Origin of the sequence: Shewanella sp. N2AIL, from assembly GCF_022690845.1 — a bacterium.
Taxonomy (GTDB): Bacteria; Pseudomonadota; Gammaproteobacteria; order Enterobacterales; family Shewanellaceae; genus Shewanella; species Shewanella baltica.
On sequence record NZ_JALBYT010000020.1, the window covers coordinates 1 to 57671 of the forward strand.

Below are 57671 nucleotides of genomic sequence, written 5' to 3' on the forward strand. Positions count from 1 at the left end.
GCAATATACAACGAAATGAGACCGCATCTGAGTTTGAATATGGCAACCCCTAATCAGGTGCACAATAGAAAAGGCCAGCTACAGGAGCTGGCCTAAAAACTGTCAACCTATCTTAGGACGGGACAAAAGGCTGCCGATTAATGTTCGCAAATGAGTGACTGAACATTAACGCTAAGCGTCGCTATTAGCGATTGATCTGTTGCTTCAATGCCGTTGAGGCTTTAAAGCTGGGCTGATTGTAACCGTCGATTTCTATGGCTTCGCCCGTTTGTGGATTACGGCCCGTTTTAGCGACATGGTATCTCAGTTCAAAGGTGCCAAATTGCGGCAGGAAAATTTTCTCGCCTTCGCTTAAGGCGACGTGGATCTGTTGCAATATCTGCTCAACCACAGGTTTAGTGCTCGCTTGCGATGCGTTGAGCTCGGCGGCAATACGTTGGATAAGTTGTGCTTTGTTCATAGAAACCTCTGAAGTCAGCTTAGGTTCAATCGAAGGGGAGTTATAACAAGCTCGCCTTAAGATTGAAAGTCATAGCTAGCTTAGCGCGGTTGATTGGTGTTTTATTGACAGACTTGTGATGCTTTTGGTGGCTGAGTGTTGCGAAAGTGAGCAGTAGTTTGTCAGTATTGAGTGGCCTAGGGCTGAGTTAAAAGGCTTAAGCGCAAGGCGTGTTGCGCTTAAGCCATGAGTAACACTATTTAACAGCTGGCTGATGAGAAGCCAGCTCTTTAAAGCTCGGCTATGAAAAGAGCGTTTCTTCCAAGGTACGGCCTTTCAGCAGCATCTTGTATTGCCACTTATGTTGGTTAAACAGGGTAAATAGGCGCATTTCGATATCACTGCTCTGTGCTTTTTCTTCATCCGTTGCGAGCTGGATAATAAACACCTTGCTCTGTTTTGAGCTGACGTTCACCACGCCCGCTAGTTTTGCCACTTCCGCTTGCAGCAAATCACTGTCACAGCTTTGCATGGTTAACGTCAGGTAATCGCTATCGGTCGATGCATGCATAGACACGGCTTGACTCAGTTGGCCCTTATCTAAATACAACACCTGATCGCACAGCTTTTCGAGCTCATCGAGATTATGGGAGCTGATCATAAAAGTTGTGGTGGGCGATAAGGCTTTTACCAGTTCGCGGACTTTTTTCGCGTTGGCAGGATCGAGCCCCGCGGTCGGCTCATCCAATAACACTAACTCTGGCGAGCCAATCAGCGCCTGTGCAATCGATACGCGTTTACTCATACCGTGGCTGAGGCTTGGTGGTTTTTGCTCGGCAACATCCGCCAAATCGACTAAGGTCAATACGCGAATGGCCTCTTGTCTGGCTTGTTCTACGCCCATGCCCTGCAGACGCGCGAAAAAGCTTAACTGGCTAACAATGGTCAAATTGGGATCGAGCACCGCATCTTGGGGTAAAGCGGCAATTTTGCCTAAAAGTTTAGGGCTATTAGGCGCTTCACCGAGCAGGGTTATTGTCCCTGCACTTGGCGACAAATAGCCGCATAACAGGCTAAAAAGCGTGGTTTTACCCGCGCCATTTGGACCGACAAGGGCGATGGGCGCACCCGCTTCTAGGCTGAAGTTAACATCATTCAGCGCCTTTTTGCTGCCGTAAAGTTGCGACAGCCCTTGGCATTGGATCAAACTCATAGCGAGCTCCTTTGCATATAAATTCTGCCGAGCAAGAGGGCCGCAGCGGTTTGGATCAGTGGAATAGGGGCATAAGCTAAGCTGTTGAGTCCATTAGTATTGAGCATGTCCGACAGCTGAGCACCGGGTAATACCCATTGCAGCTGTGCCAATACGCTAGATTGGCTGCCTAACACCATGATGGCGATGGAAATCACTGTCCATAAAATGGTCGCAAACACCATAGCTTGGCGTGCCGTGCGCGCATACAGGGACAATAACGTCATCACTGCCGTATAGGGCAAGATCACTATGATGAGGTTAAGGCCAACTAAGGCGCCAGAGGTTAACGCCGGCAAAAAGAGCTGGCTGTCACGGCTGAGCGCGAGGGCGACAGTGGCGATAATCGTCAATAGGATCAGCAAGCCTTGGATCAGGATTTGGCCGAGAAAACGCCCGAACAATAAGCTGTCACGGCTAGTGCGTATGGTTAAAAAACGCAGCGTGCCACGGGTTTTATCGGAGGAGAACTGATCGGCGGCGATCAAAATGCTGAACATTGGGAACAAATACAGCGCAAAGCACCAAAACACCGCCATTTCTGCCACGGGCCACTCAAAGAGCACATTGAGGGTATTGGCACCAAATAAGCTGTCGATGACATCTTTCACATTCGGCTGCAATAACATCGCCGATGCGCTTTGAATGGGATAAAGCAGGAGTACGCCCCACACTAAACCAAAGGCGACCAAGGCGATGATCCCTCGGGTATTAAATAAAAATTTGCGCAGTTCAAACATGGCGATGATAAGCATGTTGTTGAAACTGCTGGGTGGATTATTGGTCATGTGCTGTCTCTATTATTCTTGGCGCTATGATTCTGGGGCAGTTAAGTTGCTCACCCTTGGGTAGACAGTGAATTAGTCCATAAGTGCCATTTTGCCAAAATGGCACTGTATTCAATCGGTTTTCGGCTTCCTATTGATGCTCTCAAACATATGATCAAAGCATCCTGCTATAACATACAGACTAGGTTCCAGCATTAAAAGCGAGTTAAACAACGCTTTGATTAGCTTAAAAAGGCGATTAGCTCAACGAGGCAATTAACTCATCAAGTTTTTGCGTCAGTTCCGCCACTTGTCGCTCAAGCTCGGTCACTCTTTTGGTCAATTTAAGCGGCTCAGCATCCAAAGACACAGCGACATGGGCGACGGTATGGCTCGCACTTTCGGGCTGCGCAGTTTCGAGTTGCGATGAGGCGGCAGAGAATAATTCCACATAACGGGATTCGCGGCGACCAGCTTCCCTGGGCAATTGTTTTAAGAAAGGCTTTTCGCGGTTCATCAATTGGCGGATGCAATCTTCCACTTCGATCACATCTTTAAATTCGTGTAGGCGGTTACTGCGGGTGCGTAACTCTCCCGGCGTTTGTGGGCCACGTAATAGCAACAAACAGACGATGGCGAGTGCGGCGGGGGACAGTTGAAGTTCGCTGAATTCGGTATTGCAGAATCTGTGCTTGTATTTAACGACGCGGCTGCCAAATCCCGACTGTTCGCTGATCAAACGTTTTCGATTAAGGGAATCGACGGCGATTTGCACTTGGGTTTCGCTGAGTTCGAGTACCGGCTCGCGGCTGGTTTTTTGATTGCAGGCTAAGGTCAAAGAGTTTAGCGAGAGTGGATATTGCTCAGGGGTGGTGATTTCTTTCTCAAGCAGGCATCCGATGACTCTGGCTTCGTGTAACGTGAGTTCCATATAAGCTCCAAAGAAAAAAGCATGGCTTTGTTTATAACAGAGCCATGCTTAATATCCTAGGAGTTGTCAGTCAAACTCTGCCTTAGTGGCGGTAAACTGTACAACTTTAACGCTAAGTCCTGAATAGAGTTGATTATTCTGCGGTTTCAGTTAAACGCAGACCATCATTATCTATGCTCAGTTGCCCATTCTTAAATAAACCACCTATGGCTTTTTTAAAGGCTTTTTTGCTCATACCAAGCTGATCGTAAATGATTTCAGCATCGGTTTTATCGGTCAGGGCTAAGAAGCCGCCAGCCTGTTTGAGTTTGATCAGGATAATGTGGGCGTGCTTATCTAACTCTTGTTTGCTGCCTTGTTGCAGCACAAGATCGATTTTGCCATCGCGGCGCACTTGTTTGATAAAACCTTTGAGTCGTTGGCCGAAACGCAGTTTTTGGAACACTTCGTTTTCGTAAATCACGCCCCAATGGGCATGATTAATAATGGCTTTGTAGCCTAAATCTGTGGTGCCGCCGATATATAAATCGACCTGCTCACCCACTGTGTACTCAGGCTCTGTCTTATCAAGGAACTTATCGATTTTTGAAGAGGCCATGATGCGTTCATCGGCGCGGTTAGCGTGCACATAAACCAGATAAGAGCGACCTTCTTCGATTGGCTTATGTTGCTCACCGAAGGGCAGTAATAAGTCTTTATCTAAGCCCCAGTCTAAAAAGGCGCCATAAGGACCGGTTGCAACGGCTTTTAAATAGGCAAATTCGCCTACTTGTGCCAATGGACGGCGCGTGGTGGCAATCACGATATCTTCAGAATCTAGATACAGAAACACGTCAAGTAGATCACCGACTTGGCAGTCTTTGGGGGTGACTTTGTTTGGCAGCAGTACTTGCCCTAATTCGTGGGCGTTTAAATACACGCCAAAGCTGACTTGTTTTACAACCTCAAGTTTGCAGGTTTTACCTATCTGTACCATGGATCTCTCTGTGCATAATTAAATGTGATTCGGCTGCGATTATACACTTCGGGGCTGAAACTGCAGCATTATTGTCTTTGGGTTTTATCTTAGTGGCGACTTAGCCATTAATCATCGCCGCTTTTACTTTGGATTATGGCTAGGATTGTGACTAGAAATGTGGGCAGTACTGAACCCATGTTGGTAAGTAGGATTGTATCTAGTATTGGGTCTAAGTTTGAAGCGGCATTTGCGCCTCGGTTTATGGCTTATTGATACTGAATTTTGCACTGTGATATTGAGCGCTCGGCTTTAATCAATGGCAGCACATGGGTGGGGCGCAAGTGACACACAAAATTCAGGGGTATTTGTAGGGATAAATGTCAAAAAAGTTACAAAGGCTATTAAAAAATATTGAACAGACGAGTACGGCGTTCATGCGCTAACTGGCTAATATTATTCAGCTTAACCCTAATGCAATGTGAGCGATTGTTAAGCGAGTGTTTATTATATTTTAATGCAAAATATTAAATGAGATTCTTGCTTGCATTCTGTGACATTGCGCGGTTTAATTGCGCCGTTCAACGACTTCGCTCGTTAGAGACATTACAAATATTACGTGAGTAGTAAAGGTTTTATGGTTCAGCAGTCATTAACCGTGTAATTAACAAATAGATGTAGTTACATGGGGTTAAGAGGGTTTTTATTAGCTAATGCACAAGCATCCATTTTTTGCACTTTGCCTAAAAGTGTCACAATGCCAACGCTCGATTGTCGTGCCATACGATGATACTGGCCTTAAGCATCTCACGTTGATCCGCATCAATTCTGGCCGCGAAGAAGCCAATAGTCCCCTGTTAAAATAATCTTGCCTAGAGATAAGCTGGTTTGGCGTTTTCGCTAGTTCGGTGTTATCGGTTTTCGTTTTCTACTTGTGTTATCGGTTTCTGAAGGTCTTAACTTCTTTCGAACATCTTTAAGCTGCTTATTAGCTTGATGTTTTAAGGATGCGACTCAGGACTTCATTCGGCTTTTTGGCGGTATTAACGCCCTTTTAGCCTCAAGATAGATACAAGTGGGCAAGTAAAGATAGCTTTACTGGGGTTAGGGAATCAGCTTTCCCGTCAATATGATAGGATGTAGTGCGCTAAGATGAGTTGTCTCTTGCGCTATTAATGAAAATCGCGGCAATGTCACTTACACTAGCGTGACGTTGCAGCATTAAGTAGAAGGTGAAATCCACCTTCGTGTATGTCAGGTAAGGTGTCCCTTTGCCTGGGTTTGTCGAACGGGCGGTTGTGCTATTAAGCCATAACCGTTTAACCCATTTTTTAATAGACGGGCTAAATAATAATGAATGATTGGTCTATTGATGATGCTCGTGCTGGGTACAATGTTACTCACTGGAGCCAAGGTTTTTATGGGATCAGCGATCACGGTGAGGTGACAGTGTCACCGGACCCAAAAAATCCTGATTACAAGATTGGCTTAAATGAGCTAGCCAAAGACATGGTTAAAGCGGGCGTCGCTTTGCCTGTACTAGTTCGTTTTCCGCAGATCCTGCACCACAGAGTGAACAGTTTGTGCCAAGCATTCGACCAAGCGATACAGAAGTACGAGTATCAGGCGGACTATTTGCTGGTTTACCCGATTAAAGTAAACCAACAGCAAACTGTGGTGGAAGAGATCCTGGCGAGTCAGGCATCAAAAGAAGTACCACAACTGGGTTTAGAAGCGGGCAGTAAGCCTGAGCTGATGGCTGTGTTAGCCATGGCGCAAAAAGCCAGTTCAGTCATTGTATGTAATGGTTATAAAGATAATGAATATATCCGTTTAGCACTGATTGGTGAAAAGTTAGGCCACAAGGTTTACATCGTTTTAGAAAAACTGTCTGAACTGAAAATGGTGTTAGCTGAATCTAAACGTTTGGGCGTTAAACCGCGTTTAGGTTTGCGTGCGCGTTTAGCATTCCAAGGCAAAGGCAAATGGCAGGCTAGCGGTGGCGAGAAGTCTAAGTTCGGTCTATCAGCTGCGCAAATTTTGCTGGTTGTAGAGCAACTTAAGCAAAACAATATGCTGGATTCGCTGCAATTGCTGCATTTCCACTTAGGTTCGCAAATCGCTAACATCCGTGATATTCGCCAAGGTGTGAGTGAAGCGGGTCGTTTCTATTGTGAATTACGTGCATTAGGCGCAAGCGTTAACTGCTTCGACGTCGGTGGTGGTTTAGCGGTGGATTACGATGGCACACGTAGCCAAAGTAATAACTCGATGAACTACGGCCTGACCGAATACGCCAACAATATCGTTAACGTATTGACCGACATCTGTAATGAATACGAGCAGCCTATGCCACGTATTATTTCAGAGTCTGGCCGTTACTTAACCGCGCACCATGCTGTGCTGATTACCGATGTTATCGGTACTGAAGCTTATCAGCCGGAAGATATTCAACCGCCAGCGGAAGAGTCACCACAGTTATTGCATAACATGTGGCATTCATGGTCAGAGATCAGCGGCCGCGCCGATCAACGTGCCTTGATTGAGATTTATCACGATAGCCAAAGTGACTTACAAGAAGCGCATTCGCTATTTGCTCTTGGTCAATTGAGCTTGGCAGAACGTGCGTGGGCTGAACAAGCTAACCTGCGTGTTTGCCATGAAGTGCAAGGACTATTGAGTGCGAAGAACCGTTATCACAGACCTATCATTGATGAACTCAATGAAAAGTTAGCCGATAAGTTCTTTGTTAACTTCTCATTATTCCAGTCATTACCCGATGCTTGGGGTATTGACCAAGTGTTCCCAGTATTGCCGTTATCGGGTTTAGATAAAGCCCCTGAGCGCCGTGCTGTCATGCTCGATATCACCTGTGACTCTGACGGTATTGTCGATCAATACGTTGATGGACAAGGGATTGAAACCACATTGCCAGTACCAGCCTGGAGTGCGGATAGCCCGTACCTGATTGGTTTCTTCCTTGTGGGCGCATACCAAGAAATCTTGGGTGATATGCATAACCTGTTTGGTGATACTAACTCTGCGGTTGTTCGCATCGAAGATAACGGTGTGACGAACATTGAATCGGTATTGGCGGGTGATACAGTCGCTGACGTATTGCGTTACGTTAACTTAGATGCAGTGGCCTTTATGCGCACTTACGAAGAGTTAGTGAATTTGCATATTGCCGAAGATGAACGCGCACAAATTTTAGAAGAACTGCAAGTTGGCCTGAAAGGCTACACTTACTTGGAAGATTTTTCTTAAGATATTTTTCTTAAGATCTAGTGTGTTAAAATAAATCAGCCTAAGGTAACTTAGGCTGATTTTTGCTTTCTGGACGATAAATATTTATCGTTCGTTGAAGTCAAACAGGTGTAAAGGATGTCAACAGCAAGGGCGCATAGCGTTTAATGGGGTTAAGGATTTGATGTTTTTTGAAGGCTCAGAAAAGAAACTTGAGATCATCGTGGCGGCGTCTGCGCCGAATTTACGCGAACTCGATGTGAGCTTTTGGTCAGCCTTAGTCAATTGTGCTCATGCCGAGATTTTGTCGCAGTTAAGTAATGCTGATTGCGATGCTTACCTGTTGAGCGAATCCAGTTTATTCGTGTGGCACGACAGATTTGTCATGCTCACCTGCGGCAATAGCACTTTAGTGGATGCCGCTTGCTATTTTATCGATGCGCTTGGTGTCTCTGCGATGGCGCTGGTGAGTTATCAGCGTAAAAACGAATACCAAGCCCACCTGCAAACCACGAGTTTTGCTGATGATGTTGGCAAGCTGCGTCAGCGTATCGCGGGTAAGGCAATGAGAGTGGGGCATTTAGACAGTCATCATCATTATTTTTTCTGCTCTGATAGTGATTATCGTGCACCAAAGGATGATCAAAGCTGTGAGCTGTTGATGTACCACATTCGTGGTGAGCTAGCCGATTATCTAAATGGTGGCTCGCAAAGCAAAGCTGAAATTTGTGCCGCACTCGAACTTAACGATTTATTCCCAGACTTTGAGCTTGACGCCCATTTATTTGATCCATCAGGTTTTTCTATGAACGGTCTCTGGGGCAAGTATTATGTGACCTTGCATATTACGCCCCAAAGCGAGAATGCGTGCGCTAGCTCCTATGTGAGCTTTGAAACGAATCTGGATTTAACCCAGTATCCGCAACAACTCTTAGGACGATTATTAGCACTATTTTCTCCCGTCAGTTGGGACGCTATCGGCTTTAATATCAACGACTCAACGCAGGGATTTCCTGCCCATTTATGCTTAGGGCGTGGTTCATTAACAACTGAGCAAGGTTATGATATTCGCTTTAGCCACTATCAGCAGCTTGATGCTCAAGTGCTGATCCCTGAATTCATGTAAATTTTTGGCATTTACTTAAGGAAACCCCATGACAGATCTCAGTGATATCCGCCGCGAGTATGCTAAAGGCGGCTTAAGACGTGCCGACTTACCGCAAAACCCAATGGACTTGTTTGAACTGTGGATGACGCAGGCGAGGGATGCTGAGCTTAGCGATCCAACGGCTATGTGTGTGGCGACTGTGGACGAACACGGCCAACCTTTTCAACGGATAGTGTTACTTAAACGTTTTGATGACACAGGTTTCGTATTTTTTACTAACCTTGGCAGTCGCAAAGCCCAGCAAATTGCCGCCAATAATAAAGTCAGTTTGCATTTCCCTTGGCATCCTTTAGAGCGGCAAGTGTCGGTGCTCGGAGAAGCGCAGGCGTTGTCTTCCGCCGAAGTGCTTAAATACTTTATGACCCGTCCTAAGGACAGTCAAATTGCCGCTTGGGTGTCGCAGCAGTCGAGTAAACTTAGCGCGAGACAAGTACTTGAAGGTAAATTCTTCGAAATGAAGGCTAAGTTCGCCAAGGGCGATGTGCCTTTACCCAGTTTTTGGGGCGGTTACTTAGTCAGACCTTCGAGTATCGAATTTTGGCAGGGTGGAGAACATAGGCTGCATGATCGTTTTATTTATACCCGCCATGATGCTGAGTGGGAAATCGATCGTTTAGCGCCATAGTAGGGCGAATAGTACGGCATAGCACTGTGTATAACTGAGCCAGTGAACCTAACACCAACAGAGTTAAAAGACATTGAGTGATTATAAAATTTGGGTTGACGCGGACGCATGCCCTAATCCCATTAAAGAAATCCTGTTCCGCGCGGCGGAGCGTAAAGCTTTGCCGCTGGTGCTGGTGGCCAATCAAATGATCCGTATACCGCCATCGCCCTATATTAGCCAAATTCGTGTCGGTGCAGGTTTTGATGTGGCGGATCAATACATTGTCGACCATGTCGAGCCGACGCATTTAGTGATCACCGCGGACATTCCCTTAGCGGCTTTAATCATCGAAAAGGGCGCCTTGGCACTCAATCCTCGCGGCGAGCTTTATACCGTCGATAACATAAAACAAAAGCTGACGATGCGCGATTTTATGGAAGATTTGCGGGGTTCTGGCGTGCATACCGGCGGGCCGGATTCGTTTTCCCAAGCGGATAAACAGGCTTTTGCCAATAGCTTAGATAAATGGCTAGTTAGAGTATGAAGCATAGTTTACTGGTCGCTAATGGATAAAAAGAGTATCTTTAGCTTAAGTTAGGTGATGTGGGTCACGTTTAACTGGGCAGGATTTTCGCCTGCTGCAGATGTCGATTTGCTTTACTGCATGGCTTTTAAACTCACTCTTTGAGGACAGATACGATGAAAAAATGGATGGGAATTGTCGCCTTATCGGCTATGGCCAGTTTTAGCTGCGCCGCGCAATGGCAAGTGATGGATCAAGATTCGCGAGTCAGTTTTATTTCGGTAAAGAAAGGTGACATTGGTGAAGTCCATCACTTTAAACAACTCAAAGGTACGCTAAAAGAGGATGGTCAATTCGAATTAACCATTCCGTTAATTGGCGTGGCCACAGGTATTGATGTCCGCGATGAGCGGATGCAGAATTTATTGTTCGAAGTGGCTTTATATCCTGAGCTCAAACTGTCGTCACAAGTTGACACTAAGATGCTAAAAGATCTTGGCGTTGGCGAGACTAAAGTTGTTGATATCGATGGTAAAATTGCATTACATGGTAAATCGCAAACTAAGACTTTTTCGGTTATTATCACTAAAGTTTCTGATAACAAGCTGTTAGTGAACAGTTTTCAGCCGATAATTGTGAATGCCAATGAGTTTGATCTTGTCGCTGGGATTGATAAATTACGTGAAATTGCGGGTTTATCGAGCATTAGCCAAGCTGTTCCTGTGTCATTTGTACTAACCTTAACTCAGTAACTTCAATAAGATTGGTGTAGATCAATACGTCGGTTATCGAAGATAGGCTAGAGTTGAATAAGTGGCGTATGCTGGATCTCGATGAGAAGCCGAACTTTCGGCTTCTTTGATATTTCCGATTGTGGTATTAATAGCACCACACTAGATATTAAGTTAATGAGTTTAAAGGGTAAAAAATGGTCACAGATAAAGATGGTTACATGCATTTGGTCCAGTATTTAACTGAACATCTTGGCTTATTTGAAACACCAAATTCTGAGGTGATTTCAGACGATACTGTGATGGAATTATTTGAAGAGCAATTGTCGGCGCAGATCATTATGGTGTGTGGTCAAAATCCGTCATTGTCTTTCGCGCAGCGCAACATGATTATCCGCGAAGTGGATGCGATAGTATATGATTTAGAAGAGATTTTAGCTTCGGTTGCCAATCATAAAGCCACGCCCGCGCAGACGTTATTTATTACCGAATTTTCCGGTTTAATTAAGAATTTGTTCGATCAAGAAATCGCTAAACAGCAAGTCAGCGCCTAGTCTGAAGGGCGCTCTAATCTTGAGTGGCAAGCGTGCAGGCATTAAAATTAGGGCGTAATTTCAGCTCGTTGTAACAGTTAGTGTTAACTGCCTATTTTAACCGTCATGTTTTTGCCGCTTGATTGCCACGCTTGAGTGCCATGTGTTTCCTCACCTTGAATCTAGTCTTAAGTCGCTGCGCTAGTTAGCGTTAAGCTTAAAGCATTTGGTGTGAGGCTATATCTGCTATTCGTTACCCTTCGAGTTATTCTACTTTTCATCTCTTTTCAGTCTTGTATTGCCACTTCGCTTTGTGACTTTTTCTGCTGGCTGACACTTAGCTCGAGTGATTTTAAAACTTGAGTGGTGAGGACTAAATCGGCTTAGCGTAAAATAAACCACTCTCTTTTCCAGCATTTATGCCATTGTCTGTGTATCTTTAGTGTGTGAGCTTTAACTATTTCCCCTTCGTGTATTGATAAGGAGTGTTCAATGCTAACGATCTCTTCGGGCCATGCCCATGACATATTGGCAGTCGTCGCATCTGGTCGTGTTAACCATGAGGATGTTGAAGGCTATCTGGTTCCCGCCATTGAAGCTAAGCTGCAAGATCACGCCAGTATTCGCCTCTGGTACGAGTTTTCCCCTGAATTTGAAGGCATATCTGTCGCTGCTCTGTGGGACGATGCAGTACTCGGCTTATTTCACTTAAGTGATTTCTCAAGAGTGGTGATGATTGCTAACGAAGCTCAAACAAGCGCTATGGTCAATGCGCTTGCCTGCATGCTGCCGTGCCCTGTAAAGGTATTTGCTGCCGATGAGCAAAGCCAAGCTAAGGCATGGCTTGATCAGTAAGCCATCCTCTTTATTGTGACGCTAAGTTTGTGTTAAGCGGCCAATGACACTGTATGTGTGTGCCTTGGTTTAACTGGCTGCTGATGGTCAAGCTGCCGTTGAAGTCGTTTTTAAGCCATAAATTGATACAGGTTAAGGTCCCGAGACAGAGTTCTTGCTCCAGTTCCTGTCGCAATTGCGTGAGCTGCGCCTGTGTCATACCAATGCCATTATCGAGAATACTGATTTGTAGCACGTCGTTCGATTTGCCGATGGCGATGGTGATTTCACGCTGTTCGTTGTGAGTCTTGAAAGCATGATTCAAAGTGTTAGTGATTAAGCGATAGAAGAGTTGCAGATATTGCCAAGCTGGGCCATCTATGATGATGTTTTCCTCACAATTGAGCACTATCTCTACGTTTGCTTTTGCTAGTTGCACTTTTAGTAAACCTAATAAATGACGCATAAATTGCGCCAGATGCAATGGACGAATATCGTTTTGATGATTGGTCAGCAGCTGAGCAATATGTCGCAGTTTTTCTGCTTGAGTTACCATGACTTCGGTGATCTGAGTGCTGTAGTTTGCCTCGTCCATTTGTTGCAGTTGGCAAACTTTGGCGAGTAGCAGGTCTTGCTCATGCATGACCTGAGTCATCATTTCAGCTAAGAAGTTTTGCATTAACTGTTGGCTTTGTTCACGGCTGAGGTTGAGTTGATGATGCTTTTCGAGCATTTTAGTTAATGCTTCTTGCTCTTGGTAAAGCTCATTATTATGTTGATTGATAAGGCGAACTTGCTCTTGTAGATGATTGAGCGTCTCGACTTGCCCTAAGAGTAATTTATCCTGTTCTTGCTCTTTAATCTTTTTCAACGTGATATCAAAGGCGATAGCGCCGACCGCAATCACAGTATCGTCATCATCTTTTATCTTAAATTTGGTCACTATATAAATAAGATTCCCCAGTGGCGAGGGGATGGCCTCTTCAAAATTAATGGCTTCGTTATTGTGCAGTACGCGCCGATCATTTTGTTGATACTCATGGGCAAATTGGCTGGGGAATACCTCAAAATCCGAGGCGCCAATAATGCGTCTGCGTTCTATACCTAAAATTTCACAATACTTGTCATTCACCAGAATATATTTGCCGTGCAGATCTTTGACATAAATAAGATTTTGGGAAAATTTCAGCAAAGCCCTTAGTTGTTCCTTATGGCGCTTTAATTCAAGTTGGAATAGGTTCTGACTCTGCAATTGTTGCTCTAGGGCAAGATTACTGGCATCTAAACTCGCCATCGCCACTTCAAGTTGCTGAGTGCGCGACAGGAATGTCTTGGCTAATAAGCCAATTTCGTCGTGACTGTCTTTGGCTTTAAGTTCAATTGATGCGGAATCATTACGCTTTAGGGCTTGGACGATTTCAATAATCGGGGTAATAAACAGCCGATGTTGGAGCAAGAATAGCAGGATCAAGCCTAAAAGTTGGATGCACACTAAATAAATACCAACCTTTTCAACTAAGTGTTTGGCGGTATCTTGCAGTGGCGAAATCGGGGTGACAACTAACACTTTCCAATAGGTATTGGGCATCAAAAATACCGAAACCAGGGACGCCGTTTTCAAAATGGGATCATGGGCTAAGGTCACTGAGGTCAGTAGTTTTGGGGTGGTGAAATGGTTTAAGGCATTGTTATTGACTATGGCGGCTAACATGTCGCGCTCATCTTGATGACTTAGCCGGGTCAAATGTTGCATCTGTTCTTGGGTAAAGACGCGCTCGGCCACGGCTTCTTCGATAAAGGCTTTATCCGCATTGTGTAATGCCGCTTCGATGGGGCTGAAGTCTGGCTGCTGGTCAACGAGATGATTAAAAGTGACAAAGGTGTGGCTGGTATTGGCTTGATGCTGAAGATTATTATTGCCATGGGGATAGGCGAGCACTTGGTTTTGATGATCTAAGGCAATGACATAACCCCTGACATCGACCATAGCATTGCGTAGTAGGGCATTGAGCTTTTCTAAACTGATATCCACAGTGGCAGCACCAATAAACTGATGGTCCATCCACATAGCACCAGAGGCCGTGATCATGGACTCATGGGTGGTGGGATCGAAATAAGATTTTGACCAGAAAATTTTGCCCGCAGGGAAATAGCGCGTCGGGCGATACCATTCTTCGGTGTGATAACTAGGAAACGTGTCCTTGTTATAGCTATCAATCGCGACTAACTCGTCGTTTACATTGTGGGCCCAGAATAGGCTATCGCGGAATTTTTGCTGATTAAACGCGCCGGGTTCCGGCCAGACGCCACCGCCAGAGATGATGCGTTGCTGGTTATCGAGCGTCAGCAAGCTGGGGATGGTTTTCACCAGTTGCTCATGATCATAGCGATAAAGTTTTGCAATACTGGAAATGGAGCCGACAACGGTTTCGACCTGTGAAGTCATTTCCTGCAGTTTGGCGATGATTAACTGGCCATAGTTCTGGTTTAACACGGCTTGTTGATCAAGCACTTGTTGACGCTGAATGCTCAGAATGACCCAAGCTGTGCTGCAAATCAAAATAGCGGCAATGACGAGTTGGATAAGGCTAAATTTGAACGGCAAACTGTTTTGCCATTGGGTTAAGGCTGTGTGTGGCTCAGATGTCGAACTTTTTCCCATAATCACCAGGTTCCAAATCACCACTTTTCATTGAGCCAGTGTAGCGCGTTCTCGCTGTTTTGCTATTGGCATATGTCTAAGTTGCGGGGATTGAATGGGATTAGCGGCGGGGATAGGTCGTAAACTGTGAATAAAATCGCTAATAAAAAGGCAGGGTTGATCCCTGCCTTATCTCAAAGTCGTTATTTATAAAGAGAAGGTTTATTTGAACCACTCAGGATAGGCACAATAAAGAGTAACCAAGCCACTAGGAAGCCACTGAAAGCCACTACCATCCATTCGGCCATCGTCACCCCCATAAATACCCAAGGCACATCAGTACACATGCCAGTAGGCATCATAATGGAAGGGAACCATTCGTGTAATGGCATCCAAGCTGGGAATTCAGGTAAGAATGAACACGTTGAGAAAGGCGATGGGTTGGTTTGCATGTCTACCAGCGATAGCGCTAGCTTTAATCCCCAAGTCGCACTGACAGCCCAAACAATGGCCGCGAGAATCCTCACGATTCGATATTTTGGCGCCGTCATGCCGATAAGGCCGGCCGCTAATAAACCAAAGACAGCAAGTCTTTGATAAATACACATAACACAGGGATCGAGTTTCATTATATGTTGAAAATACAGTGCGCTTAACTCTAAGCCTAGGGCTGTGCCTGCGAGAATAAACCAAGATGAACGGGAATGGGCAAAGCGAGTAATAACAGTCAAAGTGAGCTCCATATCAACAAAAAACGCCCTCAGACATGGGGCGTTTTTTGGACTCTACTTATTTAATAAAGTTCAGTCAATAGAGAAGATTAATGTCCGGACACTGTGCCCAACACTTCTTTTGCACTGTGATGGATGATTGTATGGGAATCATAGAAATATTGAGTGGCTTGTTCTAAGAATCCGGTTTGGATCGCCATAACGCCCACAATGGATAGCACGATAGTGTAGGGCAATGCCATCCATACCATTCTGCCATAGGATAAGCGGATCAGCGGTGCTAAGGCTGACGTCAGTAAGAACAAGAACGCCGCTTGACCATTAGGTGTCGCCACCGAAGGTAAGTTAGTTCCGGTATTAATCGCAACGGCCAGTAAGTCGAATTGATCACGGGTGATTTGGCCGTTAATTAATGCCGCCTTCACTTCGTTGATATACACAGTGCCGACGAACACGTTATCACTCACCATAGACAATAATCCGTTGGCGATATAGAAAATCACTAATTGGGTATTACCTTCATAACCCAGTGCCCATTGGATAACGGGGGCGAATAAATGTTGATCGATAATCACGCCAACAACCGCAAAGAACACCGCTAATAATGCGGTAAAAGGCAGTGCTTCTTCGAAGGCTTTACCAAGGGCATGCTCATCGGTGACGCCATTAAAGGCTGTGGTTAAAATAATCACAGAAAGACCAATTAAGCCCACTGAAGCCAAATGCAAGGCAAGACCTGCGATCAACCAGACACCCACTAGGGCTTGGACGATTAACTTCATGTTGTCTTTGTTGGTACGGCGCGCATCTTCATGGGCGGCATATTCACATAAGATCCGATGAACGGCCGTTGGCAATTTAGCGCCATAACCAAAAATGCCAAATTTTTCAACTAAGTAGCAGGTTAAGATACCAGAAATCAATACTGGGACTGTAACTGGTGACATACGCACGGCGAATTCACCGAACTGCCAATTGGCCTGTGCGGCAATGATCAGGTTTTGAGGTTCACCCACCATAGTACATACACCGCCAAGTGCAGTACCGACACCCGCATGCATTAACAGATTACGCAGAAAGCCACGGAATGCACCGAGTTCTTCTTCGTTTAACTGATCTTCGCCCGCAGCGTTTTTACCTTCGGAAGTATGATCGTGATCGGCGCCGAAATCTTTTCCAGAAGCGACCTTGTGGTAAATAGAATAGAAACCCACAGCGACCGCGATAATCACGGCAATAACCGTTAACGCATCTAAGAAGGCAGATAAAAACGCCGATGCCAAACAAAACATCAGTGACACTAAAACTTTAGAACGCACTTTGGTAATAATTTTCGTGAAGCCAAATAGCAGCAATTGCTTCATGAAATAAATACCAGCGACCATAAACACCAAGAGTAATAATACTTCGAGGTTGGCTTCTATTTCATGTAAGACTTGGCTTGCCGATGTCATGCCAATAGCGACAGCTTCAATTGCTAATAATCCGCCAGGCTGTAATGGATAACATTTTAATGCCATTGCTAAGGTAAAAATAAATTCAAGCACCAATACCCAGCCGGCCACGAAGGGGTCGACATAGAAAAAGAGTAGTGGATTGATAATTAAAAATGACAGTATTGCGGTTTTGTACCACTTAGGAGAGTTTCCTAAGAAGTTCCCAATAAACGCCTGACTCATTGTCGCCGGCATGGCAGCCTCTCTTCTAATTATGTTAAAAATTGCACGTGTTTAATATCAATACCTGCGTTTGTTAAATCAGTCTAGCCTAAAGAGAAAGCTAATGTAACGAGATACTGATACCCACATTTCAAAAAGCGGAGCTAATCGGCAAAATTGGCGTTTCTTGCCTTGATCTTGGTCGTTTTTTTGAGCGATTGTGTGACATTTACACGGCGATAACACAGTGAATTTAAGTGAATGGTTTCCATTTTTTACCGCTCTGGTATGATCAGTGACCATTACGACGCACAACAACTGGATAAGTGGGCTGATGATTATCAATGCCAAAGGACCTGCAAGTTTTGCAGAGAAGTATATTGTGAGATCCATTTGGGATAATAAATTTCCTCCAGGGTCCATTTTACCGGCTGAACGTGAGCTTTCGGAATTGATAGGTGTGACTCGCACCACTCTGCGTGAAGTGCTACAGCGCTTGGCTCGTGACGGTTGGTTGAAAATCCAACACGGTAAACCAACGCGAGTGAACAACTTCTGGGAAACCTCAGGCTTAAACATTCTTGAGACGATTGCCGATCTCAATCCCGAAGGATTTCCGGTATTGGTTGACCAACTCTTGTCGGCTCGTACTAACGTCAGCGCTATCTATTTCCGCGGTGCTTTGCGTTATAACCCAGATACCGCTGTGGATGTGCTCGCCAAAATTCACCAACTTGAAGATACGGCGGAATCCTATGCCGAATTTGACTATTTATTGCATCACACTTTAGCTTTTTCCTCTGGGAATCCACTTTACGTATTGATATTAAATGGATTTAAGGGATTGTATAGCCGAGTCGGTCGCTATTATTTTACTAGTTCCGATGCGCGTTTATTGGCTTTGAACTTTTACAAAGAGTTAGAGCTACTGGCTCAGGCGAAAAATTATCTCGACGTCCCTGCGCTGATGCGCACCTACGGCATGAACAGCGGTAAGATGTGGTTACAATTACGCGATGATATGCCCGCGTCTATCGCACAGGATAATTAATTGCTGCGATTGATGTCGCATTAAAATAGCGATAAATACATAAAAGCCGTTTCCAATGGAAACGGCTTTTTTATTCGGTTTATTATTCTGGTTTAGCCGCTTCAGGGCAGGATGCTAATACTGTTACACTCGCATCCTCATTTTTTTGCTCTAAGGTGACAGTGAAACCCCATAATCTATGTAAATGCTTTAATACTTCTTTATGGCTGCTGGCTAAGGGAATATCGTTATTCGGCACATAACGCAAGGTTAAGGATCTATCACCGTTGATCTCTACATTATGCACTTGGATATTCGGTTCAATATTCGACAAGTTATATTGCTGCGATAATAACTGGCGAATATCTTGATAACCTTGTTCATCATGAATTGCCGATACCGACAGATAATTGCGTTTCTCATCATCATGGATACCAAACAACTTAAATTGGCGGATGACTTTAGGTGAAAGATATTGGCTAATAAAACTTTCGTCTTTAAAGTTTTGCATTGCAAAGTGTAAGGTTTCAATCCAATTGCTGCCGGCGATGTCGGGAAACCAGGCTTTATCTTCATCGGTTGGATTTTCACAAATACGCCGAATGTCAGTAAACATGGCAAAACCTAAAGCATAGGGATTGATGCCACTGTAATAGCGGCTGTTGTAGTCGGGTTGGGCAACCACGCCTGTATGGCTTTGCAAAAACTCGATCATGAAGCGGTCAGTGACCACGCCATCATCATACAAGTGATTCAAAATAGTGTAGTGCCAGAAGGTGGCCCAGCCTTCATTCATCACTTGAGTTTGTTTTTGCGGGTAAAAATATTGCGCCATTTTACGTACAATGCGGATAATTTCCCTTTGCCATGGTTCCAGTAAAGGGGCATTTTTCTCAATGAAATATAAGATATTTTCCTGCGGTTCGGCGGGGAAACGACGTTTCTTCGATTGTGACTGTTCATGTTGCTGGGTCGGAATGGTGCGCCATAAATCATTCACTTGGCTTTGAAGGTACGCCTCGCGATCTTTTTGTCTTGCTTGTTCTTCTCGGAATGAAATTTCTGAGGGGCGTTTATAGCGATCGACACCATAGTTCATTAGCGCATGGCAGGAGTCGATGACGCTTTCGACCTGTGCAACGCCATGTTTTTGCTCGCAATCACTGATGTAGTTTTTAGCAAAAACAAGGTAGTCAATAATCGAGCTGGCATCTGTCCATGTCTTAAATAAGTAGTTGTTTTTAAAAAAGCTGTTATGTCCGAAACAGGCGTGAGCGATCACCAGCGCCTGCATTGTGATAGTGTTTTCCTCCATAAGGTAGGCAATACAGGGGTTAGAATTAATCACAATTTCGTAGGCAAGCCCCATTTGGCCGCGCTTGTAACCTTGCTCGGTTTCGATAAAACGTTTGCCAAAGGACCAATGGGTGTAACCAATGGGCATACCAATGCCCGCATAAGCATCCATCATCTGCTCAGCGGTGATGACTTCAATTTGATTTGGGTAAGTGCTGAGCTTATACAGTGCTGCTACCCGTTCAATTTCCTTGAGATAGTCCTGCAGTAGCTCGAAGCTCCAGTCAGGACCATCGCTCAGTGGTTTCCAAGGTGTTGATTTAGTTATCCCCATAGTGCCCCCTTAAACCGCTTGTTTCTTGAATAGCTCCCTAAAGACAGGGTAAATATCTTCGGCTTGACGTATGTGCTGCACGGCGATGTTGTCGTAATGCTGTTGCAGGGATTCATATTCACGCCACAGGGTTTGATGGGCGCGATTGGTGATTTCGATGTAGCTGTAGTAGCGCACCAGTGGCAAGATTTTTTGTTCTAACAATTGCCTACAGGTTGGTGAATCGTCGGCCCAGTTATCACCGTCGGATGCTTGGGCTGCGTAGATATTCCATTCATCAGCGGGGTAGCGAGCTTGTTGAATTTCATGCATTAATTTCAATGCACTGGACACTATGGTGCCGCCCGTTTCTTGGGAGTAAAAGAACTCGTGTTCATCGACTTCTTTGGCTTGGGTGTGATGGCGAATATAAACCACTTCTAAATTCTTATAGGTGCGGGTGAGGAACAGATACAGCAAGATATAGAAGCGTTTTGCCATATCTTTGGTTGCCTGATCCATAGAACCAGACACATCCATCAAGCAGAACATCACGGCTTGGCTAGAAGGGATTTCCCTTTTGGAATAGTTATTAAAGCGTAGATCAAAGGTATCGATAAACGGCACTCTGGCAATCTTTTGTTTTAACTCCTCAATTTGGGCTTTTAAATCCAAAATCAACTCGGCCTTAGTACCTGGAATATTTTCCAGTTCGGCAAGTTCTTGTTCTAACTCTTTTAACAATTTCTTTTTACTGGCTGACATCGCAATACGACGTGCTAGTGATGAACGTAATGAACGGACAATATTGATGTTAGCGGGGACGCCATCATTGGTGAATCCCGCACGGTAGATTTGGTATTCCACCAGTTTATTAAGGCGATTTTTTTGTAAATTGGGGAGTTCTAAGTCCTCAAACAATAATTCTAGATACTCATCCTTAGATATTTCGAACACAAAGTCATCGTCGCCTTCACCCGAATTTGAGGCTTCACCTTTGCCCGAACCGCCGCCAGAACCACCGGGTGGCCGGTCAATTTTATCGCCACGGGTAAATTGGTCATTACCGGGATGCACTCTGTCTCTGACACCGCCTTTGCCTTGGTGAAACATAGGTTCACTGATATCCCGAGTGGGGATACTGATTTTTTCGCCTTTATCTACATCCGTTACGCTGCGGCGAGTCACTGCATCGCTGACGGCTTTTTTAATTTGTTGCTTATATCTATTGATAAAGCGTTGGCGGTTGACTGTGCTTTTTCCTTTCGCATTCAACCGTCTATCGATAAAGTTCGCCATACGCACCTCCCAAAACCCAGCGAAGGCTTTGGCAACACCAAAGCCCTGTACTTAGTTAGCGCAAGTTTAAGAAGATTTACGAACCCGTAAATACCACTCAGACAAGAGTCGGACTTGTTTCTTGGTATAGCCTTTCTCCATCATGCGATTGACGAAATCATCGTGTTTACGTTGATCGTCGTTCGATGTTTTGGCGTTAAAGGAAATAACAGGCAGTAAATCTTCTGTGTTGGAGAACATTTTCTTCTCGATCACAGTGCGTAGTTTCTCGTAGCTGGTCCAGAGCGGATTATTACCCTCATGGTTCGCGCGGGCGCGCAGTACAAAGTTGACGATTTCATTACGGAAATCTTTAGGATTGCTGATCCCCGCGGGTTTCTCAATCTTCTCAAGTTCTGCATTGAGGGCGGCGCGGTCGAATAGCTGACCTGTTTCTGGATCGCGGTATTCTTGATCTTGGATCCAAAAATCGGCGTAGGTGACATAGCGGTCGAAGATATTTTGGCCGTATTCAGAGTAAGACTCTAAGTAAGCGGTTTGAATTTCTTTACCGATAAACTCCACATATTTAGGGATCAAATAACCTTTTAGAAACTCCAGATAACGTTCGGCGGTATCGCCGGGGAACTGTTCTTGTTCAATTTGCCGTTCGAGTACATAGAATAAATGCACTGGGTTGGCGGCGATTTCTGAATGGTCGAAGTTAAATACCCGCGACAAAATCTTAAAGGCGAAACGGGTGGATAGCCCATTCATGCCTTCATCGACACCCGCATAATCACGGTATTCTTGGTAAGACTTAGCCTTAGGATCGGTATCTTTCAGGCTTTCACCGTCATACACCCGCATCTTAGAGTAGGTGGAGGAGTTTTCAGGTGGCTTGATGCGCGACAACACACTAAATTGCGCTAGGGTTTCTAAGGTCCCAGGCGCACAGGGCGCTTTTGATAACTCAGAGTTGATCAGCAGTTTTTGATAGATTTGCAGTTCTTCCGAAACCCGTAAACAGTAGGGGACTTTGACTATGTAAACACGGTCGAGGAAGGCTTCGTTGTTTTTGTTGTTTTTGAAGGTTGACCATTCTGATTCATTTGAGTGAGCCAGAATAATCCCGCTATAGGGCAGGGCCGATAAGCCTTCAGTGCCGTTATAGTTGCCTTCTTGCGTCGCAGTTAGTAGTGGATGCAGCACTTTAATCGGTGCCTTAAACATCTCGACGAATTCCATCACCCCTTGGTTTGCGCGGCACAATGCACCCGAATAAGCGTAAGCATCGGCATCATCTTGGGAGAAATGCTCAAGCTGACGAATATCCACTTTACCGACGAGGGATGAAATATCTTGGTTGTTTTCATCACCGGGTTCAGTTTTCGCTATCGCCACTTGGTCCAGAATCGATGGAAAGACTTTCACCACGCGAAATTTGGAGATATCGCCACCAAACTCATGCAGACGTTTTACCGCCCAAGGCGACATGATGGTTTTGAGATAGCGGTTGGGAATGTTGAATTCATCTTTTAACAGCTGACCATCTTCTTCTAAATCAAACAGACAGAAGGGATGATCGTTGACAGGGCTGCGTACCCCATTTGCGCTCAGAATGTAAATGGGCACTTTTTGCATCAGGGCTTTGAGTTTTTCGGCGAGCGATGACTTACCGCCGCCCACTGGGCCCAGTAGGTATAAAATTTGTTTGGATTCTTCTAATCCTTGAGCCGAGTGCTTTAGATAAGCCACGATTTGCTCTATGGCATCTTCCATGCCGAAGAAATCTTTAAATGCGGGATAGCGTGAAATAAGTCGATTCGAAAAAATACGGCTAAGTGTTGGATTTTTTGCGGTATCAATGACTTCTGCTTCACCGATTGCAAGCAGTAGTCGCTCTGATGCTGACATGTAAGCGCTGCGATCTCCTTTGCAGATATCCAGAAACTCTTGCAAAGAATATTCTTCATCGAGTTTTTGTTCGTAGCGCTTTTGGTAATGCTCGAAAATGCCCATATAAACCCCCTGAAACGCCAGTGATGTCATGGAACGGATAACTGGCTAGCCAGCCTCCTACTCTAATCTTAGACATAAACTCACTATCTGTGTCAAAAAAATATCAAATAAAACAATAACAAATAGTTGCAAACGCAATTATTGCACTTGTAGTTTACGGAGGGGCAATCAGCGGGATAAGGGGTGGACGGCAAACGAGGGGCATAAAAAAAGAGCCACTAGGGCTCTTTTTACTGGGATTAACCCACTGCTTATTCAAGCAGTGACAACGTTAGGTTAAATGAATTAACCAGCGAAGTTTTGGTTAACGAAGTCCCAGTTAACTAGTTGCCAGAAGTGGGCAAGGTAGTCAGGACGCACGTTACGGTAATCGATGTAGTAAGCGTGTTCCCACACGTCAACTGTCATGATTGGCGTTACTGAGCTGTCAGTCAGTGGCGTTGCAGCATTGCTAGTGTTGACGATAGCAAGTGTGCCATCGGCTTTTTTCACTAACCATGTCCAAGCGCTACCGAAGTTGTTTACTGCTGAATCAGTAAATTGTGCTTTGAATGCGTCGAATGAACCGAAAGCAGCATTGATTGCATCAGCAACTGGGCCTGTTGGCTCGCCGCCAGCGTTTGGTGCTAGGCAGTTCCAGTAGAAAGTGTGGTTCCACACTTGAGCTGCGTTGTTGAATACGCCGCCAGTAGAAGTTTTGATGATGTCTTCTAAAGATTTACCAGCGAAATCAGTTCCTTCGATTAAGCCGTTTAGCTTAACAACATAAGTGTTGTGATGCTTGCCGTAGTGGTATTCAATGGTTTCTTGAGAAATGTGTGGTTCTAGTGCGTTCTTTGCATATGGTAATGCGGGTAATTCGAAAGCCATTAGTATCTCTCCATGGTCTTAGGTTATCGTTTTTAAACGTGCTCACTTAGGACTATTGTACCGATAAAATTTGTGATGTGAATCATTGTTTAGCTAATTGACTAGATAGACGCCATCATTGGCAGCATTGAAAAATCAAATGTCGGCATAACCTTACAAACTATGGGATTTTGTTCTGCCTCTAGCTGACGTACAATAGTCGCATTGAGTCAATGTCATCCTACTTAGGAATCAAAATGGAAACAGTAGAGAAAATTAAGCAGCAGATCACGGAAAACCCTATCATTGTTTATATGAAAGGCTCTCCTAAGTTGCCTAGCTGTGGCTTCTCGTCACAGGTAGCTCAGATCATGATTAACTGCGGTGAGCAGTTTGCATTCGTGGATATTCTTCAGCATCCAGACATTCGCGCAGAATTACCTAAGTTTGCTAACTGGCCGACTTTCCCACAATTGTGGATTGAAGGTGAGTTGATCGGTGGCTGTGATATCGTCGTGGACATGTTCCAAAAAGGCGAATTACAACCTTTGATCAAAGCCGCTGCCGCTAAGATCAAGACTGAAGAATAAGCGTTAATGTTTTTTTTATAAGTATTAATGAAAAAGCCGCCATGATTAATATCATGGCGGCTTTTTTGTCGCTGCTTTTCAGAGTTCTATTGCTAAAAAACCACTACAACAAACACTTCAATAACACGGCGATTCCTCAAGCCCCCAAGCAAAAATTAGTGAGGGGCGACATCTGACTCATTGTGCTTATCGTGTGGCTTGGTCGCGGGTAACAACAAGTTCATGGTAATTGCGACAATACCACACAAGCTGATACCAGTCAGACTGAATGAACCTATGCCAAATGCCATGCCGCCGATACCAAATACTAAGGTGACACCGACAATGCTTAAATTACGCGGCTCAGACAAATCCACATGATTGCGAATAAGGGTGTTGAGGCCAACGGCTGCTATTGAGCCGAATAACAAACACATAATACCGCCCATCACAGGGACTGGAATGGTTTGCATCAGCGCACCTAATTTGCCGACGAAGGCCAACGTGATGGCAGTAATGGCGGTCCAAGTCATAATTTTTGGATCAAAATTGCGCGTTAGGGTTACAGCACCAGTGACTTCTGAGTAAGTCGTGTTTGGCGGGCCACCAAAGGCTGCAGCTGCAATTGTGGCGACACCGTCTCCCGTTAGTGTGCGGTGTAGGCCAGGTTTTTTCATAAAATCTTTACCTGTGACATTAGATATCGCCAGAATATCACCTATATGTTCAACCGCCGGAGCGATTGCCACTGGGATCATAAAGGCGATAGCATGCCAGTTAAATTCGGGTGCGACAAATTTAGGAATCGCAATCCAACTGGCTGCAGTCACAACCGCAAAGTCAACAATACCAAAGGCAAGACTTAAGCCGTAGCCCACAATAATCCCTGTTAAAATCGGCATGACTTTGAGTAAGCCCTTGGCAAAAATTGCCACTGCTATTGTGGTACAGAGTGACGCGAGTGAAATAAATAGCGCAGTATTGGTGTCAACAAGGGTCAAGCTACCATCGCCACTTTTCCCCAATGCCATATTCACGGCAACTGGAGCTAGGCCAAGGCCGATGATAATGATCACAGGACCCACTACCACAGGCGGTAGCAGCCTATGGATGAAGTCGGTACCGCGCACTTTGACCAAGGCGCCGAGCATGACGTAGACCACGCCCGCGGCCATAATGCCGCCCATGGTGGAGGGAATTCCCCAAGTCTGCACGCCATAGAGTATGGGGGCAATAAAGGCGAAGGATGAGGCAAGGAAGATAGGCACTTGGCGTTTAGTGATCAATTGGAACAGTAGGGTACCGATACCTGCGGTAAACAATGCCACACTAGTATCTAGTCCTGTCAGCAGCGGCATTAACACTAGGGCACCGAAGGCTACAAACAGCATTTGCGCGCCCTGTAGGGGGATAGCGAGTCGTCTCATTTATTATTCTCGTTAATTTTAGGGTAAACCGACAAATGATATCAGTTTGTAGGGTTTTCAGCAGAAGAAAATCGCCCGTTTTGCCGACTCGGATCACTGTTTGGCTTTTCCGTGCCATGGTTGGTACGGAAATGGGGCTAAATTTTGCCAAGACTCGCTTAAGGCGCTAACTATGGTACAATTTGCCCCATCTGACGTTACTTCAACTACTCAAAGATGCTGAAATTCCTATTGAAGCCGAGCTTAATTGCATTTCTATATTGTCTGTTCACGATTAATAGCGTCAATGCTGTTGAGGTGAGTAAATTAGATGAGGCCAATGTGCCTGTGTCTTCGCGCGCGGTTGCAGAACGCGACAAAGCCTTAAAAAGTGCGCTTGAGCAAGTCATTATCAAGAACACTGGCACGGCGCGATCCCTCGACAACAGTCTGATCCAATCTCAGCTCAGTAATCCTGATACCTTGCTGAGCCAGTATGGTTATATCGAGCAGAATGGCCAATTACTGCTAACTGCCAGTTTTGAACACCGTCGCATCGTGGCGCTACTGCGTCAGGCGCAATTGCCCGTTTGGGGAACACAACGCCCGCTGACCTTATTTTGGGTCGCAATGCCAGGCGATGGCGACACTACGATATTGGGTGACTCGTCTGCGTTAGCCGAACGTAAACTCTTTAGTGATTTTTCCGATGCCCGCGGTATCCCGGTGTTGCTGCCAATCTTAGATCTTGATGAGTTGATGGGAATTAACCCTAACGATATCAAAGGTATGTTTGCCGATATCGTGGCGAGTGTCTCTGGCCGTTATCAAGCTGACTTTTTGGCATTGGTGGCGATTGATGCCGCTGGTAGCCAAGTTCGTTACCGTTTAAATCTCTATACTAAGGCCACCATTGACTCTTTGACTCCACCGTTATTCAGTTACAACGGCACCGCTGAAAATTCTACCCAGGCGATTGAAGCCATGATGGCGGCGTTAGGCGAATACTATTTTACTAAGTATGCCATTGCTGATACTGGTACACAGCAAGGCGCGAGTGTCACTTTTGTGAACATTCAAAAAATGGCGCAACTAGTTGAAGTTGAAAAATATTTGAAACAACTTAGCGCGATTAAAAATGCCACGTTAACGCATATTCAAGGTCATACCGTGACCTTCTCGCTAGATTTGTTTGGCTCAGAAACGGATTTACAACGTTTACTAAGCTTAGAGCCGCGAATTTCTGTGGTCGCACCTGTGAGTGCGGGGGAATTTAGCCCAGTCTCTAACCAAACAGGCAAGCCTGTGTATGAATGGCGCTTACCTTAAGATGTTATCGGCCGTGCTTAGCCATGCTAAGCACGGCATTGTTTTTATTTGATATTGAGAAGACCGAGTGCCCTTAAACTCACCTCTGCAACTCTCGTTACCTGTGCATTTGCCAGATGACGAAACCTTTAATAGTTATTACCCCGCCGCGGGTAATGATGAACTTATTCAAAAACTGAGAGCCAATGCCGAAGGACAGGGTGAAGCCGCCATTTATTTGTGGGGCCCAGTTAAATCGGGTCGAACTCATTTAATGCACGCCGCTTGTGCTCACGCCAACGAAGTTGAGCGTCGCAGCTTTTATATTCCCTTAGGCATACATGCGAGCATTTCGACCGCCTTGCTTGAAGGACTAGAACAGTTAGATTTAGTCTGTATCGATGATGTCGATGCCATCGCTGGTCACCCCGTCTGGGAAGAAGCGATTTTTGATCTCTATAATCGCGTCGCCGAACATAAAAATTGTGCTTTAGTTGTCAGTGGCAGTTCGTCACCTGCGGACGCGGGTTTCCTGTTACCTGATCTCGTTTCACGCATGCAGTGGGGGTTAAATTATCAACTGCAACCTATGGCTGATGATGAGAAACTTGCCGCTCTGCAACGCCGCGCCGCTATGCGTGGTCTGCAATTACCGGAAGACGTTGGGCGTTTTTTGTTGAACCGAATGGCGCGGGATTTACGTACCTTGTTCGATGTATTGGATAAGTTAGATAAAGCCTCATTAGTGCATCAGCGCAAGCTCACCATTCCCTTTGCCAAAGAGATGCTGCATCTTTAAAAGCATGATTGGATAGAGACATGGTTTGAGTCGGCTTTTGGCGTGTTTTGAACATTCTTTTGAGTTAGTTGTGAGTTGGTTTTGAATTAGCGTTGAGCGATGAAAACGCTAAACATTGTACTATCCATTAAGCGTAAAGCCCAAAAATCAAAAGCCCGTCATGCTGAATGCAGACGGGCTTTTTGTTTATCTAAAACTTAAACACTCTATTGTTGAGGATGACGGTGACGGTCGCCACTTAAGTGAAGTTCAGGCTCAAAGCGTGGCTGTACATCGTTTGTCGGTGCATTGTTTTGGCCTTTGAGCTGCGCATTCGCAGGCGATGTGGCTAATGTTTGACGCCAGCTTTGACCTTGGGTCATGGCAATCGGCTCGGGCAGGCTTTCAATCAGACTGATCCCATCAAGCTCTGGTAGAATTTCATCAATCACCAGTGCAGCGCGATTCTCTAGGCTGTCTTGTGCAATTCTACCTCTTTGTCCCCAGTCAATAATCAGCGTATCCGCAGTTAACACCGCAGGTTTATTGGTGACGGCGACATCACGTAATATTTGATAGCGATAACTCATCATGGCTTCTTCAAACAGCATAGCCGTGTCTTCACGGGTGCTGGAATAGGCATAGAAGTCGCTGGCGATATCGGTAGAAAAGAAAGTACTCACATCCGATGGTTGATAGGCCTTTTGCACATTATTCGCCGCTGCGCCGAGGAAACGGACATTGGCAAGTCCCATCATTTCAGTGCTCATTAATGGATAGCTGGTGCTGACTTGATCAGATATCAGGCTCTTGTTGGCATTGCGGCGACTGTAATCATCTAGCAGTCTTGGCCCTGTGAGTGAGGCATGTACGCTGCGGGGGAAGAAGTCATTGGCATGGGCTAGCTCGTGATACAGCAATGAGGCTAGATCAGGATTGATTTGTGCTAACGTTCGGTCTGCTCTGACGGTGATAGGTACGCCAAGTGACGCATATTGATTGTCTTTGACATAACGCCAAGGCATCACAAAGTTAAGATCATCACCGAAATTACTGCGGTAATCCGGCGCCTCATTAATGGTGTCACGCTGGCTTGGCGTAAGCCATAAATCGTCGGGATCGAGATAAATCGCTCCTGTAACTACCCAATAGAAGGAAGGGCGCACGTCATAGCTAATCACCACGGCCGTGACGGATTGTAACAGGCGAGCAAAATCGCTGTTGGGGTCCATCTGGGCTAAAAAGGCGGCAAAGTTATCGCCCATCCAGTCGTGGGAAACCAGTACACGATTAAGAATGGTCTCACGATTTAGATCGCTTGAGGTTTGTCCTATCAAAGGTAAGGTATTGATAGTGCAACTATCATTGAGCTGATTAGAGTAAACACAGCCCGCTAGCACATTGGCGTAAGGCGAGGCGGGACGATAGGCGTGAGTGCGCGCCACTGGAGTATCGAAATACTGCGAGCTGATCGCAGGCGCGGCGGTTGTTAGCACAAAAGCATCATCACTGAGTGGATTACCGTTAATGCTGGCGTTCACTTTGAGCCGAGTGATTGTATCTTGGGCGACTGATGGCGCGGTAAATAAAGGCCTAAACGGATCGCTTACATCGACCATTAAATCTGGGCCAGACGCCACGCACCAAGAGATATTCGCAGCGCTTAATCCTGATTGTTGTCCGAGCCTTAAGCTGACATTGTTACCTTCAACCACTTGGTGATCTTGGCGGACGTTCAGTACACCCGTCGATGCGGGATCGACATTAATGCCAATTTCTCCGCTGACATCTAGATTACTTCCCGTGACATGCAAGCTAAAACGGTAGCCGCCTGCGGTGGTAGTATCAAAGGCTAATACCGGGCTGTTTTGACTGACTAATTGTATGATAGGTCCATCGATTTGCTGCCAGCGAAAGGTTAAGTTTTGGCTATCGCGATTAAGGATGTTGGCAATGATGGCACTGGATTGACCTGCCACATAAGTCGGCTCAGTTTGAAAACGGATTGAGGATGATGTAGTAACAAGGAGCGGCGAAATGCTATCTGTGCAGCGTGGCAGTGAGGTGGAGGGGGGCGTTACTCCGCCATTATCTGTGTTGCTGTCTCCACCGCCTCCGCATGCCACGAGTAGGCTAGAGCAGGCCATTAATCCCAAAAGCTTCAGTGGTATCGATATCCCCATTACAGCATTCTCCCTTGTTAACTCAGCAGTGCGATTAGACTTTTTGTGACTCACGGGATACTAAGGCCCCACGATGAGAAACTGACTATAGCACGAGGGTTAAGTTGCAAGAAGTCAGTATAAGTATATTAAGTGTTAATTCTGCGTGGTTTAACTGCTCGTTTATCTGGGCGCTGAACTGAGGTTGAAGGGGATATTTGAACGCAGATCTTTAGCGGAGTTTGGCGTTGCGATTTAAAAATGCCGCCATACCCAGTAAGGCAAGACGGCGCTGAAATCACATTGTATGCAATGGCTTATTCTTTGGATTTTTTCTTCAGGCCTAATCCCAGTTCTCGACCACGGATCCGAGCGTAGAAGGGGAAGGCAATCAGCAGCACACCAATCAACAATACTTCGATTAATGCAAAGGCGAAGGCATCGGTAGTGACATAAAGCAGCGTCAGCCCATGTAGCATATAGAGGCACAGAATAAAACTCGCCCAAGCATAAGTATATGGATTACCTTGGAAAACCCCTTTTGCAGGCAGTAACAATGGCACTATCCATAAGAGGCTAAATAGCAGAGTATATTCACCGCTAATACCCTGACCAACAAACCAGCCGCCTAATAGCAGGACGAGCGCAAAGTAACCTAAACGACTAAGAGTAAATAAGGTGTTGGACGTCATATGTCTACCTAAGAATTAAAATTAAAGCGATTTTATAAAAATCATAATTAAAGAATAGCGAGCACATTCTCTGGAGGACGGCCGATGGCAGCGCGTTGATTGGCGAGCACAATTGGCCGTTCGATGAGTTTAGGCGTGTTCACCATGGCTTCAATCAATTGCTGCTCAGTCAATGAGGTGTCGGCAAGCCCCAAGGTTTGATATTCCGTTTCTTTGGTGCGCATTAATTCGCGAGCACTGATGCCTAATTTTGTCAGAATGTCGCCAATGACTTCAGCCGTAGGAGGCGTTTTTAAGTATTCCACTAGGGTAATGTCACAACCTTGTTGCTCAAGTAGAGCTAAGGTTTCACGGCTTTTTGAACAACGTGGGTTATGGTAAATCGTCGCTTGGGTCATAGTGCTAGAGGCTCAATACGGGCTGAAATAACAATGGAGCGGATGATAACAGAAAAAACAACGCCCCGTCAGTGTGTTCGGGGCGTATAAATGGGAAATGAAGTTAAATCAATTTGTAAAACAACTGATTACTTAAGCGCTTCCATCTCCTTATCGGCCATTTTGAACTGGCGTATACGGGCTTCAATACGTGCAAGCTGTAAGGGATTACTTTCAGATGCACGGTAGGCAAAGTTTAGCTGATCGATAGCGCCCTTATAATTAGCTCCCAAAGCCATGAGCTCAGCGGTAGAAAAATATTCTAACGCCTGATTGCCTGTTTTTTTGTAAACAGCGCTCAGTAATTGGTAGGGCAGCTGATTTTGTTTATCGAGGAATATCATGTCCTCCAATAAAGGAATAGCTTTAGGGGCTTGGTCAGCTTCGATGTAAATATTGGCTAAGTTGGCGTTAATCACTTGCGATGTTGGCTTCATTTTTCGCTGGGCTTCAAGCATAGCAATCGCCTTTGCATAGTCTTTACGTTCGGTCAATAAGTCGGCTTTAGTATCGATATAAAACAGATTGTTATCATCAATTTTTAACAGTTCATCGACGATTTTTTCCGACTCATCAAACTTCTTCAATCTAAATAACGCCAGCGCTTTGCCATAGAGCGCCGCCTCTTTAAAGCTGTAGGTCTGTTTGTTTAGTTGCTTGTCAAACATGCTCAAAACCGCTTCGTCGCTATAACTGGAAAAACGGACTTGAATACGAGCTTTCGCCAGTTGGAAGTTCAGGTTATCGGGAATATAACGCTTAGGATATTGCTCGGCGCGGTTACGGGCTTCAGTGATCCGCGACTCTGGTAATGGGTGAGTTAGCAGCATTTGTGGCGGTGTGGTGGTAAAGCGGTAACGAGTGGCTAACTTACCAAAGAAATCCGCTGCAGCGTTGGGATCAAAGCCTGCATCCACCAAAATTTGCATACCGATGCGGTCGGCTTCTTTCTCGTGCAAACGGGTATAGTTGATTTTTGATTGTGTTGCCATCGCTTGGGTCGTCGCCAGTGCAGCCATACCGGCTTGTGGTACGGCAATGGTTAATAAAATGGCGCCGAGTAAACCCGCAATTGTCGCAGGATTGCTCTTTTGTTGTGCTTCGAGCGAACGCGCAAGGTGACGTTGGGTAACGTGGGTAATTTCGTGGCCGAGTACTGAGGCGAGTTCGCTTTCGTTATCGGCATTGAGAAATAAGCCTGTGTGCACGGCAACATGGCCGCCGAAGAAGGCGAAGGCGTTGATTTCATCATTTTGTAACAAGAAGAAATAGAAGGGCGTTTTTACCCCTGTGGCATGGGCGACCAGTTTGTTGCCAAGTTCTGTAAGGTACTGACTCAACACAGGATCATTTAACATAGGCGCCGAGGAGCGAATGATGCGCATATAGGCATCACCGTAAACCATTTCTTTTTCAAGGCTGAAGGTGTTAACTGCGGCCGTACCTAAATCCGGTAAGTCATTGTTGGCAAAGCTTTTGGCGGCTAAAGTTAGCAGCATCAAAGAGAATGCGCCTGCAACAAAAGGTTTTAATCGAGTCAAAAAAGTCAAGTTACGCAAGCGGATCCTTTATTTCTAATTATCTCAACTAAAGGCAGAGATACTGCACTTAGCTTGTAGTTTGAGGTGCAACTTAGGATAATAGCCCAAGTTCGTCTATAGCAAGTTCATTATGATTTTTATTGATTTAACGCTATTTCGCTGTCCTGTGCCTTTAGTTAAAGTGAAACTTGCATTGAAGCCAATGCGAGACGGCGAGCAATTGCATATCTTACTCTCAGACTCAGGTTCGCGGCGAGATGTTCCCCAATATTTAAAAAAACAAGGTCATGTCGTGCAAGAGTTGCGTAATGATGTGAGTCTGTTAGCCTTGATGGTCACCAAAGTTGATCTATCTCAGGGATAAATTGAGGATTTTCATGTTTAAATCCTTTCCGAGTCGTGACCTAATTTAATGTGCACGCTAGATAAGTTCACCAAATGAGTTTGCTAGCTGGGCGTAAGATTTCCGTTCTGCTAACAAGTTGAAGTGAAAGTAGTTTGATAACGTCGTAGATAACACCATGATAAATAAACTTTCCTGAGCGTTTGGGAAGCCTAGCCAACCATCACTATTGGAATGATCCATGTTTACTGTTTTTTCTCGTTGGTATCAAGAGCGCTTTAGTGATCCACAAGCTGTGACCTTAATGGCTATTCTTGTTGGGTTCGCGTTAGTGATTTATTTTGCCGCAGGTTTACTTGCCCCCTTATTAGTCGCGCTGGTGTTGGCATTTTTATTGGAATGGCCCGTGGCGCAAATGCTGAAATTAGGCATTAATCGCACCGCTGGTGCGTCCTTAGTTATCGTGTTGTTTTTGGGCATTGTGGTCTTACTGACATTTGGCTTAATTCCGAGTGTGTGGCGTCAAGGCGTGAGCTTAATTGCTGATTTGCCGAGCATGATAGATAAAGGGCTGCTGACGCTACAAACATTGATCAACCAATACCCGCAATTTATCAATCCTGAGCAATTAGATTTGATGGTCGCAGAGCTTAAAAAACTGCTCGATACTCAGCATGTACTGGATATTGCTAAGCAATTAATTGGCTATTCAGCGTCATTACTCGTCTTGATGGTATACGCGATTTTAGTGCCTCTGTTGGTGTTTTTCTTTTTAAAGGATAAAGATCAGCTGATCAGTGGCAGTAAGCGTTTTTTCCCTGCTAATCGTCAATTAGCCCGCAAAGTGTGGTTTGAAATGCATCAGCAAATTTTCAATTACATTCGTGGCAAAGTGATTGAAATCGTGGTGGTTGGTGTCGCGAGCTATATCTTGTTTGCCTTAATGGGGCTGAGGTATTCAATGTTGCTCGGGGTGTTGACTGGCTTGTCGGTATTGATCCCCTATGTTGGCGCAACCTTAGTCACCTTGCCGATCACCTTAGTGGCATTTTTTCAGTGGGGTTTTAGTTCTGAATTCGGCTATTTGATGTTGGGTTACGGCATTATTCAGGCGCTCGACGGTAATTTACTCGTGCCGATTTTGTTCTCCGATGCGGTGGATTTGCATCCAGTGATAATCATAGCCGCGGTATTAGTCTTTGGTGGTTTATGGGGCGTGTGGGGGGTATTCTTTGCCATTCCATTGGCTTCCTTGGTTAAAGCCGTGATTAACGCTTGGCCTAAAACTGAGGTTGAGACTCTTCAGGGACTCGATGCGAGTTGATGACGACTCGCTCGATTTCCAGTTTTGTCTGCTGGCTTGCATGTAACAACTGAATTTAGTCTCTAAATTTAGAGACTAAATTTGACACTGAGTTCCGCTATGGAGCTCAGTGTCAGAGATGAGTAGGGCGTTTAGGCACTCTTTTTAATTTCCACGTATAGTCGTCATTACACATCCTTATCAAGCAGCACTTACTCCTTTCGTTAACTTTTATGGTTTTGAGTTTGTCCTTAAGTCCTTCGAGTAGAGCCCAAATTGTTTAACCCTGGCTTTTTATTATGTCCTTAGTTGCTATAGGGATTTACATTATGTAACCTCTAGGTTAGGTATATGTAAAACTCTTATATAAGCATGTGGTTACATGATGCAGCGCACATTTTACCCTTGAGTATATTGATAAAGTTGGGTTGCTTAGCATGGGTTTGCTTATTCGTACATCCTTAGCTAAGTTATATCGAGTCGTGCTATTTACTTTTGGTTGCGAGATGGAAGTCACCCTGACAAGAATTTCCACTGACAATCGCCATTGGAGGATACTATTGTGAGCAAAAAACTATTAAGTGCGCTTTTCGGGGCAAGTCTCGCAGCGTTAGCGCTGTCGCCAACCGCATTTGCTGCAGATCAAAAATTGTCTGATTTCCACGCTGAGTCGGGTGGATGTGAAAGCTGCCATAAAGATGGTACACCTTCTGCGGATGGTGCTTTTGAATTTGAACAGTGTCAAAGCTGTCACGGTTCTCTTGCTGAAATGGACGCTGTGCATAAACCACATGACGGCAATTTAGTCTGTGCAGATTGTCATGCGGTGCATGATATGAATGTAGGTGAAAAACCGACCTGTGAAAGTTGCCATGATGATGGCCGCACACCAGCGACGATTCTGAAAAAATAATTAAAAAATGTTAGAAGCGTTGGCATCTGCCTTCAAGTCTACATAAATAACGCCAGCAAATGTTGGCGTTATTTTTATCCGTAAATGAATCAATTACTCGTCTTTGGGTTGGCCTTGGATGATCTTCTTACCAGAGAACATGGCTGAAATAATGCCAGGTTGACGTTTAACTTCGGTATAAACCACAGCGAATACGTGTAGTAAAATCAGTAGAAAAAGTAGATAAACCGCATAAACGTGAACTTCACCGGCTAGTCCCTTCAGCGGTTTAAGCGCAGCCGCTTTCTCAGTATTCACCCCAGTGGCATCATAGGGTTTTAAGCTTGCTGGGTCGACATTGGTATCGGCCAGATAGCTTTGTACTGCACTACCTAATGGCGGAAAGTAAATATCGGTTCCTGCACGTAAAAGCCCAGTAACCATGATAGTGATTAACAGCAGCATGATGCCGAGAACGGCAAATTTGCCTTTAGGATTATGGCCTAAATACTGCGGATTTTTACCCGCGGCCAATTCTGACTTATAGGTCATTAATTCATTTTTGCTATTAGCATTGGGAAACATATGGCTGAAACGCGCATATTTGTTGCCGACAAAACCCCACACAAGGCGAATAATGAGGTTGATTGCAAACGCATAGCCTATGTACACGTGTAAAGTTTTTAAGCCAATTTTGCCCGTTAATTCAGTGATGCCTAACTCTGCACGATACATCATGATGCCACCGACTAAGATGAGTGCGAGTACGAGAATGACATTAATCCAATGGAATAATCGCGTCGGTTTGTCCCAAACTGAGTAGGATTTAACTTCAAACGCGCTGGGTTTGCTGCTGGACATGGAATTTCCTTATTTTTTTGTTGGTATGATCTTACGCTTTTATCTCAAAATTTCAGTAATTTTTTTCAGTTTCAATTAAGACTTCTGATTGATAGTGTATTCAACGAAAGTGTTAGAAGTTTTTGATTTGCGTACGGTAAATATTTTTCACGTAAGTCTTTTTAATCTGTTTTATCTAATGCTAATATCGTCACCACGGTAGACTTGGAAGTCTATTGAACGGATGTTGAAGTTGTATTGAGAGGATTTTAGGTTCTCAAAGTGAATAATCGTTAATCAGACAGGGAGTGAGCAGGATGTTCAAAATATTACATTGGATTGTAGTGTCACGATCGCAAGTATTAATGGAATTGCTAGCAGGACGTTGGCCACAGGAGTTTCTCGTTAAGTTGACGCAAGTCAGCCCTGATGAGATGTGTGAACAAATCAAGGATAATCATGCCTCCATGGTAGTGATTGATTTAGCAACTGTTGATCTTCAAAAAGCCCATCAATTTCAGCGTTTACTTGCCCGTGAACAACCAAGTGTACGAGTCGTCTATTTACAATTCCCTAAACAAGTCGATGCACGTTTTTTAATGCAAGCGGCCACGACCGCAGGGGTGTTTTATCTCGATGCGGGTTTAACTGAGATTAGCCTAGGATTATCGAATATTTTACGAGGCCATAGGGTGATACCAATTCAACTTGTCAATGGGGTAAACGATGACTTTGGTTTGTTCGAAGATACTGAGCCGCTGACGATTCGTGAGCGAGAAGTATTACAAGCCCTCTTAACGGGTAGTACTAACTTAGATATTGCTAATCAGCTGTTTGTCAGTGAAAGCACGATAAAAACCCATTTGTACCGAGTATTCCGTAAGATCGGTGTGTCGAGCCGTGGTCAAGCGATCGCGTGGGCGCAAACCTATTTGCACGATGTGGTGGTTTAAATCTGTATTAGCACTGATAGAAGACACTAATTTGGCAAGGGAATACTGTTCTAGACATAGATGTGTGCGTTTAGAGATTAGTACCTAAGTTAAGTGTTATCTCAGAAATGATAAAAGGGGCTTTTGCCCCTTTTGTTTGTCTTAAAATCAATCGAATTAAAACGTTAAATTAACGTCCTAACCAAGCCGCGAGTTTAGTTCTGTCACTAATTGCTAGGGCGACAGTGTCCTTTGGCGCGGCAGTTATCATCAATTCACCCGTCATCAATTCATCCCGTCTAAACCAATGTAAATTCAAGGATTCACCTAGCGGATATTGCTGTAGCTGCGCCTCAAATTGCGCGCTGACTTGCAAGTTATCGGCGGCAATTAACACATCCCCCGCACTTAATCCCGCAAGGTGGGCAGGGCTGCCTTGGGTAACGGTCACCACTTTCAATCCCATCGGCGCCACTTGAGTTTTCGCGCCAAAGGCAATCTCATAGCCTTTTAGTTGCCCGCCGCCCACATCCTGCGGACCTTGGCTGGCTCGAAGGTTAAACTCGACACCAAATTCGGCGAGTAGTGGAGCCAGTGGAATATCGTCGGTGTTATCTAAGTAGGTAAATAAATCGTGGCAATCACGGCCAAGGAGTCGCTCGACAATCGCTTGGTGGCAGCTGTCAGTCGTGCCTTTATTTTGCAGGGCATATTCCTGCCACAGGATCTGCATCACATGGTCGAGATTGTATTTGCCTTGGGTTTCATGGCGCAGGGTTAAATCTAAGTACAGCGCAAACAGCGCGCCTTTGGTGTAATAACTGATGATAGCGTTTTGCGCGTTTTCATCCTGCTTATAGAACTTAGTCCATGCATTAAAGCTCGAGTCCTTAACGCTTTGTTTAAAGCGTCCTTGGCTGCGATAAACGCGGGTGAAGGTTTCACTCAGCATATCTAAATAACTTTGTTCATCTACCAACCCGGCGCGATAGGTAAGGAAGTCATCATAATAGGAGGTGATGCCTTCATAGGCCCATAGCTGCGGCGTATAGGTTTCAGCCTCCAGTTTATAGGGTAAAAAGCACTCTGGCTTAATACGCTTCACGTTCCAGCTGTGGAAATACTCGTGGCTGCACAGGGATAAATAAGTGCGATAGTCGTTATTGATTGGCGCATTGAGCGACAGCGGTAAGTCCTTGCGTGAACACATCAATGCGGTAGATGCTCTGTGTTCTAACCCGCCAAAGCCATTGTCTAATACTGTGGTCATAAACAAGTAACGTTTAAACGGCGCAGGCGTACCAAAAAGATTGATTTGATACTCACAAATGGCTTTTAAGTCTTGGCAGAGCCTTGGCATGCAAGCGCGGTGGCGGCCATTGAGTACGATATCGTGTTGGACGCCGCAGGCATCGAAACTGGCTAAGGTAAATAAGCCCATTTCCACTGGATGATCGATAAGCTCGTCATAGCTTGTGGCACTAAATTGGCCGAAGGCAAAGTCGTCACCACTGATGCGGGTCATGCTCGTAGCGACGCGCCAATCACTTAATGTGGGCTCAGAGGACGGTAACATAGTGACAGTGTGGGTTTGTTGTTCAAAACCGTGGGCGGATAAAAACACGCTACTGCCGTTAAAGAAGCCGTGGGTTGTGTCCAAATGCGCAGTGCGCACCGACAGATCCCAAGCATACACTTGATAAGTCAAAATGATTTCGCTGCTATTATTGTCAACCGACCAAGTTTGCTTATCTAGTTGGCTGAGCTTGAGCGTTTGGCCATTAGCATCTTGTGCCTTGAGTTCAATAATATTTTTAGCAAAGTCGCGCACCATATAACTGCCAGGCAGCCAAGCGGGTAGGCTAAAGACTTGCACTGGCTTGGGTTGGGATAATGTCATAGTAACAGCGAATAAATGGGCTTTCGGATCGACGGGGATTATCTGGAAATGGATCATATTTATCCTACAAAACCTGAGTATTTTAATGGTGGCCATGCTGCCAAAAATGCCTGCAACTGGCAAATGAAAAGCAAAATATCTACAGACACAAAGCGTTGAATTACTAGTATACTATGCCAACTAACCCAAGGAGGACGCCCCATGGCCGAAGAAACGATTTTCAGCAAAATTATTCGTCGCGAAATTCCCGCGGATATTCTGTATCAAGATGAACTAGTGACTGCCTTTAGAGACATTTCCCCTAAGGCGCCAACGCACTTCTTGATTGTCCCAAATCATTTAATCCCAACGGCAAACGACATGAAAGCCTCTGATGAGCCTGTGCTTGGCCGTATGATGACGGTTGCAGCTAAATTAGCGGCGGAAGCGGGGATTGCTAAAGATGGCTACCGACTGATCATGAACTGCAATCAACACGGTGGACAAGAAGTCTATCACATTCATTTTCACCTTGTGGGCGGGGAGCCTCTGGGGCCCATGTTGAGCCAAGGCAAATGAAGGTAAATTCGGATTTTTTCCCGCTGACCCAAATGGCGCAGCGGTTTGTGGATCAACTCGCTCAGTGTCGCCGTCTCGGTTTAACCGTATTGGAGGCGAGTGAGCACCATGTGTTGATTGAGTTGCCCTACAGCACTGAATTAATTGGTTATCCCGATACGGGCGTTATCCATGGTGGAGTGATCACTACCTTAATGGATACTGCCTGTGGCAGTGCAGTGGTCAGTGCAATTTTCCATAAATTCAAATTGTTAGAAATCTCACCCACGCTCGATTTGCGGGTGGATTATATGAAGCCCGCTCAGCCCCATAAACCTGTGTTCGGATTTGCGGAATGCTACAAGTTGTCCTCCAATATTGCCTTTACCCGCGCGATTGCTTATCAAGACAGCATAGATGATCCCATTGCCCATGCTGTTGGCTCTTTTATGCGGATCAGCCCAGAAATGGTCGGTGATGCCTTTAGGCAAGCGTTGATGGGTGAAGCTGTGCCTGAGATAGGAGATACTGATGAGCGCAAATAATTCGGAACTTGGCACTGCCAGTCCCACTCAACACGCCCAAGTCAAAGCGCCTATCGATGTGCAAGGCATAGTTAAACGCGCCACTGAACTTAATGATTTTGGCCATTTACTTGAGCACGTTCCCTATGCCAAATTTATTGGCATGAAGGTGGAGCGTTTTGGTGATGAACTGATTTTTAAATTGCCCGCTAATGACGACAATATCGGTAATCCTGTGTTGCCCGCCATTCATGGTGGCGTGATTGCGGGCTTTATGGAAATGTCAGCGATAGTGCAGTTAATGGTATTTATGCAAACGGCAAAGGTGCCTAAAGTCGTTGATTTTTCAATCGACTATTTACGTGCAGGTCTGCACAAGGATAGTTTTGCTGAGTGTCGTATTACCCGTCAGGGTCGACGAGTCGCCAACGTGAATATTGATTGTTGGCAAACCAATCGTAAGCAGCTTATTGCTACGGCACGGGCGCACTTTCTGATTGATTAACTCGTTTTAGTGAGTAGATAGTTGAGTGATGATTAAGTCTGTCTTGTTAAGCATAAGTTCAGCACAGTTCACTTAGCTTGTCGTTTAATAGGGAATAATGCGCGCTAGCCGCGCATTTAGTCGCGTGACTGGGAGAAATATATGAAACAAATTTATACCGGACTATTATTGGCCGCGGCGCTGACCTTAGGTGCTTGTGCCTCACATACCGCAGGTATTTCAGTGAGTTCACTGGGTGAAACCCGCGTCGATAATTCCAGCTTTGCCAGAGATATTGCGGTACAGAGTGTGGATGCACGCCGAGTCGGTGATTTAGTGCAGGGCTCAGCGTTGATTGTTAGCAAATCATCAACTGACATGCGTGTGCAGTATAAATTCACTTGGTACGACGCCAGCGGTTACACCATAGAAGATGAGGCAACCAGCTGGAAATCGGTCAAATTACACGGCAAGCAACAATTGCAAGTCTCCGCCGTGGCACCTAATGCCCAAGTGGTTAAATTTGATGTGTACGTGCGCGAAACCTTCTCGAACTAAGCCTGAGTTCGCCCAGAAAATGCCAGCTATGCTGGCATTTTTCTTTTTATGACGTAAATGTGTCATCCCATGCTATTACTCATGTATACTAGGCGCCGCCAAGGGGTGTTTGCAGTGAATGAATTTACGTTGATTACTGCAAACTGAGATGTCAGCTGACGAACCCTTAGAACCTGATCCGGCTAATACCGGCGTAGGAATGGGCCAATTAACAGCACACTTCTGAATCGCTTATTCGTTGCCGGATCTCAAACATTATATTTGAGGTCCTATGTCAAACCGTAAAACGTCAAACCGTCATTCCCCGTTTTTAACCCGAGCGCCGCTGGCATTAGCCATTGCTGCCGCGCTGAGCACTGCTGCATTTGCACAAACCGACGCTATCGATAAACCCGATCCCAGTACTGAGATGGAAGTCATGGTAGTGACGGCGGATTTTCGCAGTTCAAGCTTAGAAAAAATGCCTTCAAGTATTACCGTTATCGACAGTCAAAAAATTCAAGATGAAAGCGCGCAGCATTTCGAGGATGTGCTTAATTCTATTGCTAACTTTAACTGGTCAGGTGGAAGTTCGCGGCCAAAATATTTTCAAATTCGCGGTGTAGGTGAGCAAGAGCAATACCAAGGTGCGCCTAATTCTTCTGTGGGTTACATCATTGATGATATCGATTTATCCGGTATTGGTATGGTGTCGAGCATGTACGATCTACAGCAAGTCGAAGTGCTGCGTGGACCACAGGGCACACGTTATGGCGCCAATGCTTTAGCGGGACTGATTTATCTGAAAAGTAACGATCCCACCGATGTGTTTGAACATGGCGGCGAAGTCTCGTTAGGCGATGATGATTTACGCACGTTTAGCGGTTTCAGTTCTGGCCCATTAACGGATTCTGGCAAGCTGCTTTATCGCGTGTCACTGCAGCAACATCAACAAAATGGCTACCACGACAACCTCTATTTAGGCCGTGACGATACCAATGGCCGCGATGAGTTCAGCGGCCGCGCTAAGCTGCGCTGGTATGCGACTGACGATTTGCAGTTTGATTTAACTGTGCTGCACGCCGATTTTGATAATGGCTACGATGTGTGGAGTTTAACCAATTCACCGACCCAGACGACATCGGATCAACCGGGTGTCGATAGCCAGCGCACCACAGGCGCAGGCTTTAAAGCGACCTATTCTGGTGCCGAAACCTTTGAGTTGACTTCGTTAACCTCTTTTGCGAATACCGATCACCATTACAGTTACGATGGCGATTGGTCGAACCCAGAGTATTGGGCTTCTAAGCAATGCAGTGATGACGATGGCAATCTGGCGCCGTGCCAATATGATTATTTTTGGGATAAAACTGGCCAACGTAAAACTGTGTCGCAAGAGTTTCGCTTAAGTTCTACCGAGCAGGGCCGAATCTTTGCGGACAGCACAGATTGGTTGCTTGGTGTGTACGCCATGAATCTGAAAGAAGATAACCAATTGTATTCTGAATACAATACTTGGCCGGATGAAGTCTTAGACTCTGAGTATGAAGCGACGAACTATGCCTTGTTTGGTCAGCTCGATACGGATCTGGGCTCAGATTATGCCTTATCTGTGGGTTTACGTTTAGAGCGCCGCAATAGCCATTACTCAGATACGAATAACGATAATTTCGACCCGAGCGAAACCATGTGGGGTGGTCATATTGCAGTGAGTAAAGTGCTGAATGACTCACACAACGCATATGTCCGTGTCGCGCGCGGTTACAAGGCGGGCGGTTTTAACATGACTTTGCCTGTCGAACTGAACGATAAAAAAGAGTTCAGTACTGAGACGCTTTATAACTATGAAATCGGCCTTAAATCCCATTGGCTAGCGGGGCTAATCGATACTAATCTGGCGCTGTTCTATATGGACAGACAAGATCAACAGGTGGCGGCATCCCAGCAAGACCCTGATAAACCACAGCGTTTTATTTTGTTCACCGAAAACGCAGGCAGTTCGAATAACTATGGTGCTGAGTTAGATGCGACCTGGTATGCCACGGATAATCTACAAATTTACTCAAGCTTAGGTTGGTTAGAAACCGCCTACGGCGATTATCAGTATCAGGACAAATATGGCACTGAGGTGGATTTAACTGGCCGCGATCTGGCCCATTCACCACACTTTACCTACAGCCTTGGTGGGACTTATCGTGCCAATTCGGGTTGGTTTGCTAACCTGAATCTTAGCGGTAAGAGTGAATTCTATTATTCAGACAGCAATGAATCCCGCTCTGAACCCTACACTATCGTCAATGCCCGCGTGGGCTATGAGGCGAGTGCATGGTCGGCGTATTTATGGGGCCGTAATTTGTTCAATGAAGAATACGGTGTGCGCGGTTTCTACTTCGGTAACGAGCCAGATAATGGCTGGGCAGAAAAGCAATATATTCGTTACGGTGATCCGCGTCAGATTGGCGTCACCTTTAACGTTAAGTTTATGTAAAAGCTCATATAATGGCTCAGGTCACTATGAGCCATTTGAGTTAACTTATGACTAAGCTGTAGTCCGGTGTAAGGGCTATAGCTTCTCTCAAATTTAAGGAATTAAGATGAAACTGACCGCAGAAATTAGCATGTATCCCTTCAATGAGAACTACCTCGATCCGATAAAGTGGTTCATTGGTCGCGTGGATAGCTATCCTAATATCGAGCGCGTGACCAATGCGATGGCAACCCAAGTGTGCGGCGATTATTTAGATGTGATGACTATGCTGGCGACCGAGATGCAAGCTGCCCATGAGAAGTGGGGCAAGGCAGTATTTGTGTGTAAGTTTATCGGTGGTGAGCTGAATTTAGCCCACAGCGAATAATGTTTTAGCGTCACATACGCGACAAATAGGCAGTGAGAACAACACAATGACAGATTTATGGTTAACCTTGGTCGAGAGTATGAATGCGGCCTTTGGTGAAGTCCATGTGATGACCGCATGGGAAGCCTTAGCGGTATTGCTGGCCATGGCATATCTACTGCTGGCAATGAAGGCGAGCGTCTGGTGCTGGGCGGCGGCCTTTGCCAGTACCGCCATTTACACTGTGTTGTTTTGGAAGGTGTCGTTACTGATGGAGTCAGTGCTGAATATCTATTATATGGCGATGGCGCTCTATGGATATTGGCTCTGGACCCAAGGCGGCGATAAACATCAAGGGGTCAAAGTGACCACTTGGTCGTTGAAAACCCACTTGAAGTTGATCGCGGTGACAGGCGTTATTTCGCTTTGTGTCGGGCACGGCATGGCGATGTATACCCAAGCCGCGTTCCCCTATTTAGATGCGGCCACGACCTGTTTTGCTGTGATGACGACCTATTTAGTGGCGAAGAAAGTACTTGAGAATTGGCTCTATTGGGTCGTTATCGACATAGTGTCTATTTACCTTTATCTCAGTAAAGGCTTGATGTTGACCTCGTTATTATTCGTACTCTATGTAGGGCTTGCAGTTGTAGGGTATTTCCTGTGGCGCACTGCGTTAGCCGATGCCCGTGAGGCCAATGCCTTGAAGTTACTCAGTTAATGCTCGATGTCAATGCTGCTAAGCCATACTCAACGCGTGAATCATTCAATACACTCTTGCCCATACTCAAACGAGGTGGGCTTGAGCAAGTGCAGAGTATTTGCGAGCTTTCGGGCGGCTTGAGTAATCATAATTATAAGATCACTACGCCAACAGGGTGTTATGTGCTGCGGGTCAATGCCGATGCGGCGGACAGTTTTTGCACCCGCCAGCAGGAGCGTTTTTACTGGCAACAACTCGCCCAAGCTAAACTTGCCCCAGCACTGCTGTGGGTGAGTGAAGATGAGCGCTATTACCTCAGTGATTTTATTGAGAGTGACCTTATTGAGAGTGACTTTATCGAGAGTGGCTTTATCGAAAGTGCTGTAGTGAGCGCAGCAGAGTGTGCGGCAATTGAACACAATGTGATTGATAGCGAACGCTTTCAACGTAAACGCTTCATCCATTGGCCTGCATTAGAGCGCCAAACCAGTGCCGCTGATTTTGTGCTGAGGCAGTCGTCTTTGGGCATTTTACATCACGGCTCTTCATCACAAGCTTGTTTAAGTCCTGAGCCTAGGTTGATGCCAATACAGCAAGATAAGCATCCCAACTCAACTGCGCGCTTACTGTTGGAATTATTGCTGCAATTGCGGGAACTGCCCACAGGTCCTTATGCCATTAGTATCACTGAACAATGGCAGGAATATCACCAGCAGATGCTTGCTTATCAGGCATCTCTTACCACAATGCACAATTGGAATGAGCGTGTGGCTAAACTGCTTAACATCCAAATCGCCATCAAAGATTGGTGCGATAACTTAGCGGCTTGTTTAATTAAACCGCAGTTTTGTCATCGCGATCTTAATCCCCACAACTTGCTACTCAAAAATAATCGTTTGTATTGTATCGATTTTGAGTATGCGACGGCGTCGCATCCCCTGTGTGAGTTAGCCGTAGTGTTAGCGACCCATGCGTTAACACCTGCCCAGCAAAACGAGTTAGTGACGCAGTATCTGAGTGAACACCCTTATGTCTCAGTAAACGCCGTAGCGGCCGTGCCCGCCGCCATTGACATGTACTGGGTATTTGCCTGTTACTGGGCATTATTGATGGCGGCGCAAACGGAGCCCAGTCGTAGCGCCGACTATCTCGCATGGTTTGATTGTTTTTGGCCGCTCATCACCCAAGCATCATAAGGATGGCTGTTCGATTGGAATCATAAAGTAGGCAAAGTATTAACATATTGAAAACCTTTATTAGACAAACTTGTTTGATATAAGAGGCAACTTTATATAGGCTCAAGCGTCATATTAGCAACAGTTCTAGGATGGATGATTCAGAATGAAAAAAGGCGTGATGCTACTTGTGTGTCTCTTAGGCTTAAGCGCCTGTTCCACTAAATTCAGTTACCATTTCCTCGATTGGGCCATCGGTTGGGAGCAAGAGGATTACGTTACTTTAGATAAATCGCAGCAAAAGGCATTTGACGCCCTCATTGAAAAATTTGTCCTGTGGCATCAATCCAAAGAATTGTCCCACTATGTGGTGCAATTAACCGAAGTCGAAAGCCTCATCAAAACCAATACCTTAACACCAGTATTATGGGCCGAGCATGTGGAGATTGCTAAGCGGCATTGGTTTCGTTTGTTTGAGTTTGCCTTGCCAGAATTACTGCCCATCATCATGTCCTTGTCAGATGAACAGGTGAAGCAAATCCTCGCCAAATTACGGGAAGATGAGCAGGAGCTCGTCAAAGAGTTTGCCGGCAAAACTCCAACGCAGTTACAAAAAGAGGCCGACGAAAACCTTCAAGAGCAATTTGATGACTGGCTTGGCAGTGTGAGTGCAGAACAGAAAGTGCTTATTCATCAGTATAATCAACAGCGTTTATCCACCTTAGATATGTGGCTCGAATACCGCCACGAATGGTTACGTCAGTTTGAGGTTGCCCTTGGGCAGCGCGCCGATAAAGCGCTATTAACCGAGCGTTTGACCCTGTTGATGACGCAGCCTGATGAGCTTAAGTCTGAGCAACATAAGGTGTTTTTGCGTAAAAATACTGAGGCATTTGGGACCTTACTGCTGGCAATGCACACGAGTTTGTCGGAGAAGCAGTCGAAACATTTTTATAAAAAGTTGGGTGGACTCATTCAAGATCTCACCGAGCTTAATCAAGAAGCCATTGAAAAAGAGGCGAGTGCAAAAAAAGCCTAGGCCATGAAAGATTTATTGGCTTGCTAGGGTCTATTCCTGCAAGCCAATAAATTAGTCAAAGAGAGACACTATGCCACTTGCATCCCTTTACCAAAAATTGCTCAATATGAGTCGCTATTTCGATGGCTTAGCGCCATTAGCCCTCAGGATTTACCTTGCGCCAGTGTTGATGCAAGCGGGCTATAACAAGCTCGCCCACTTTGACGATACCGTGGCTTGGTTTGCCAATCCCAATTGGGGTTTAGGCCTGCCAATGCCGGCGGTAATGGCAGGATTGGCAGCGGGAACCGAGTTCTTTGGCGCTATCTTATTGCTGCTTGGGCTTGCGACTCGGCTGATATCTATCCCTTTGATGGTCACTATGTTGGTCGCCGCATTTACCGTGCATTGGCCAAATGGCTGGTTAGCGATAGCCGATGGCAGTTCTTGGCTAGCCAACGACAGAGTGCTTGAAGCAGGGGATAAACTGGCGAAAGCCAAAGAGTTACTGCAGGAGCACGGTAATTACGACTGGCTGACCAGCTCAGGTAACTTAGCTGTGCTTAATAATGGGATAGAGTTTGCGGCAACTTATTTCATTATGTTGTTGGCACTCTTTACCTTAGGCGGCGGTCGTTACACTAGCCTAGATTATTTTATCGCTAAGCGCTGCGGGGTTAAGTAAGCCTTTTATAAAGTGCTCTTGATTTTAAATAGCAATCAAAGCGTTAAATCCCACCCATGCGGTGGGATTTTTTTATGCCTCTTTGCCAGCAATTTGCTATGCTTGAACGCAATTTATATCGAACTAGGATAAGAACTTGGACGCTATTGAACTTTTGCTCACCCGTCAATCGACCCCGCGATTAATCGCTCCCGCTCCCGATGCGACTCAATTAAAAATCATCTTAGATGCCGCCATTCGTGTGCCAGATCATGGTGCCTTAGCCCCATGGGAATTTATTATTGCCACTGACCAAGGGTTAAACACCTTAGCCGAAATCTTTGTTGAGGCGGCTAAAGCGAGTGGCGCCGATGAGGATTTCGTTAATAAAGCTAAGGGCATGCCAATGCGTGCGCCTATGGTGATTACCGTGGTGGCGAAAACGCAGCAACATCCTAAAGTCCCCGTACTTGAACAACAAATTGCAGCGGGCTGCGCAACGATGGCGATGCAACAAGCGGCTTTTGCCTTAGGTATTGGCGCAGTATGGCGCACAGGGGATTTTGCCTTCGATGCCAATGTGAATGCCGCCTTAGGCCTTGAGTCACACGATCAAATCGTCGGCTTTTTGTATGTCGGTACGCCAGCGGTTGTGGCACCCCAAAAACCGCAAAAGGACGGCAGCCAATACGTCCGTTATTTATGAAAAATAGTTTAAAAACATTTTAAAAAAAATTGTCTATTTCTAGTGGAGAAATCCTATGCAAGTGGCGCGTACTCCTAGATTAATTCTGCGGCAGTTAACCCCAGCCGATGCTTCATTTATGTTAGTCTTGCTCAATAGCCAAGGCTTTATTGAGAATATTGGCGACCGAGGAGTACGCACGCTTGTGCAGGCCAAGGATTATATCCTCAATGGACCGATGAAAAGTTATGCCGAGTGTGGTTTTGGCTTTTACGCCGTCGTGCTCGCAGAGAATGGGTTCACTATTGGTATCTGCGGTTTAATCAAGCGGCCGACGCTTGATAATGTCGACATAGGTTATGCATTTTTGCCGCAATATTGGGGTAAGGGTTATGCATTCGAAGCCGCGAAAGCCGCTTTTGATTTAGGTAAAAGTTTAGGTATTGAGCGTATTGTGGCGATTGTGAGCGCCCATAATGGTGCTTCAAAGGCATTGCTGAACAAACTGGGATTACAGTTTGAGCAGTGTTTACAGCTCAGCCCAGATGATGAGCATGTTGAACTGTTTAGCCAGTTATAACTTATTGTTTGTATGGGTTTTTATTTTATTGTAATTCGGCGTTCTTTACTCTAAAATTCCGCAAAATTTACTGTCGAGATATGGCAATCATATCTCTTATTGACGCCCCTCGAAAATCAGGCTCACTTAATCCCTCCTTGAGCCCTTGAGTACAGCAAAAGCGTAGCCCTTTTATTGGATGTAGCATAATGGTTTCGCAATTAAGTGAAGCAATGCTGGACGTGATCGCTGATGCCTTGGTAGACAAAGGCTATATCTTTTTATCTGACTTAGTTCCAAACAATATTAGCCAAGTGCTATTGGAAAAAATTCAATCGACGCAAGCACATGAGCTAAAAGCTGCGTCCATTGGTCGTGGCGCCGAGCAACAATTAAATCCCGATATTCGCCGCGACAGAATACAGTGGCTAGAAGAGCACAATGAGCCCGATGCCCAATATCTTGAGTTGATGACGCAACTCAAAAATGGCTTGAATCGTCGCTTATTTATGGGGTTATTCGATTATGAAAGCCACTATGCGGTATATCAGCCTGGGGCATTTTATAAGAAACATGTCGATGCGCTAAAAGGCAGTCAAAATCGCATCCTAACCACAGTGTTTTTCTTAAATCCCGATTGGAAAGCAGCAGATTGTGGTGAGTTGATCATCTATGATGAAGCTGACATTGACATTGAGATTGAACGTATCGCACCTAAAATGGGTCATTTTGTGATTTTCCTCAGTGAGCGCTTTCCCCATGAAGTGACTAAAACCTTGGCCCAGCGTAATAGCATTGCGGGTTGGTTTAGGGTCAGTAACAGCGTGCATGGCTTTTAACTTTAGCGTTTAACTATGATTTTTAACTATGGTTCTAACTTTAGTTTTTAACATCAACTGCTATCAAACACCTAGCCACCCACAGGTTTAGGTGTTTTTGCTCTTGATTGCCGCTTTTGGTCATCACTAATCACCAATCACGACTGCGCAATGTCATTGGCTATTTCTCGGATATTGATTGGCCATTTAGTGACTTATTCTTCCGCTGCAGTATTTATCCCAATCTGTTTTAACTGCCTTCTACTCATTTTTTCAAATTTTTTGACACTCTTAAGCTTTAGGTAATCTAAGCCGCCGACAATGGGACAAATTTGTCCAATCATGCTGAAAATAGGGTGTTTTTTTATTCTCGTTTAATGTTAGGCTAGATAAAAATGTGCGCAACAACACACTTTTCTATCATCTAGCGGAGGCGAGACTGTGGGCTGTGAAGATAACTTAGGTTGTTTAACGGGTGAGCATATTGTGCTTGAGCCCTTATCTTTGTCCCATGTGGCGGCATTGAGTTTAGCTGTGACAGATGGTCAACTTTGGCGTTTGTGGTTTACTAGTGTGCCAGAACCCGCCGAGGTGAAGTCCTATGTGACTAAAGCCCTCGAAGAAAAAGCGCGGGGTCAGAGTTTTCCCTTTGCAGTGCGGGATAGAGTGAGCGGTGAAATTGTCGGCTGCACGCGCATTTGCAACTGGGAGCCTGAAAATCGTCGTCTTGAAATTGGCTACACTTGGTATGCAAAACGTGCCCAGCGCACGGGGATCAATACCGAAGCTAAGTTATTGCTATTGACCTTTGCCTTTGAAACCTTAGATGCCATTGCTGTTGAGTTTCGGACTCATTGGCATAACCAAGCCTCCAGACAAGCGATTGCGAGACTGGGTGCTAAGCAAGATGGTGTGTTGCGTAATCACAAAATTCTTAAAGACGGCACAATTCGCGATACTGTGGTGTATTCCATTATTGATGCTGAGTGGCCAGCGGTGAAAAACAGTCTGCAATTTCGATTGCGACAACGACCGCCAACACTCTAACGATAAAAAGGAAAGGCCCATGGCAAGCATTATAACTCGAGCAGATGTGACTCATGCCCATGAGGTTGCATTGTTATTCAATGAGTACCGACAGTTTTATGGGCGCAGGGATGATGTAGCGGCCGCGGAGCAGTTTATTCATGCAAGATTGTTAGATGAGTCATCGGTGATATTTATTGCCAAAGATAATCAAGGGCTTGGATTAGGCTTTGTGCAAATGTATCCCAGCTTTTCATCGTTACGTATGGCTCCAATTTTGATCCTCAATGATGTGTATGTGACTCAACATGCTCGATGTGTCGGTATTGGGCGAGCGCTAGTGCAGCAGGCCGCCAGTTATGCCAAAGCGCATAATATGAGTTATTTGATGTTAGAAACACAGCAAAAAAACCAGCGCGCGCAGGGCTTGTATGAAGGCTTAGGCTTTGTGCGTAACCAAGATTTTTATATCTACGAGCTTGAGATCCACCGAGGGCTCGAGTAGGTTTATTTATGGCGATTAAAAGGAAAAGTAACATGTTAACTCAGGTAAAAACGTTAGTATTAGGTGGTTTAGTATTGAGTGCCAGTACTGCAGTTTGGGCTGATGAAGCAGAAAAAGCGTTTAGTAAAGAAGCCATTGAATGTGCCGCTTACTATCAAATTAGCTCAGAAGCCATTGGGGCGATGAATGCACCGCAAATGCAGGCCGTGGGTGAGCGTTTGAAAAGCTCTAAAATTGAGTCTGAGAATTTAGCCAAGAAATACAACTCTGAAGCTGAGGTGACTCAAGCAGTTGCCGCTGCTAAAGCGCGTCAAATCGAAAGCTTAGGGGGCTCAAGTAACTTAGGTGCGTTAATGGGTAAATATAAAGAAGAATGTAAAAACCTATTAGCCGATCCGCAAAAGCGTTTAGATTATTGGACTATGGCGACTATGTAGTCGGCAGGGTTGAGTCAGCACAGGTTTTTAAGCATGTGATTTTGAGCATTTGACTTTGAGCATTGTGAATTGAAATATGTGATGTAAGGGAGCCTAAGGGCTCCTTTTTGCACTCTGCTGAAACTCAACTGGGGTTTTCAGGGTCTTATCGCTAGGGTTGTAATTTTAGTTCTGTTTACGCTTTATCTTCAAACACCAGCCAATATGAGCAATAACGAGGAGCAGTATGGTTTTAACATTAATGGCAGCAACTGTCTTGAGTGCTGGAGTCTGTGGATACCATTTGATCTATGGTAAGCGTGTTCTATTGGCGCCGCTGTTAAAGGCCAATGTTTCCCAGCAGAGCAAGCAAATGCTGCGCTGTTTATTTCATTGTCAGTCAGTGTTTTTTGTGGCCTCAACTGCGGTACTTTTGGCCTGTGCACTTAAGGTGATCCCAGGCATGTATGCCTTTAGCTTATTGTTATTTCTTGGGATGAATTACGGGATCTTCGCAATTTGGCAGTTTTATATTGCCACTTTGAGCCCGCCAAATAGTGGCCAGATGATTATAGTGCAGGCTTTAATTTTTTTACTGATTGGCATTTTGGCAATGCTTGGGCCTCTGTTGTCTGTCGCATAAATCGCTAATCATGCTCAGATAATCATCTCGCTTGACGCGTTAACGGCTTTGCGAAACTAACTGCGCTAATAGTGTGAATAAAAAATTATTGGCTCGACTGGATTGCGTATCGGGCAGCGAGTTCGGCCAGTTTGCCATTGTCGATGAGCAACTGAACCCAGTGTGAAAGCTTTTTAGCATCGAGTGATGATCTGAGGCTAAGTAAGATGCCGTTATCGTACTCTTGGTCCCATTTGTCTGAGATTAAAAGTAAATGCCTGTCTTGTGGATTCACCTTTAAATAATACTGCAAATAGGAATGAGTAACGGGCGCTATGTCTGCCCGTTCGCGCAGAATACTTTCGATAGAGGCCCTGTTATTACTGACGAACAAGGGGCGAAATTGCTTTGCCAACGTGTCAGCATCGGTTTCAAAGTGGGCAAACTGATAGTGATAGCCCTTAACGAATGCGACTGACTTATTAGTTAAGTTTTTGAAATAATTTTGATTATGGGCTTTGGCCTTAAGCGCAATAAACACTTCCCCATCTATCATGTGTAGTGGAATAAACTGATCCGCTATTTTCTGCCATCCCCAAGCGGGGTTCTCAAATATCATCATGTCGAAGCGACCTAAGGCATAGGCTTTATATCTGTGCTCAATACTGGTGACGGTAAATTCAAAAAACACTTCTTGTTGTATTTGATTCAATGCATTAATGATATCGAGGGTGAGGCCTGTATAACGGCCATCCTGTTGTAGATCCACATAGGGGGCAAATGGATAACCACCGACACGAATAGTCGGTATCATGTTGGGGGCTGTTGTATTGGGGACTATTGTATTAGTTGCTGTGGGCGACTGATTGTTATCTTGGGCGATTGCGGCCGAAAATACGCTAATCCCTAAAATGAAACTAAAGAGTAGACGATACAACTGTCTTATTACCATGGTCACCCCTAATCATGCCAAAGGTTAATGATTTTTTACAAGTATACACAATTTAATTTACTCAACGCTGTCGATATTGTGCGAATTTTGAATAGGTCATAGTAAGCTAGCGCAAACAGGATGAGGGAGAACTCACATTGAGCCAGATCAAATCTCAAGTGTGTGGCTGGGTTGAACAGGGACATATTACGCAAGAGCAAGCGAATACGCTTTATCGGCAGGTCACAGTGTTGCCAGATGCGTCGAGCTGGCGTGGCTTAATCGCTAACTTATTACTCTGGTTTGGCGCCTTGAGCTTTGCCTTTGGGGTGATTTTTTTCTTTGCTTACAATTGGCAATCCCTCGGGCGTTTTGCCAAATTTGGTCTGATTGAAGTGGCTATAGTGCTCGCCATTGGCGCATTTGCTTGGCTCTATTATCGTGCCAATTCCCTTTCTACTGCTTCCCATTCCCTTCGTCATAGTCATAGTAATCACAGTAACCAATGCAACGACAGCAACGACAGCAGATTTGGTGCGACGACAGCTAATGGTGTGTTATTGGCCGCGAGCGTATTGGTGGGCGGCCTATTAGCACTGGTTGGGCAAACCTATCAAACGGGCGCCGATCCTTGGCAGTTATTCGCCCTATGGGCGTTAGTGATTTTGCCTTTTGCTTGGGTGGCGGGATTCGATGGTTTATGGCTGCTGCTGGTGGGACTTATTAACCTAAGCATAGGGATATTTTTAGATTCCTTTTCCCATTTATGGGGAGCCTTCTTGGATGAACAAGGCCAACTGCTGATCTTTATCTGTTTGAATTTAGCTATCTATTACGCTTTTGTATTGTTAGACCGCAACGTCGCGGGGCGCTGGCATGCGCCAATCCTCGAATATGTGTGTTCACTGTTTGCTATGGGCTGTTTTACTTGGTTAATCACTTGGCTGATTTTCGATGATTTCTTTAAAGGTGATGGCTTTAGTACTTGGATAGTTTGTGGTTATCTTGCCCATCTGGTGTTGGGATTCGTTATTTTTCGCTATCGCTTACCGCGCATTTATCCCTTGGCCTTGGGCGGTTTTAGCTTGATTGCCGTGGGCGCTGCGTTACTGATACGGCTGATGTTTGAGGACAATGATCCCATAGGTGGTTTTTTGTTTATTGGGCTTTACATCATTTTGGCGAGCACAGGCTTAAGTATTTGGTTAAAGGAACTCAGTCGCAAGCTAAAACCACTGTCACAGTCTATGTCAGAATTAGAAGCTGAACCTATGTCTGAATTAGAGCCTGAGCCCGCAGCGAGAGCGACCCAAGGGAAAGTGGGAGACATTCATGAGCAACAATAATGGCTTACCGGATGGCGACATGGTGACCAATTCTTTAACGAGTTCAGTAGCGACTCCTTTAAAGTCTCCATCAAAAGAGGATGCCGCTTCAATTGATGCATCGGGTGAATCCAGTCTGATAACACTGTGGCAATCCTTGTATGCCGAGGGCAAAGTCAATACGCCCCAAATGCCAGAAAACCAGGATATTCCTTGGTATATTGCCGCTATGCAGGCCTTCGCTGCTTGGATAGCCGCTTTGTTTCTATTGGGTTTTATGATGGCGGCATTTGGTGCTATTTTTGAGCGGGTAGGTGAGGGCGTCGCCTTATTTATCGGCTTAACCTATTTAGCCGTGGGCATTGGGCTGTACTTTTTGCCGCGGCAACAGATCTTCATTGAGCAATTTGCTTTTGCCGCCTGTTTGAGTGGTTTAATCAGTGTGGCTTGGGGATTCTATGATTTAATCGACAATGATTTTAGCCTCAACTGGTATCTGTGTATGGCGGGTATTCTCTTGCTGTTGTGGGGCTTAATTGCCCATGGATTAGCCCAGTTTGTGTTCGCGTTTGGCTTAAGTTGGTGCGTGATTGGCCTCATGGCTAAATTCGAATGGCTCAATGTCAGCCCAAGTCTGTTTGCCTTAATCATTAGCTTAGTGTTGTTCAATATCAATCGGTTCGGGCGTCATTACCGCCGCGCGCGTATGCTTATCTACGGCTTTGCACTGGCGTTAGTTACATTGCAACTGATGCATGCCTTTAGCATGGACAGTATTTTTGAAGCCTTATTTAGCCCTTGGCAGCAAAGCCTGTGGCTGACACTGACTCATCTGTCGATTATTTTTGTCATTTGCGGATTATTGTTGGTCAGCGTTTTTCGCGAACGCCAACAATCACTCAGCTCACTGGCGGCGATAGGCTGTTTTCTCGGTTTAATGGTTATTAGCGGTTTATCTTTACCCATGCAGGGATTATCGACGGCTATCCTATTGATTCTGCTTGGCCATTATTGGAATGAGCCTTGGTTAAAAGGTATGGGAATTGTGTCGGCGCTGCTGTTTGTCAGCGGATATTATTATTCCTTAGAAACAACACTACTGCTGAAATCTGCTTATTTGATGGGTTTAGGCGCGCTGTTGCTGGTGGCAAGGATGCTGGTGTGGCGGTTATTTCCTGCCAATGAAAATGCCAAGGAGACGATGTGATGGGCAATGTGATGGGAAAACTGGCGGCTTCACATAAATGGGCGCTGGGCATAGTACTGTTCACGACTGTTGCGATTCTCGCTGGCGTGAATTGGCGCATTTTCAAATTCGAACAACTGCTTAATCACGGCCAAGTCGTGCGCTTTGCATTAGCGCCAGTCGATCCGCGCTCGTTAATGCAGGGGGATTACATGGCGCTGGAATATGTCATTGCCCGCGATGTGCGTAGCGCCTTAGCGCCGCAACAAATGCAGGGTCAGTTGTTGCTGGCACTAGATGAGCAAAAAGTGGCGCGTTTTATGGATTTTTATACCGACCAAGCGCTGGGTAAAGATCAGCTGCGGGTGCAATTTCGTGTTCGTGGTAATCAAATCAAGCTCGCATCGAACAGCTTTTTCTTTGAAGAAGGGCAAGCCGATCATTTCAGTGCGGCTAAATACGGCGAGTTTAGGGTGAACGCCCAAGGTGAGTTACTGCTGGTCAGTTTACTCGATGAAAAACTTGAGCCCTTATAGCCCTGCGTCAGGGCTTTCATCCATTGGCTCTACTTATATCTGTTAAGAGCGATTTATCCCCATCACATTGATTATTTCTGGCTGCATTGTTAATGGGCGGCCAGCATTCCCCGTACTGCTTTCTTCCTAGCTCTGATCGCTAAATCGCACCAATAATATCAATCTTAAGTTGCAACTTTGGCGCAACTAATTTGTAACCTTGATCCTCTATAGTATTGTCAGTGTTCGAGGTGGCATCACCTTGAAGCATCTAAGCACATCAATTAAATCGCAATTCAATACAAAATATTAAAACAATACATTTAGGGGTCTCAATGTTTAACACTAAAACTGTGCTGGCGTTAGCCATCAGCAGCGTTTGTGGGCTTGCCCATGGCGCGGATAATTTGATCATTTCAGAATACGTCGAAGGCAGCAGCAACAATAAAGCCATCGAACTGTATAACCCAACTGCGGGCGTTATTGATTTAAGCCAATACCAATTGCGTTTCTATTTCAATGGCAGCACCAACGTCGGTACGACCATAGCGCTCACTGGGTCATTAGCGGCGGGGGCGACGTATGTGGTTGCCGATAACGACGCGTCTGCCGATATTCTTGCGGTTACCAATCAACAGAGTAACGCCAGCTTCTTTAACGGCGACGATGCGATTGAACTGACTTATCAAAATCAAGTGATTGATAGTTTAGGTCAAGTTGGTGTCGATCCCGGTGCCGAGTGGGGTAGTGGTGATTTATCCACTCAAGACAACACCCTGCGTCGTAATCCTGATCAGCTGATTGCCGATCCCATCAGTGACGATGCGGTCAGCTTTAGCACTTGGTTAGGTTTTGCGAAGGATGATATTTCTGATCTCGGTAAATTCAGCGCCGGCACACCGACCGATCCCGTCGACCCGCCACCGAGTTCTTTAGTGTGCGGTGAAGAAGCCACAGCAATTCATGCGCTGCAAGGTGCGGGCGCTGCCAGTCCTCTTAATGGTCAAACCTTAGTGGTTGAAGCGGTTGTCGTCAGTAATCAAGAAGCCGGTCTTAAGGGCATTTTTGTACAAATGGCTGATAACAAAGCCGATAGCGATCCACAAACCTCGGAAGGGGTGTTTGTGTATACCGGCACTGCGCCTACTGCGTATGTGGCGGGCGATCGTATTCGTTTAAAAGCCAAAGTCACTGAATATCAAGGCTTAACTGAACTAACGACTGTATCAGATCATAAGTTGTGTGCCACTGCACAGGCATTACCAACAGCGGCTGTGGTGACCTTACCGGTTAACAGCAGTGATGATTTTGAGCCATTTGAGGGCATGCGTGTTCGTTTCAGCCAAGATTTAGTGGTGAACGAAGTCTACAACCTAGGTCGTTACGGCGAGATTTCATTAGGCAGTCAGCGCCACTTTATTGGTACGCAAGTGGCTGCGCCGGGCGCGGATGCGCTGGCAGTGAGCGCGGCTAACCAACGTGACAGTATTTTATTGGATGATGGGTTAACGGCGCAGAATCCTGATCCTGTGCAGTTCCCAGCTCCAGGTCTGAGCGCATCAAACACTGTGCGTGTAGGCGATAAAGCCACATCGCTTACGGGTGTAATGCACTATGGCTTTAATTTGTATCGCATTATGCCAATCGAGACGGTGAACTTTGTGGCGGAAAACCCACGTCCTGTCGCCCCCACATTGAAT

Annotated in this window: 57 protein-coding genes and 1 riboswitch (1 of these 58 running past the window's edge); of the genes, 37 read left to right on the plus strand and 20 right to left on the minus strand. The window is 45.5% G+C overall.

Features of this window, described 5'->3' with window-relative positions; all coding sequences use genetic code 11:
• Nucleotides 1-184: 184 nt before the first annotated feature.
• The 5 genes from MO387_RS12725 to MO387_RS12745 all read right to left on the minus strand — a co-directional run bounded on the left by MO387_RS12725 (nucleotide 185) and on the right by MO387_RS12745 (nucleotide 4365).
• Complete coding sequence (locus tag MO387_RS12725; protein WP_006086318.1) at nucleotides 185-460, minus strand: HU family DNA-binding protein; 276 nt, start codon at nucleotides 458-460, stop codon at nucleotides 185-187.
• A 280-nt stretch (nucleotides 461-740) separates the two neighbouring features.
• Nucleotides 741-1652 (minus strand): ABC transporter ATP-binding protein, encoded by a 912-nt coding sequence (locus MO387_RS12730; protein WP_006086319.1) that lies wholly within the window; start codon nucleotides 1650-1652, stop codon nucleotides 741-743.
• Nucleotides 1649-2479, minus strand: coding sequence for an ABC transporter permease subunit (locus tag MO387_RS12735; protein WP_006086320.1), 831 nt, complete (start codon nucleotides 2477-2479; stop codon nucleotides 1649-1651). Before MO387_RS12735 ends, MO387_RS12730 begins: the two co-directional genes overlap by 4 nt.
• A gap of 238 nt (nucleotides 2480-2717) precedes the next feature.
• Nucleotides 2718-3389: a DUF480 domain-containing protein gene (locus MO387_RS12740; protein ID WP_107947124.1), complete on the minus strand. Its 672-nt coding sequence runs from the start codon at nucleotides 3387-3389 to the stop codon at nucleotides 2718-2720.
• Nucleotides 3390-3522: 133 nt separating this feature from the next.
• Nucleotides 3523-4365, minus strand: coding sequence for a S1-like domain-containing RNA-binding protein (locus tag MO387_RS12745; RefSeq protein ID WP_006086322.1), 843 nt, complete (start codon nucleotides 4363-4365; stop codon nucleotides 3523-3525).
• Nucleotides 4366-5057: 692 nt separating this feature from the next.
• On the opposite strand from MO387_RS12745, the gene MO387_RS12750 reads away from it, so the two are divergent.
• The 8 genes from MO387_RS12750 (at nucleotide 5058) to MO387_RS12785 (ending at nucleotide 12007) form a co-directional block, all read left to right on the plus strand.
• Nucleotides 5058-5210 carry a hypothetical protein gene (locus MO387_RS12750; protein WP_011846564.1) on the plus strand — a complete coding sequence of 51 codons (153 nt, stop codon included), beginning with the start codon at nucleotides 5058-5060 and terminating at the stop codon, nucleotides 5208-5210.
• Between the two features lie 487 nt (nucleotides 5211-5697).
• Entirely contained in the window at nucleotides 5698-7611 is a 1914-nt protein-coding gene (gene speA, locus MO387_RS12755; RefSeq protein ID WP_107947125.1) for a biosynthetic arginine decarboxylase, read from the plus strand.
• A 163-nt stretch (nucleotides 7612-7774) separates the two neighbouring features.
• On the plus strand, nucleotides 7775-8716 hold the full coding sequence (locus MO387_RS12760; protein ID WP_107947126.1) for an adenosylmethionine decarboxylase: 942 nt from the start codon (nucleotides 7775-7777) through the stop codon (nucleotides 8714-8716).
• A 28-nt stretch (nucleotides 8717-8744) separates the two neighbouring features.
• Nucleotides 8745-9383: a pyridoxamine 5'-phosphate oxidase gene (gene pdxH, locus MO387_RS12765; protein ID WP_107947127.1), complete on the plus strand. Its 639-nt coding sequence runs from the start codon at nucleotides 8745-8747 to the stop codon at nucleotides 9381-9383.
• A 73-nt stretch (nucleotides 9384-9456) separates the two neighbouring features.
• A complete protein-coding gene (locus tag MO387_RS12770) occupies nucleotides 9457-9909 on the plus strand; it encodes a YaiI/YqxD family protein (protein WP_012587870.1) in 453 nt (150 codons plus the stop codon).
• 155 nt (nucleotides 9910-10064) lie between these two features.
• Nucleotides 10065-10640, plus strand: a complete 576-nt coding sequence (locus tag MO387_RS12775) for a YceI family protein (protein ID WP_037392477.1) — start codon at nucleotides 10065-10067, stop codon at nucleotides 10638-10640.
• Nucleotides 10641-10816: 176 nt separating this feature from the next.
• Nucleotides 10817-11173: a DUF3802 family protein gene (locus MO387_RS12780; protein WP_107947128.1), complete on the plus strand. Its 357-nt coding sequence runs from the start codon at nucleotides 10817-10819 to the stop codon at nucleotides 11171-11173.
• Between the two features lie 471 nt (nucleotides 11174-11644).
• Nucleotides 11645-12007 (plus strand): STAS/SEC14 domain-containing protein, encoded by a 363-nt coding sequence (locus MO387_RS12785; RefSeq protein ID WP_107947129.1) that lies wholly within the window; start codon nucleotides 11645-11647, stop codon nucleotides 12005-12007.
• A gap of 10 nt (nucleotides 12008-12017) precedes the next feature.
• On the opposite strand, the gene MO387_RS12790 is transcribed toward MO387_RS12785, so the two are convergent.
• The 3 genes from MO387_RS12790 to nhaB all read right to left on the minus strand — a co-directional run bounded on the left by MO387_RS12790 (nucleotide 12018) and on the right by nhaB (nucleotide 17049).
• Nucleotides 12018-14648: a PAS domain-containing protein gene (locus MO387_RS12790; RefSeq protein ID WP_107947130.1), complete on the minus strand. Its 2631-nt coding sequence runs from the start codon at nucleotides 14646-14648 to the stop codon at nucleotides 12018-12020.
• A 182-nt stretch (nucleotides 14649-14830) separates the two neighbouring features.
• Entirely contained in the window at nucleotides 14831-15358 is a 528-nt protein-coding gene (gene dsbB / locus MO387_RS12795) for a disulfide bond formation protein DsbB (protein ID WP_012587866.1), read from the minus strand.
• 89 nt (nucleotides 15359-15447) lie between these two features.
• Nucleotides 15448-17049 (minus strand): sodium/proton antiporter NhaB, encoded by a 1602-nt coding sequence (gene nhaB / locus MO387_RS12800; RefSeq protein ID WP_006081283.1) that lies wholly within the window; start codon nucleotides 17047-17049, stop codon nucleotides 15448-15450.
• A gap of 301 nt (nucleotides 17050-17350) precedes the next feature.
• Between nhaB and fadR the strand changes: the two genes are divergently transcribed.
• Nucleotides 17351-18067 carry a fatty acid metabolism transcriptional regulator FadR gene (gene fadR, locus MO387_RS12805; RefSeq protein WP_006081284.1) on the plus strand — a complete coding sequence of 239 codons (717 nt, stop codon included), beginning with the start codon at nucleotides 17351-17353 and terminating at the stop codon, nucleotides 18065-18067.
• Nucleotides 18068-18149: 82 nt separating this feature from the next.
• Here fadR and MO387_RS12810 read toward each other — a convergent pair whose 3' ends face one another.
• The 4 genes from MO387_RS12810 to sodB form a co-directional block, all read right to left on the minus strand.
• The gene (locus tag MO387_RS12810; protein WP_107947131.1) at nucleotides 18150-19676 is read right to left on the minus strand and encodes a SpoVR family protein; all 1527 of its coding nucleotides are present in this window, start codon (nucleotides 19674-19676) and stop codon (nucleotides 18150-18152) included.
• A gap of 9 nt (nucleotides 19677-19685) precedes the next feature.
• Entirely contained in the window at nucleotides 19686-20954 is a 1269-nt protein-coding gene (locus tag MO387_RS12815; RefSeq protein ID WP_006081286.1) for a YeaH/YhbH family protein, read from the minus strand.
• Between the two features lie 66 nt (nucleotides 20955-21020).
• Nucleotides 21021-22955, minus strand: coding sequence for a PrkA family serine protein kinase (locus tag MO387_RS12820; protein ID WP_006081287.1), 1935 nt, complete (start codon nucleotides 22953-22955; stop codon nucleotides 21021-21023).
• Nucleotides 22956-23240: 285 nt separating this feature from the next.
• Complete coding sequence (sodB, locus tag MO387_RS12825; protein ID WP_006081288.1) at nucleotides 23241-23825, minus strand: superoxide dismutase [Fe]; 585 nt, start codon at nucleotides 23823-23825, stop codon at nucleotides 23241-23243.
• A 236-nt stretch (nucleotides 23826-24061) separates the two neighbouring features.
• On the opposite strand from sodB, the gene grxD reads away from it, so the two are divergent.
• Nucleotides 24062-24394, plus strand: coding sequence for a Grx4 family monothiol glutaredoxin (gene grxD, locus MO387_RS12830; protein ID WP_011846572.1), 333 nt, complete (start codon nucleotides 24062-24064; stop codon nucleotides 24392-24394).
• A 155-nt stretch (nucleotides 24395-24549) separates the two neighbouring features.
• On the opposite strand, the gene MO387_RS12835 is transcribed toward grxD, so the two are convergent.
• Entirely contained in the window at nucleotides 24550-25800 is a 1251-nt protein-coding gene (locus MO387_RS12835; RefSeq protein ID WP_107947132.1) for a uracil-xanthine permease family protein, read from the minus strand.
• Nucleotides 25801-26016: 216 nt separating this feature from the next.
• On the opposite strand from MO387_RS12835, the gene MO387_RS12840 reads away from it, so the two are divergent.
• On the plus strand, nucleotides 26017-27108 hold the full coding sequence (locus MO387_RS12840; protein ID WP_107947133.1) for a DUF2066 domain-containing protein: 1092 nt from the start codon (nucleotides 26017-26019) through the stop codon (nucleotides 27106-27108).
• Between the two features lie 67 nt (nucleotides 27109-27175).
• Nucleotides 27176-27886: a DnaA inactivator Hda gene (gene hda / locus MO387_RS12845; RefSeq protein WP_006081292.1), complete on the plus strand. Its 711-nt coding sequence runs from the start codon at nucleotides 27176-27178 to the stop codon at nucleotides 27884-27886.
• Between the two features lie 206 nt (nucleotides 27887-28092).
• Here hda and MO387_RS12850 read toward each other — a convergent pair whose 3' ends face one another.
• The 4 genes from MO387_RS12850 to MO387_RS12865 form a co-directional block, all read right to left on the minus strand.
• Complete coding sequence (locus MO387_RS12850; RefSeq protein ID WP_107947134.1) at nucleotides 28093-30048, minus strand: hypothetical protein; 1956 nt, start codon at nucleotides 30046-30048, stop codon at nucleotides 28093-28095.
• 296 nt (nucleotides 30049-30344) lie between these two features.
• Nucleotides 30345-30719, minus strand: coding sequence for a DUF2069 domain-containing protein (locus tag MO387_RS12855; RefSeq protein ID WP_107947135.1), 375 nt, complete (start codon nucleotides 30717-30719; stop codon nucleotides 30345-30347).
• Between the two features lie 47 nt (nucleotides 30720-30766).
• Nucleotides 30767-31117, minus strand: coding sequence for an arsenate reductase (glutaredoxin) (gene arsC, locus MO387_RS12860; RefSeq protein WP_107947136.1), 351 nt, complete (start codon nucleotides 31115-31117; stop codon nucleotides 30767-30769).
• Between the two features lie 128 nt (nucleotides 31118-31245).
• Nucleotides 31246-32715 carry a M48 family metalloprotease gene (locus MO387_RS12865; protein ID WP_107947137.1) on the minus strand — a complete coding sequence of 490 codons (1470 nt, stop codon included), beginning with the start codon at nucleotides 32713-32715 and terminating at the stop codon, nucleotides 31246-31248.
• A 112-nt stretch (nucleotides 32716-32827) separates the two neighbouring features.
• On the opposite strand from MO387_RS12865, the gene MO387_RS12870 reads away from it, so the two are divergent.
• The 3 genes from MO387_RS12870 to MO387_RS12880 all read left to right on the plus strand — a co-directional run bounded on the left by MO387_RS12870 (nucleotide 32828) and on the right by MO387_RS12880 (nucleotide 35256).
• On the plus strand, nucleotides 32828-33061 hold the full coding sequence (locus tag MO387_RS12870; protein ID WP_106650271.1) for a sulfurtransferase TusA family protein: 234 nt from the start codon (nucleotides 32828-32830) through the stop codon (nucleotides 33059-33061).
• A gap of 220 nt (nucleotides 33062-33281) precedes the next feature.
• The gene (locus tag MO387_RS12875) at nucleotides 33282-34364 is read left to right on the plus strand and encodes an AI-2E family transporter (protein ID WP_106650272.1); all 1083 of its coding nucleotides are present in this window, start codon (nucleotides 33282-33284) and stop codon (nucleotides 34362-34364) included.
• A gap of 541 nt (nucleotides 34365-34905) precedes the next feature.
• On the plus strand, nucleotides 34906-35256 hold the full coding sequence (locus tag MO387_RS12880) for a cytochrome c3 family protein (protein ID WP_006081299.1): 351 nt from the start codon (nucleotides 34906-34908) through the stop codon (nucleotides 35254-35256).
• A 93-nt stretch (nucleotides 35257-35349) separates the two neighbouring features.
• On the opposite strand, the gene MO387_RS12885 is transcribed toward MO387_RS12880, so the two are convergent.
• Nucleotides 35350-36096: a cytochrome b/b6 domain-containing protein gene (locus MO387_RS12885; protein WP_107947138.1), complete on the minus strand. Its 747-nt coding sequence runs from the start codon at nucleotides 36094-36096 to the stop codon at nucleotides 35350-35352.
• 296 nt (nucleotides 36097-36392) lie between these two features.
• On the opposite strand from MO387_RS12885, the gene MO387_RS12890 reads away from it, so the two are divergent.
• Nucleotides 36393-37028 (plus strand): LuxR C-terminal-related transcriptional regulator, encoded by a 636-nt coding sequence (locus MO387_RS12890; protein WP_107947139.1) that lies wholly within the window; start codon nucleotides 36393-36395, stop codon nucleotides 37026-37028.
• A 169-nt stretch (nucleotides 37029-37197) separates the two neighbouring features.
• On the opposite strand, the gene MO387_RS12895 is transcribed toward MO387_RS12890, so the two are convergent.
• Entirely contained in the window at nucleotides 37198-38964 is a 1767-nt protein-coding gene (locus MO387_RS12895; RefSeq protein ID WP_107947140.1) for a PDZ domain-containing protein, read from the minus strand.
• Between the two features lie 144 nt (nucleotides 38965-39108).
• On the opposite strand from MO387_RS12895, the gene hinT reads away from it, so the two are divergent.
• The 17 genes from hinT (at nucleotide 39109) to MO387_RS12980 (ending at nucleotide 52035) form a co-directional block, all read left to right on the plus strand.
• Complete coding sequence (gene hinT, locus MO387_RS12900) at nucleotides 39109-39465, plus strand: purine nucleoside phosphoramidase (protein WP_106650276.1); 357 nt, start codon at nucleotides 39109-39111, stop codon at nucleotides 39463-39465.
• Entirely contained in the window at nucleotides 39462-39989 is a 528-nt protein-coding gene (locus MO387_RS12905; RefSeq protein WP_006081304.1) for a PaaI family thioesterase, read from the plus strand. The genes hinT and MO387_RS12905 overlap by 4 nt, the downstream gene beginning before the upstream one ends.
• On the plus strand, nucleotides 39976-40473 hold the full coding sequence (locus MO387_RS12910) for a PaaI family thioesterase (RefSeq protein WP_199908797.1): 498 nt from the start codon (nucleotides 39976-39978) through the stop codon (nucleotides 40471-40473). Before MO387_RS12905 ends, MO387_RS12910 begins: the two co-directional genes overlap by 14 nt.
• 141 nt (nucleotides 40474-40614) lie before the next feature.
• Nucleotides 40615-41010, plus strand: a complete 396-nt coding sequence (locus MO387_RS12915; protein WP_107947141.1) for a YcfL family protein — start codon at nucleotides 40615-40617, stop codon at nucleotides 41008-41010.
• A gap of 91 nt (nucleotides 41011-41101) precedes the next feature.
• Nucleotides 41102-41227, plus strand: a riboswitch (TPP riboswitch).
• A 54-nt stretch (nucleotides 41228-41281) separates the two neighbouring features.
• The gene (locus MO387_RS12920; RefSeq protein ID WP_107947142.1) at nucleotides 41282-43477 is read left to right on the plus strand and encodes a TonB-dependent receptor; all 2196 of its coding nucleotides are present in this window, start codon (nucleotides 41282-41284) and stop codon (nucleotides 43475-43477) included.
• Between the two features lie 106 nt (nucleotides 43478-43583).
• Complete coding sequence (locus tag MO387_RS12925; RefSeq protein ID WP_028760297.1) at nucleotides 43584-43844, plus strand: hypothetical protein; 261 nt, start codon at nucleotides 43584-43586, stop codon at nucleotides 43842-43844.
• A gap of 46 nt (nucleotides 43845-43890) precedes the next feature.
• The gene (gene pnuC / locus MO387_RS12930) at nucleotides 43891-44544 is read left to right on the plus strand and encodes a nicotinamide riboside transporter PnuC (protein ID WP_107947143.1); all 654 of its coding nucleotides are present in this window, start codon (nucleotides 43891-43893) and stop codon (nucleotides 44542-44544) included.
• A complete protein-coding gene (locus MO387_RS12935) occupies nucleotides 44544-45722 on the plus strand; it encodes a phosphotransferase (protein ID WP_242326331.1) in 1179 nt (392 codons plus the stop codon). Before pnuC ends, MO387_RS12935 begins: the two co-directional genes overlap by 1 nt.
• A 145-nt stretch (nucleotides 45723-45867) precedes the next feature.
• Nucleotides 45868-46740, plus strand: coding sequence for a DUF6279 family lipoprotein (locus MO387_RS12940; RefSeq protein WP_107947145.1), 873 nt, complete (start codon nucleotides 45868-45870; stop codon nucleotides 46738-46740).
• 70 nt (nucleotides 46741-46810) lie between these two features.
• The gene (locus MO387_RS12945) at nucleotides 46811-47404 is read left to right on the plus strand and encodes a DoxX family protein (RefSeq protein ID WP_107947146.1); all 594 of its coding nucleotides are present in this window, start codon (nucleotides 46811-46813) and stop codon (nucleotides 47402-47404) included.
• 136 nt (nucleotides 47405-47540) lie between these two features.
• A complete protein-coding gene (locus MO387_RS12950) occupies nucleotides 47541-48089 on the plus strand; it encodes an NAD(P)H nitroreductase (protein ID WP_107947147.1) in 549 nt (182 codons plus the stop codon).
• A 55-nt stretch (nucleotides 48090-48144) separates the two neighbouring features.
• Complete coding sequence (locus MO387_RS12955; RefSeq protein ID WP_107947148.1) at nucleotides 48145-48648, plus strand: GNAT family N-acetyltransferase; 504 nt, start codon at nucleotides 48145-48147, stop codon at nucleotides 48646-48648.
• Between the two features lie 188 nt (nucleotides 48649-48836).
• Nucleotides 48837-49466: a 2OG-Fe(II) oxygenase gene (locus tag MO387_RS12960; protein ID WP_107947149.1), complete on the plus strand. Its 630-nt coding sequence runs from the start codon at nucleotides 48837-48839 to the stop codon at nucleotides 49464-49466.
• Nucleotides 49467-49886: 420 nt separating this feature from the next.
• Nucleotides 49887-50492, plus strand: coding sequence for a GNAT family protein (locus MO387_RS12965; protein ID WP_006086351.1), 606 nt, complete (start codon nucleotides 49887-49889; stop codon nucleotides 50490-50492).
• A gap of 19 nt (nucleotides 50493-50511) precedes the next feature.
• Nucleotides 50512-50976, plus strand: a complete 465-nt coding sequence (locus MO387_RS12970; RefSeq protein WP_107947150.1) for a GNAT family N-acetyltransferase — start codon at nucleotides 50512-50514, stop codon at nucleotides 50974-50976.
• Nucleotides 50977-51008: 32 nt separating this feature from the next.
• Nucleotides 51009-51413, plus strand: a complete 405-nt coding sequence (locus tag MO387_RS12975; protein ID WP_006086353.1) for a hypothetical protein — start codon at nucleotides 51009-51011, stop codon at nucleotides 51411-51413.
• Between the two features lie 226 nt (nucleotides 51414-51639).
• Nucleotides 51640-52035: a hypothetical protein gene (locus tag MO387_RS12980; protein WP_107947151.1), complete on the plus strand. Its 396-nt coding sequence runs from the start codon at nucleotides 51640-51642 to the stop codon at nucleotides 52033-52035.
• An 85-nt stretch (nucleotides 52036-52120) separates the two neighbouring features.
• Here the strand turns inward: MO387_RS12980 and MO387_RS12985 are convergent, their stop codons facing one another.
• The gene (locus tag MO387_RS12985; RefSeq protein ID WP_107947152.1) at nucleotides 52121-52966 is read right to left on the minus strand and encodes a transporter substrate-binding domain-containing protein; all 846 of its coding nucleotides are present in this window, start codon (nucleotides 52964-52966) and stop codon (nucleotides 52121-52123) included.
• A gap of 137 nt (nucleotides 52967-53103) precedes the next feature.
• Here MO387_RS12985 and MO387_RS12990 point away from each other — a divergent pair, with 137 nt between their 5' ends.
• The 4 genes from MO387_RS12990 to MO387_RS13005 form a co-directional block, all read left to right on the plus strand.
• Nucleotides 53104-54291: a DUF2157 domain-containing protein gene (locus MO387_RS12990; protein WP_107947153.1), complete on the plus strand. Its 1188-nt coding sequence runs from the start codon at nucleotides 53104-53106 to the stop codon at nucleotides 54289-54291.
• Complete coding sequence (locus MO387_RS12995) at nucleotides 54278-55477, plus strand: DUF4401 domain-containing protein (RefSeq protein ID WP_107947154.1); 1200 nt, start codon at nucleotides 54278-54280, stop codon at nucleotides 55475-55477. The genes MO387_RS12990 and MO387_RS12995 overlap by 14 nt, the downstream gene beginning before the upstream one ends.
• Entirely contained in the window at nucleotides 55477-55992 is a 516-nt protein-coding gene (locus tag MO387_RS13000) for a GDYXXLXY domain-containing protein (RefSeq protein WP_107947155.1), read from the plus strand. The genes MO387_RS12995 and MO387_RS13000 overlap by 1 nt, the downstream gene beginning before the upstream one ends.
• Before the next feature lie 314 nt (nucleotides 55993-56306).
• On the plus strand, nucleotides 56307-57671 hold the 5' end (the start) of the coding sequence (locus MO387_RS13005) for an ExeM/NucH family extracellular endonuclease (RefSeq protein ID WP_107947156.1). Its footprint extends 1470 nt past the window's final position; 1365 of the gene's 2835 nt are visible here — the first part of the coding sequence; the start codon lies at nucleotides 56307-56309; the stop codon falls past the right edge of the window.

What these genes read in the sequence shown, in the direction of transcription:
- MO387_RS12890 (WP_107947139.1), top strand. Translation starts at nt 36,393, where the DNA reads ATGTTCAAAATATTACATTGGATTGTAGTGTCACGATCGCAAGTATTA.
- sodB (WP_006081288.1), bottom strand. Translation starts at nt 23,825, where the DNA reads ATGGCTTTCGAATTACCCGCATTACCATATGCAAAGAACGCACTAGAA.
- MO387_RS12940 (WP_107947145.1), top strand. Translation starts at nt 45,868, where the DNA reads ATGAAAAAAGGCGTGATGCTACTTGTGTGTCTCTTAGGCTTAAGCGCC.
- speA (WP_107947125.1), top strand. Translation starts at nt 5,698, where the DNA reads ATGAATGATTGGTCTATTGATGATGCTCGTGCTGGGTACAATGTTACT.
- MO387_RS12915 (WP_107947141.1), top strand. Translation starts at nt 40,615, where the DNA reads ATGAAACAAATTTATACCGGACTATTATTGGCCGCGGCGCTGACCTTA.
- MO387_RS12925 (WP_028760297.1), top strand. Translation starts at nt 43,584, where the DNA reads ATGAAACTGACCGCAGAAATTAGCATGTATCCCTTCAATGAGAACTAC.
- MO387_RS12840 (WP_107947133.1), top strand. Translation starts at nt 26,017, where the DNA reads ATGCTGAAATTCCTATTGAAGCCGAGCTTAATTGCATTTCTATATTGT.
- MO387_RS12785 (WP_107947129.1), top strand. Translation starts at nt 11,645, where the DNA reads ATGCTAACGATCTCTTCGGGCCATGCCCATGACATATTGGCAGTCGTC.
- MO387_RS12895 (WP_107947140.1), bottom strand. Translation starts at nt 38,964, where the DNA reads ATGATCCATTTCCAGATAATCCCCGTCGATCCGAAAGCCCATTTATTC.
- MO387_RS12935 (WP_242326331.1), top strand. Translation starts at nt 44,544, where the DNA reads ATGCTCGATGTCAATGCTGCTAAGCCATACTCAACGCGTGAATCATTC.
- MO387_RS12875 (WP_106650272.1), top strand. Translation starts at nt 33,282, where the DNA reads ATGTTTACTGTTTTTTCTCGTTGGTATCAAGAGCGCTTTAGTGATCCA.
- MO387_RS12775 (WP_037392477.1), top strand. Translation starts at nt 10,065, where the DNA reads ATGAAAAAATGGATGGGAATTGTCGCCTTATCGGCTATGGCCAGTTTT.
- fadR (WP_006081284.1), top strand. Translation starts at nt 17,351, where the DNA reads ATGATTATCAATGCCAAAGGACCTGCAAGTTTTGCAGAGAAGTATATT.
- arsC (WP_107947136.1), bottom strand. Translation starts at nt 31,117, where the DNA reads ATGACCCAAGCGACGATTTACCATAACCCACGTTGTTCAAAAAGCCGT.
- pnuC (WP_107947143.1), top strand. Translation starts at nt 43,891, where the DNA reads ATGACAGATTTATGGTTAACCTTGGTCGAGAGTATGAATGCGGCCTTT.
- nhaB (WP_006081283.1), bottom strand. Translation starts at nt 17,049, where the DNA reads ATGCCGGCGACAATGAGTCAGGCGTTTATTGGGAACTTCTTAGGAAAC.
- MO387_RS12750 (WP_011846564.1), top strand. Translation starts at nt 5,058, where the DNA reads ATGCACAAGCATCCATTTTTTGCACTTTGCCTAAAAGTGTCACAATGC.
- MO387_RS13000 (WP_107947155.1), top strand. Translation starts at nt 55,477, where the DNA reads ATGGGCAATGTGATGGGAAAACTGGCGGCTTCACATAAATGGGCGCTG.
- MO387_RS12725 (WP_006086318.1), bottom strand. Translation starts at nt 460, where the DNA reads ATGAACAAAGCACAACTTATCCAACGTATTGCCGCCGAGCTCAACGCA.
- MO387_RS12820 (WP_006081287.1), bottom strand. Translation starts at nt 22,955, where the DNA reads ATGGGCATTTTCGAGCATTACCAAAAGCGCTACGAACAAAAACTCGAT.
- MO387_RS12810 (WP_107947131.1), bottom strand. Translation starts at nt 19,676, where the DNA reads ATGGGGATAACTAAATCAACACCTTGGAAACCACTGAGCGATGGTCCT.
- MO387_RS12955 (WP_107947148.1), top strand. Translation starts at nt 48,145, where the DNA reads ATGCAAGTGGCGCGTACTCCTAGATTAATTCTGCGGCAGTTAACCCCA.
- MO387_RS12760 (WP_107947126.1), top strand. Translation starts at nt 7,775, where the DNA reads ATGTTTTTTGAAGGCTCAGAAAAGAAACTTGAGATCATCGTGGCGGCG.
- MO387_RS12730 (WP_006086319.1), bottom strand. Translation starts at nt 1,652, where the DNA reads ATGAGTTTGATCCAATGCCAAGGGCTGTCGCAACTTTACGGCAGCAAA.
- MO387_RS12870 (WP_106650271.1), top strand. Translation starts at nt 32,828, where the DNA reads ATGATTTTTATTGATTTAACGCTATTTCGCTGTCCTGTGCCTTTAGTT.
- MO387_RS12780 (WP_107947128.1), top strand. Translation starts at nt 10,817, where the DNA reads ATGGTCACAGATAAAGATGGTTACATGCATTTGGTCCAGTATTTAACT.
- MO387_RS12945 (WP_107947146.1), top strand. Translation starts at nt 46,811, where the DNA reads ATGCCACTTGCATCCCTTTACCAAAAATTGCTCAATATGAGTCGCTAT.
- hinT (WP_106650276.1), top strand. Translation starts at nt 39,109, where the DNA reads ATGGCCGAAGAAACGATTTTCAGCAAAATTATTCGTCGCGAAATTCCC.
- MO387_RS12885 (WP_107947138.1), bottom strand. Translation starts at nt 36,096, where the DNA reads ATGTCCAGCAGCAAACCCAGCGCGTTTGAAGTTAAATCCTACTCAGTT.
- pdxH (WP_107947127.1), top strand. Translation starts at nt 8,745, where the DNA reads ATGACAGATCTCAGTGATATCCGCCGCGAGTATGCTAAAGGCGGCTTA.
- MO387_RS12735 (WP_006086320.1), bottom strand. Translation starts at nt 2,479, where the DNA reads ATGACCAATAATCCACCCAGCAGTTTCAACAACATGCTTATCATCGCC.
- MO387_RS12745 (WP_006086322.1), bottom strand. Translation starts at nt 4,365, where the DNA reads ATGGTACAGATAGGTAAAACCTGCAAACTTGAGGTTGTAAAACAAGTC.
- grxD (WP_011846572.1), top strand. Translation starts at nt 24,062, where the DNA reads ATGGAAACAGTAGAGAAAATTAAGCAGCAGATCACGGAAAACCCTATC.
- MO387_RS12910 (WP_199908797.1), top strand. Translation starts at nt 39,976, where the DNA reads ATGAGCGCAAATAATTCGGAACTTGGCACTGCCAGTCCCACTCAACAC.
- MO387_RS12850 (WP_107947134.1), bottom strand. Translation starts at nt 30,048, where the DNA reads ATGGGGATATCGATACCACTGAAGCTTTTGGGATTAATGGCCTGCTCT.
- MO387_RS12740 (WP_107947124.1), bottom strand. Translation starts at nt 3,389, where the DNA reads ATGGAACTCACGTTACACGAAGCCAGAGTCATCGGATGCCTGCTTGAG.
- MO387_RS12975 (WP_006086353.1), top strand. Translation starts at nt 51,009, where the DNA reads ATGTTAACTCAGGTAAAAACGTTAGTATTAGGTGGTTTAGTATTGAGT.
- MO387_RS12905 (WP_006081304.1), top strand. Translation starts at nt 39,462, where the DNA reads ATGAAGGTAAATTCGGATTTTTTCCCGCTGACCCAAATGGCGCAGCGG.
- MO387_RS12960 (WP_107947149.1), top strand. Translation starts at nt 48,837, where the DNA reads ATGGTTTCGCAATTAAGTGAAGCAATGCTGGACGTGATCGCTGATGCC.
- MO387_RS12985 (WP_107947152.1), bottom strand. Translation starts at nt 52,966, where the DNA reads ATGGTAATAAGACAGTTGTATCGTCTACTCTTTAGTTTCATTTTAGGG.
- MO387_RS12920 (WP_107947142.1), top strand. Translation starts at nt 41,282, where the DNA reads ATGTCAAACCGTAAAACGTCAAACCGTCATTCCCCGTTTTTAACCCGA.
- MO387_RS12980 (WP_107947151.1), top strand. Translation starts at nt 51,640, where the DNA reads ATGGTTTTAACATTAATGGCAGCAACTGTCTTGAGTGCTGGAGTCTGT.
- MO387_RS12970 (WP_107947150.1), top strand. Translation starts at nt 50,512, where the DNA reads ATGGCAAGCATTATAACTCGAGCAGATGTGACTCATGCCCATGAGGTT.
- MO387_RS12815 (WP_006081286.1), bottom strand. Translation starts at nt 20,954, where the DNA reads ATGGCGAACTTTATCGATAGACGGTTGAATGCGAAAGGAAAAAGCACA.
- MO387_RS12995 (WP_107947154.1), top strand. Translation starts at nt 54,278, where the DNA reads ATGAGCAACAATAATGGCTTACCGGATGGCGACATGGTGACCAATTCT.
- MO387_RS12790 (WP_107947130.1), bottom strand. Translation starts at nt 14,648, where the DNA reads ATGGGAAAAAGTTCGACATCTGAGCCACACACAGCCTTAACCCAATGG.
- MO387_RS12855 (WP_107947135.1), bottom strand. Translation starts at nt 30,719, where the DNA reads ATGACGTCCAACACCTTATTTACTCTTAGTCGTTTAGGTTACTTTGCG.
- MO387_RS12835 (WP_107947132.1), bottom strand. Translation starts at nt 25,800, where the DNA reads ATGAGACGACTCGCTATCCCCCTACAGGGCGCGCAAATGCTGTTTGTA.